We start from the raw sequence: 57671 nt of genomic DNA, 5'->3' as shown, positions 1-57671 counted from the left end.
AACAATTGGTGGGTTCATAGATGAGGCCTTTGGTTTACAAAGCGTATTTTTCATAACAGCGGCACTACTTTTGATCTCATTTATTACAACTGTTTTATTTGTAAAAGAATCTTTTACTCGAGAAGATAAAGCTGTTCTAAGCATTAAGGAGGTATGGAAGGCAATTCCAGAAAAAAACCTTACAATTACAATGTTTGTAACTTTCTTTGTATTAGCTGTTGCATTATATTCAGTTGAACCTATTGTAACAGTATATGTTAAGCAGTTATCCAATAATAGTAGTCATATTGTGCTTTTGGCTGGATTAACATTTTCAGCTTCAGGTCTTGCAAATATAATTGCTGCACCAAGACTAGGTAAACTTTCAGATAAAGTAGGGGCTCATAAAATAATACTAGCATGTACTATAGGTGCAGGAATAATTTTTATACCACAAGCTTTTGTAAAAGACACTTGGCAGTTAATGGGCCTTAGATTTTTATTAGGAATAGCATCTGCTGGACTTAATCCATCTGTAAATATCGTACTAAAGAAAATAACTCCAGCGTCTCTTACAGGCAGAGTATTTGGTTTTAACATGTCGGCAGGATATTTAGGGGCATTTGGAGGTGCAGTTTTAGGTGGACAGGTAGCAGGAAACTTGGGAATGAAATACGTATTTTTCATTACAAGTGCATTATTATTTATAAATGCAGTTTGGGTCTATTTCAAAGTTTATAAAAAACTTAGTTTAAATCAATAATTATTATATAAATAAAATGAATAAAAAGGAGAAAATAAAGATGGAAGATTTAAAATTAAACGAAAAGGAACTTATTAATGCTAAAACTAGCGCTCTTGTGCTTATAGATTTACAAAAAGGAATTGCAGCTGGAGGAATTTCAGGTTCACCTAATCCAGTTGATCAGGTAATTAAAAACGCTAGTAAACTAGTTAAGGAATTTAGTGAGAAAGGGGCATTTATAGTTTTAGTAAGAGTTTCAACTATAGATGGAAAAGATATGGTTAAGCCAAAAACAGATTTGGCCTCTAGTGGAATGAAATATCCAGAAGGCTGGGATGAGCTTATACCTGAAATAGCAGGAGCTAAGAATGCTCATATTGTTACAAAAAGGCAATGGGGAGCATTTTATGGTACAGATTTAGATTTACAGTTAAGACGTAGAGGAATTGATACAATTGTGTTAGGAGGAATTTCAACTAACATTGGAGTTGATACTACAGCAAGAGAAGCTTTCCAACATGGCTATAATCAAATTTTCGTAGAAGACGCAATGACAGCAATAAGTAAAGAAGAACATGAATATGTTTGTAAATATATATTCCCTAGAATAGGCAAAATTAGAACAAGTGAACAAGTGGTTTCTTTATTAAAATAGATATTAGAAGATAAATTTAGAAGAAGATATAGAACATATAGTTCATCATATCTTCTTCTTTTATATTATTAAAAAAATATAGGGGATTATCCTTGGCACTTTAAGATGTTAAATGATATTAGGCACATTCAAAAAATAACAAGTCTGCTTGCCATCAGAGGAAGCTCGACTCGCATTCGCTAGCTGAATAATCGAATTCACACAAAATCATAGATTGCATTGTGTGAAAGTTCTAAGAACGAAATATAGAATTTTGATTCTAACTTTTGGTTCACTGCTTATCTGCAACTTGCTCTAATATGCTCGCTATGAGGGCAATTGTCGTCCTTGCCTGATGAAAAATAATCATAGCAACTTTGGACTTTTTATTTATTTTCATATGCCTTATGGTGCATAAAGACGTATACAAGAACATAGTAAAGCAAGTTCAAGACAATATCATTTAAATCAATAAATTGAGAAGAATTCATGTTGAATATTGTCGAAAAGATGATAAGATAGAGACATGTCCTTACTCGAAAGCAACAAAAACTTAAAAAATATTTTTTGTTTAAATAAAAATCATAAGGACAAATAAAACATATAGAAGGAGAAAAACTAATGAGAAAGAATGGTTTAAGAAGAATAGTAACTACAGTTATTGCAGCTACAACAATAGGGAGTTTCTCATCATTAGGAGTATCTGCAGCTACAATTAATTCAAATATTAACGATTATAATAATGTTAATATAAATAATCTTTTAAATACAAATTTATATATGAATACTTCTAATGTAAATAACGTTGGTAATACAGATACAGTTTCAAAAAGTAGCACAAATGCAACATCAGTAAATGTACAGGGGTTACCTAATCTGCCGACAAATTATTCAATCAGCATGCAAAATTCTGCTGAGGATAAAATTCTTCAATTAATGAATGAAAAAAGAAAAGAAGCGGGTCTTCAGCCATTAACTATAGATAATACATTAGTGCAAGTTGCACGATATAAGAGTGACGACATGATTCAAAATAATTTCTTTGATCACACAAATCCAGACGGAACAAAGTGGACAAACTGGTTACACACAATAGGCTATACTTATACTACAGCAGGAGAGAATATTGCATATAACACTTCTGACCCAGTTGAATTATTTAATCAATGGTGGAACTCACCAGGTCATAGAGCAAATATGATGAATGAAAAATATACTAAGGTTGGTATAGGTGTAATCTACGGAAATAACAAATACATGGGAACTCAAGAATTCTCAAACTAAAGATTAGCAATAAAAATAAGAGCTTATGTAAATAGGCTCTTATTTTTTACTGTATAAGTGTAGGTGTAGGCTATAAATAAATAGTTATATATTTGCGCTTATTTTTATTAATTATTTATATATACGTTGCAAAATTAATTCTTCATCACAATTCTAAAAATATTGAAAGAATTTCAGCCGTAATTGTGAAATGTGCATTGTGAATTGCAACATATATACTAAAAATATCATATTCATATCTTTGGATTAAATCAATTATTAGGCGTAATCAGTATTTTAATAATATAAAATTGCTTTGTAACTTTATAAATAAATATACCTATTAATTCTAAAAGTATAGGATTAGAGGATTATTAAAATATAAGTGAAATATTGGAGATAAGATATTGAGATATACAATGCTAATTAATTATGTAACAAAAATCTTTGAAAATAATATGATAAAGTGTCAATGTTATGTGAAAAAAGTAAAAAATAGAATAAATATAATAGACATTATAATTTAAATTAAAGTATAATTAATGTATTGAGAAAAATATTGGGAGGGATAGTGATGAGATTTAGTAAAATTAAGTTATCAAACAAACTAATTATAGCATTTTCATTAATGATTATTCTAATTATGGGAGTATCCTCACTAGCTATACTTAGATTAAGTCAAATTAATGGAACTATTAATCAATTAATTGACGTAGAAAATGAGAAAGTATCAGCTGCATATAATATGAGAGGAAGCCTTAACAAAATTGCAATTAGCATAAGAAATATATCAATTAGCAATGATATGAATTATATGAATGAGCAAAAAAAAATACTAGATAAGAATAAAATTATTTATTATGAAAACGAAGATAAACTTGGTAGCTTAGTTTATACTGAAAAAGGAAAAGAAATATATAAAGAAATAAAGAAAAATTCTGAATTAGCATTTTCAGCATTTGATGAAGCTGTTAATTTAGGGATGAGAACTGGAGTATCAACCGAAGAACTTCAAAATATGATTACTAATATAGAGAAACCACAAGATGAATTACTTTTAAGTATAGAAAATATGATAGCTGCTCAAAATAATTTAATGAAATCACAAGGACAACTTTCTAAAGAGATAACAGATAGTTCTAAACAACAAATGGTTATACTATTAGTAGTAAGTATTATTATGGGAATTTTATTTATGCAGTTAATTAGAAAAAGTGTCATAAATCAAGTAAAAGAAGTTATGAATGGTGCAGGAAAATTGGCAGATGGTAACTTTGATATACAAATGAAAGTAGTTGCTAACGATGAAATAGGAAATACTGTAACTGCATTAAATGGTGCAGTTGAAAAACTGAACGAAAGTATGTTGTTTATTAAAGATAAAAGTAAAAGTATCCTTGAGAGCAGCGAATTAACAAATAAAATGTTTTCAGAGGTAAGTTCTAAAGTAGATGAAATATCAGCAGCGACAGAAGAAATATCAGCAGGAATGGAAGAATCATCAGCAGCTGTTGAAGAAGTTACATCTATGGCTGCTACAGTGAAAGAGGAAGTCAACGTAACAGCTAAAAAAGCACAAGATGGATTAAATGTTGCATTGAATATACAAGAAAAAGCGGTTTCAATCAATAATGATTCTATTAAATCAAGGGAAAATGCAGAGAGAATATATAGGGAAACAAAAATTGGATTAGAAAAAGCATTGAAGGAAGTTGAAGTTGTAAACGAGATATCAGAAATGGCAAAAAGTATAGATGCAATAGCAAACCAAACTAACTTACTTGCGCTAAATGCAGCAATAGAGTCCGCTAGAGCAGGGGAAGCCGGTAAAGGATTTGCTGTTGTAGCAGATGAGGTTAGGAAACTTGCAGAGCAGTCATCACTAACAGTTTCTGAAATTCAGAATAAAATAAATGCTGTATTAGCTTCAGTTGGAAAACTTTCAGGTTCATCACAAGATATCTTAGTATTTATAGAAAAGGAGGTTCTTAAAGATTATGATAAACTAATTACTATAAGTGCTGAGTATAAAAAGGATGGAGATACTGTTAAAGAAATTATAGGTAATTTTGCAGAAGTTTCTGAAAGTGTTTCTGAGTCTGTAGATCAAATTTCAAAAAGCATGGAAGATGTTGCAATTTCAGTATCAGAAGTAGCTAAATCATCTGCTAATATTGTTTCAAATGTTATTGATGTAAGCAGCAAAAATGAATCTATATTAGCTGCATCTAACAATAATGCAGAAAGTGCTTTAAAGTTAGAAGAAATTATAGAGCAATTTAAATTAAAATAAAATACAAATATAAGGAAAACGCTATTCATTAGTGAAAGTTGTGCGATATAAGAGTGACAAGATGATCCAAAATAACTTCTTTAATCACACAAATCCAGACGAAACAAAGTGGACAAACTGGTTACACACAATAGGCTATAATCATACTACAGCAGAAGAGAATATCGCATATAACACTTCTGACCCGGTTGAATTATTTAATCAATGGTGGAACTCGCCAGGCCATAGAGCAAATATGATGGATGAAAATTATACTAAGGTTGGTATAGGTGTAATCTACGGAAATAACAAATATATGGGAACTCAAGAATTCTCAAACTAATTATTAATAATAAAAATAAGAGCTTATGTAAATAGGCTCTTATTTTTTACTGTATAAGTGTAAGTGTAGACTATAAATAAGTGGTTATACATTTGCGCTTATTTATATTTACAATTAAGAGAGAAAGCATCAAACAAAACAGATAAGAGGAATTATGACAAATGAAATCATAAATCCTCTTATCAAAAGAACTAAAATCTAAAATGAAAATGCTGAGGTTCAAGGCAAATCTGTCTAAAATTCATAGCAAAGATAGCTTAAGTTTCCTAATTGGTAATCTCTAAATATAACTCTAGGGGTTAATTCTGAACTGCTGCCTAAAGCTATAAATAGTGGGACAAGATGATCTGCAGTTGGAACTGCTAAGTTAGCATGAGGAGCATATTTTTTATAGTTATTAAGGGCATTCATGTCCTTGTTTCCTATCTTGTCAATTAACCAATCATCAAATTCTTTAGACCAAGAATCAATTGTATTACTATCAAAATTAACTAATCTTAGATTATGAACTGTATTTCCACTTCCAAGAATTAAAATATCTTCAGAACCAAGCTCTTTGAGGGCATTACCTATTTTAATTTGCTTATCAATAGGTAGAGTATAATTTATAGAAACTTGAATAACTGGTATATTAGCTTTTGGATAAAGATGCTTTAAAAGAGTCCATGCACCGTGATCCAAGCCTCTTGTTAGATCTGTTTTTACATCAATACCTGAATTTATTAATTTATTTCTAATTTTTGTTGCAATAGTGCTAGAACCTCGTGCAGGGTATTTAATTTTATAGAGTTCTTCTGGAAATCCATAAAAATCATATACAGTATCATATATATCATCAGAAGCAGAAATAGTAAGTGTTTCAGTTGTCCAATGGGCTGTGAACACAACTATAGCTTTAGGATTAATAGATCCTCCAAGGTCATTTAAAAATTTAGTATACACGCTTTGCTCAATTGCCATCATAGGTGAACCATGAGCTAAAAATAAAGGTTTAATCATATAATAAACACCTCCAAATATTTTTGTTAAATTAAATATATAGTGCATAAATAATTATTTAAAACTTAATGATTTCCAAAAGAAATCAGCAGTAATTGGCCATTTAGCATTATCCTTAGAACATATAAGTTTTAAGGATTACCTTACATTAAGAATTAATGTAACTAAACTATAAATTTATTTTGCTCAGCGATTAATTTCTTTGTCATATTATTTAAGGTAGCAGAAGCTTTTGCAACTTCATTAGATAGCTTGTACATTTCGTCAGTAGAAGCAGATATTTCTTCAGATGAAGCTGATATTTCTTCGGCTATAGCAGATGTACTTTCAATCTTATCAAGAATATCGTCCTTTTCTTTATTTATTTCTATAGTTGCCACATTTACAGTTTGTACTTTTGGAATTACAGTTTTAATAACATCAATTATATTTTCAAATGAGTTTATAGTTTCATTTATAATACTAACTTGATTGTTAAGATCTGTGGTCATGCTATTTGTATCATCTTTTATTACATTAGTATCATTAGAGATATCAGATACTAATTTACTAATATTTTGAGATGAAGACTTTGTTTGTTCTGCCAAGACCTTTACTTCATTTGCTACCACTCCAAAACCCTTGCCGGCTTCACCAGCATTTGCAGCCTCTATAGATGCATTTAATGCTAACAAGTTAGTTTGATCTGCTATTGAATTAATAATTTGTACTATGTTATTTATTTCTTTTATATTGCTGCTAAAAGTAATGATTTTATTAGATAAATTTTTAAAGGATAAACTTATACTGCTTACTGTATCCATTAATAGCTTCATGCTTGAGCTGCTATTATTTGCAAGTTCATTCATTATTATTGTATTTTTATCTATATCTTTAGTGTTAATTACTATATCTTCAAGTTTGCTGCTGAAGATATTTAAAGTTGTAGTGATTTCCATTAGATTATTCGCTTGAGAATTAATTCCACTTGCTACCTCTTGCATTGAATTTGCCACATTATTAGAAGATGAGACCATGTTTTGAGATATAGTTGATAAATCACTTGAGTTTTCATCTATTATTAGAGAACTGTCCTTAGACATTTTAATCATATCTCCAATTGAGTTTTGCATGGTATTCATGGAGTTAGCGATATCACCAATTTCATCTTTAACGTATAAATATTTTTCACTTATCTTATTAGTAAAATTTCCAGTAGCCAATATATTTAAGGAATTAGAAGCATATCGGATTCTTTTAGATAGCCTATTTGAAATAATATAAATTACAAGAATTCCAATAACCAAAAACAATATAGATGTAAGGGTTATTGAGAATTTTAGAGAGTTAAGTTCTGATAGAAGTTCAGATTTCTCTAAAATAACAACTACCGACCATTTTTCTTTTTCGATTGGAGCAAAACCTCCATAAGATTCTTTTCCACCAAAAGTATATAAACTTAAACCAGTTTCACCAGCTATCATTCTCTTTTGCATATCAGCGATACCTTTTAGGCTAGGATCTTTTTCTGCTTCTTTTATAGAATTATATTGATTTAATGGCATGCTTGAATCCTTATAAGCAATGCTATTGCTTTGACTGTTAATCATGTAGGCACTTCCAGTTTTACCAAAAGAGATCTTCTTAATCATCTCACTAAGTTCCATTCCATCTCTAACTGATACTAATACGCCTATAATTGAGTCATCATTTTTTATTGGTACTGAATATATCATTGTCATTGCAGTTTTGTCTTCATTAACTTCAGGATCATTAATAAAATTTTCTCCAGACATTGATTTTTTAAAATAAGTAGTATCTTTTATATTAGTTTGTTCACCAGTAGTATATATAATGTTTCCATTCATATCAGCGTATCCCATTTTAATACTACCATTTCTTTTTGCTTCAGCTTTTAAAATAGTCATTAATTTATCTGGAGTATCATTGTTTAATGAAGCAGTCTTAGCAGTAACTTCCAGTGAATTTAATTGATTATCTAAATTAGCCTGAACAGTATTAGAAGCCTGGATAGCTATTTCAGGTAATGTCTTTGTAATATTTGATATTAAAGCGTTAGATGCATTAATATAAGAAATAATTCCAAATCCAGTGCTTACAACTAAGAGTAATATACTTATCAGAATAATTAATTTTGATTTTATAGTTTTTATAAACATAATTAAACCATCTCCTTAATATTTATTTCATAGTTTTCTTATCTTCATATAGATCTCGCATTTTTATAATCAAGTTCTGAGCTTTTAATAGTGATTGAGATAACTCAGATATTTCTTCATTAGAAAGAACATTAAATCGTTCTAAAAAAATATCCTCTCCAGCTGCAGCAACAGATGAAATAAGATTTAATGATTTATTTGATAGTGATAAATAAACAATTCTTTTATCTTTTTCATCTTGTTTTTTTATCAAGTAACCAAGATTATATAAAGCATTAATACTTCTGCTTGTATTTGGTACAGATATGTTTAATTTTTTACTTATTCTTGATGCTGTAGTAGTACCTTCAAAATGAATAAAATTCAGTATTTTTGAAAGAAGGGGAGTTATTTCTGTATTAGTTAGGTCTGGAATTAGATCTATAAACTCAACATTAAATAAACTATAAAAGTTAACCATATTTAAAATTAATTCTCTATTATCTTTTTTAGTCATATGAAAACTCCTTTGATAATTATTATTAATTAAGATATATTATAACAATATAGTTATCATTTGACAACTACTTTATAAGTTTTATATAGAAATTATTGACAAAGACAAAGTGGAAAAGATTTATTCTAAAAAGTTGCAGATTTTCTTGAGATTTCATAAAAAGAGTTTATGAATATGTATATTGAAGAAGATTTTGGGAAATATGAAATTAAGCAAATACTATGTTCTTTTTTTAGAAAAGATGGAAGCTGTGAAATTAAAGCATGTAAACCAGAAAGCTGCAAGAGGTATCGATTTACTGATAGACCTGAGAGTATTATTAGTTTAATTAATATAATTGAATCGACAAGCGTTTGTTATGTTGTATTTGAAATGATTGAAATATTAAAAAAGGAATATGGATTTAAAAGAAGAAAATAATTATATATAGTCATGATCAAATTTAACCTGATAAATAAAATTCAATCACAAAAAAATATAAAAACTGAGGATGGATTAATAAAAATGAGTAATATTAACAGTGCAATAAACGATTTTGAAAAATTTATAGAATTTATAGAAAATGAAAAGCCTATACTCTCAGCGACTCAGGAAGTATTAGGCAGAAAGGATTGCTATAATCTAAACATGATCCTTGAAAATAAAAAAGATGTAATAAATCCTAGTTATAATCAAGATAAATATTATGCAATAGACTTGATGTTTTCACTAGTTCTTGCAAGTAAGCTTTATATAAAGGCTAACGATGAAAAGGGAAAAGTAAGACTCTTTAAAACAGATAAATTAGAAAGCTTTCAAAATTTAAATGAAGATGAAAAATATATTTTCTTACTCCAAACTTATTGGACCCAATATGATTTTGAAACAAAATTTGATAGAACCCATAATATAGCAGCTTTTTACAATATTTTAGCTGAGATAGCTAGTGCTAAACAAGGAGATATAATTTTAAAAGATGAAAAGGATATTTCAAATGTAATGTATTCAACTGGGGCTGCATTTTTTCATCATTTAAAATTCTTTAGTTTTGGTGAACTAGAATTAATTAATGGCGCAAAAACAAAGTATGAAGATACGATAAAAAGTTTTTCTCCAAATGAATTTGGGATTAAAACAAGTATATTACTTCTAACAAGGGCTATTCAGTATTGGAATAAAGAAGATGTTCCAGTATTACTAGAGTATTATAATTTAAAAGTTACAACTAACAAAAACGAAAAAGCATTTGACGTTTTTAAAACCATATTTAAAGGGAACACTGTTAAAAATACAGTAGAAGAAAGTAAGATAAATAAAGGTGGAACGTATACTTTTAAAGTAAGTTTATCAAAGACTGTATGGAGAAAAATAAATTTAGCATATAAGCATACTTTTGGGGATTTACATAATGTTATTCAAGAAGCCTTTAAATTTGATAATGATCACTTATATGCATTTTTTATAGGAGGCAACAGAAGAAAAGGAATATACTGTAAGTATGCAGAGTATGAAGGACCTGTAGCAGAAACTACGACTATAGCAAGTTTGAATCTTTATAAAGGAGAAAGACTTCTATACTTATTTGATTTTGGAGATGAATGGGAATTTAATGTGGAGCTTACCGAAATAAATGAAGAAGGACCAATTCCTTTAAAACCTATGATAATGGAATCAAAAGGAAAGTCACCTCATCAGTACAGTGGAGGCTGGGGACTTTACGAATAACATAATTGTAAATAGATACTATTATTCTAATAATAGTTTTTCAATATTAGGGGTGCACGGATAATTAAAAAGCACCCCAATGTTAGGCATCAACGTCTTTTCATTTTAAACTAAGGCTAGCCTTAATAGATTTCCTAAGGCATCATATGAGCCTCTGACCAGCCTTAACTATATTTTCAGCTTTCTTAATTAGCCTGATTATTAGAAGCAATTATTTCTTTAAGCTGTACATTTTGATTTATGAATCTAGCTTTGCTTTTCTCAGATTTCAAATGAATTGCATTTTTAGGGCAATGATGTATACATGCTAGACATACTTCGCATTTATGGGAAAACTCAGGCTTGTTATTGACTTTAATATTATTTGCAGGGCAAACCTTTTCGCATACCTTACAGCTAGTACAATTATCCGTAACAATAAATCTCTTAGCTGCAAAATTATTGCTGATTTTATCTGCAAAGCCACGGCCATATTTAGATAGAGTATTTGATACGATTCCTTTTTTCACAAGAGAATTTCGTCTATTTGTAATATCAGCTATTATTTCACTCAGTTTTTCATCAATAACTTCTGGATTCTTATTTATTATCTCATCCTCCATCTTAAAGGCTGAAAGAAAATTATCAACCATCAGTATTTCATTTGTATAGTTGAACTTGATTCCAGATTCCTTGGCCACAAGCTCCATATGCCTTAACCCAGAGAATGCATTACCACCATATGTCATAATTGAAAAGAAGTAATCAGCTTTAAATTTTGACTTTTTTATAAAGTTACTAACTATTTTCGCCATTCCGAATCCATGACAAGGAAATACAAATCCTATGGCATCATCCTCAAATTCATATTTACCTTCCTTTATCATTTGAGGTATTGAATACAATTCTCCACCAATCTTTTTTGCAACATATAAACTATTTCCTGTAGCAGTAAAATAAAATATTTTCAAGTTAATTCCGCCTTTCATTATTTCAACTAATATTGATTTTTCAACACTTGTTCAATATAATAAATTTATCAATTAAGTTAATTCAATTCAATAGTTAAAACAATGGAATTTGTTTATTAATGAACAAAACACATATGAATGTTGATTATTATAAGATAAATCAGTTTACAGGAAGTAGATTAGGTACATAAAGGAGATATTTTTATGGATAGACGTATTGAAAAATCAAAACAGGCTATTATGGGTGCTTTTATCAAACTCATGTCGGAAAAAGATTTTGAAAAGATAACCATTAACGAAATTGCAGAAGAGGCAAATGTAAACCGTGGCACTGTATATCTGCATTATGAAGACAAATTTGATTTGATGAATAAATGTATAGATACTCATTTAAATCAATTATGTGACAGTTGTATTTCAGATGGAGAGAGTAGCAATTTTGACTCCAAAGCGTCGCTACTTCAGACGTTTCAATATCTAGAAAAGCATGCCATTTTCTATTCAAATATGCTCACTAACAAAGCTATGCCTGCTTTTAGGGAACGTATTTTAACAATGGCTCTTAAAAGTATGGAAGAACATCTTGACATGACTGGAAGCAATGAAAATATAAGCAAGGATATAATGGCTCAATATGTTGCTTCAGCTGCTGTTGGTGTAATGGAATGGTGGATTGTAAATTCAATGCCTTATCCAGCAGCGTATATGGCGGAGCATTTGTGGCAACTACTAAAACGAGAACAAATAGAGGGATACATATGATTATCTCAGTTAAAAAGAAAAAGAGCTTTTATTAGCATAAATAAGTTATTGATACAAATGGAGCTCATTTAAAAAAATAATAATTTAAATGGAATATATAGGGCAGTGTAGGAATTAAATTTTCTGCTTTGCCCTTTTTGTTAAATTTAAGAAATTAAGAAAGATAGCATTACTTATTTTTATTACACTACTTGGTATTGTAACATTTGCAAATTGTCCACCATTTAGCTTTATAATTTTTACCTTCATAATTAACAGTATCTCCACTTACATAGGCTTTATTGACATCCCAATTAGCATAAGTTACAGATGCAGAGACAATCACTGTGGAAGCCTTTGTTGTTGATGACTTGGCTAATACTGACATTTGTGGTAATGCAAACGATAATACTAAAGCGAAAGCAAATAACTTTTTTAATTTCATGTATTTCATAATACATCAACTCCTTCTATATATTTTTGAAATGTATATAAATTATACGTTCCCACTTAAATGTTATTATTTAATTAGTATTTTGGATTACTTGGTGTAGCCGCTCCAATTAATTCCCAAACATCAGAAGCACCAGGTTTATCACCTTGAGTCCACCATTTTGCTTTGTAATTATTGTTGTTATAAGAAACAATACTTTCAGCTACATAAGCTTTACCACTATCCCATGCAGGATAAGAAGTACCAGGATTACTTGGGGTTGCTGGATCCGTTGGGTTAGTTGGGTTAGTTGGATTACTTGGGTTAGTTGGGTTTGATGGAGTAGTTGGATTACTTCCACCAGCAAGTTTGTTTGCCATTAAAGATGTTAAAGGAAATCCATTTGGGTCATCACCTGAAATTTCCCAAGCAATCATTCCGCCATAACCGTTATTTAATACATAATTACATCTTTCTGTAAGAGATTCTTCATCTTCATATGTGTACATAATTCCTTGTGATGCATTATATAGATAAGGAACTTTAGCATATGGATCTCTATATTTTACGTAACCTGATGTTTTTTCCAATTCCTTCATTTTGAAATAAGGGTTTTGTCCACCTGGAGATTGTGCATTATCCCACGTACCTACTGGTGCACCATTTGCAGAAGCAAATAATCCAGGTAGGCTTCCACCATTGTTCACAACATTTTTCCATCCTCTTGAATAGAATGGAGTTCCAACATTTAGTTTGCTTGCAGGTATATTATAAGTGTCCCTGTACAATTTCATTGCTGAATCAGTATTATATTTATTTTTTATATCTACTGGAGAAGTTCCAGATGGATCATTAGGATTTGGATATATTGCAGCATGATGATGATTAGTAGTTGTTTCCCAAGCCCCATGCATATCATAAGTCATAACGTTTATAAAATCTAAGTATTGAGCGTAAACGTTAGGTTCAGTATATTGTGCTTTATCATATCCAGATGGTGCTGCTATTGTAAGCACCTTTACATTTGGGTATTGAGATTTGTAATACTTATATTCGCCCATGTGTCCTCTAAGTTTATCTGCATCCCAACCTTCAGAATGTGGGAAAGATTTATCAAAATCTGCATAAGAATCAGTAGTGGCGAGTTTAAAGCTTGAATCCACTTCAAAGAATGCATGGTTGATTACAGTGACCTTGTCCCAAGGCAATTGATCAACAGATATACTGCTGTGAGCTGCATTGTAGGTACCCCAATTAGGAAAATAAACGACAACATTTTTTTATCAGATTTTTCTGCTGCTTTAGGCATTAGTGTTATTTGCGTGAATGTAAGTAGAAAGACTACAAAAAAAGCAAGAAATTTTTTTAATGTTACGTGTTTCAAAACACATCAACCACTCTCATATAATCATTGGAATTTTTGGAAAGCAACTTTAATAATAAATTGTTCACCTCCCTAAAACAGTAATAGAGAATTTTCTCTTGCGTAATAAACAATAAAATATTTCACGCCTATATTTATTGCCTATTACTTTGTAAAAAAATAAAACTGTAGGAAATTTATAGAATATATGATTGTACTATATTCAATACGAGAAAAGTGTAATTTTTGTGTGGGACAAAATTAACTTTTTTTAGTAAAACATTTAAATTTAACCACAACAATATATACAAATGTAATAAAATGTAATATAATTACTTATATTGTAAAATATAAATACTTAATAGGAGAGGAGTGTAATAAATTATGGTTTATTATTTATAAAATCTATATATTAGAGCAAAGTTAAGTATATGAGAATGGTATATTTTGTAGTTATGGTAGTTTGTATAAAGAGGTATTTATTATGTAGGGGGGAAAAGTATTGTCAGATAGTAAACTATTTTATGATGATACTAAAGATAACGAATCAATATATGGATACATAGAAAGAATTAGAAACGGTGACGTTAAATTAAAAGATAAATTGATAAAAGAGTATTTACCATTTATAGGTAAGTCTGTGTCTAAAGTATCAAAAAAATATGAAGATATAAGATACAGCGATATATTTAGTATAGGAATGATAGCTTTTAATGAGGCGTTAGATAATTATGATGAAAATAAAGGAAAAAACTTTTTCGCTTACTGTGACATGATAATAAGAAGTAGAATTATAGATTATTATAGAAAAAGTGAAAAAGAAGAAAAAGCATATCCATTTACTTATTTTGAAAATGAAGATGAAATTAATTTTGAGGAAAAATATTTAAGATGTAATTCATTTAATCAATATGAGAATATAGAAACACAGGATGAAATGGAATTCTTTCAAAAAAAGTTGAGTGAGTTTAATATAAACATATATGATATTGGAGAAGAAATTCCCAAACACAGGGACTCTATTATTATGTGTATAAAAATTGCAAAAGAATTATGTGATAATGATTACTTATATGGAAAATTGATTCGAAATAAATCAATTCCGTTAAAGGAATTAGTGTCAATGGTTCAGGTACATAAAAGAACCATTGAGAGAAATAGGAAATTCATAATTGTAGTAAGCTTAATATTTAAAACAGAATTTACGTATTCAAAGGAATATATAGAAGATTTTTTTAATGGATCTAATGCATAGGTAATTGTAGTAATAACAATTTTATTCAAGTGTGTCTCAGAAAGAATAATGATCTTTCATGCATTCGATTATACAATAAATGTATAATTTGTTCTAATTTATAATTTATCCCACTTAAATAGAATCTTTTTACGTATAATATAGTGTACGTTAAAAGTAATTAATTTAGGAGGTGATATGAAAAAAGTTCAGCAAAAAGGTAACAAAGTTTAATAAAAATTTATGTAAATAAGGGGGGAGTAAACTACTACTACTAATAATAATAAATAGAGGTATAGGGGGAATCTTTATGAAAAGAAAAAAACAACTAATTATGTCATTAGTTATTTCTTCACTTATGGTTTCATCATTTATTCCAACAGTTACAGCGAAAGCTGATACAGGATGGAATCTTGCATGGAGTGATGAATTTAATGGAACAAGTATAAATACATCAAATTGGAAATATGAATCTGGCGGAGACGGTTGGGGTAATAATGAACTTGAATATTATACCAATCGATCTGAAAATGCAAGAATTGAAAATGGAAATCTTGTTATAGAAGCAAGAAAAGAAAATTATAGTGGGATGAATTATACTTCTGCTCGCTTAAAAAGCCAAGGATTAAAAAACTGGACTTATGGAAAAGTAGAGGCAAGAATGAAGTTACCAGCTGGACAAGGTGTATGGCCTGCATTTTGGATGTTAGGAGAAAACATTTCTCAAGTTAGTTGGCCAAAATGTGGTGAAATAGACATTATGGAACATATAAATAATGAAAGTGCAATACATGGAACTATACATTGGGATAGCACTGGTAACAATACGCATGCACAGTATGGCGCTGCTTCACCTAATATCGATGTAACTCAATATCATGTATATTCAATTGAATGGGACGCTTCATCAATAAAATGGTTTGTAGATGGAACACAATATTTAGAAGCTAACATAGCAAATAATATTAATGGTACTGAAGAATTCCATAAACCATTCTTTATATTATTTAATCTAGCAATTGGAGGAAATTGGCCAGGTAATCCTGATGGATCAACTCCATTCCCAGCTAAAATGTATGTAGATTATGTTCGTGTATATCAGCACGGGGATAATAATCCAACACCAGCACCTACAGCACCAGCTGTTCCAAGTGGATTGTCTGCAGCTGCTAGCAATCAATCTAGTATTAATGTGTCTTGGAACGCATCATCAGGTGCAACAGGCTATGATTTAAAAGTTGATAATAACATTATTAGTAATGTAACATCACCTTATGTTAATAGTGGTTTAACTGAGAATTCAACACATACTTATGCTGTTAGAGCTAAGAATGCTAATGGAACAAGCAGTTGGAGTAATTCTACCAGTGCCACTACTAAGGCTTCAAGCAATCCTACGACTGGAAGCTGGGCTCCTAATACTGCATATAAAGTTGGTGATATAGTTTCTTATAATGGTAAGAATTACAAATGCATTCAAGCTCATACTTCATTGGTAGGCTGGGAACCATCAAATGTTCCTGCTTTATGGGTATTAATATAAATGCAGAATATGTAGACTGGGTATTCCATGAAAAGGATACAGCACTTACAACTAATCAAGTAAAGGCTAAGGTTGATAGTTATAGAAATCAAGTTGTTACATTTAAAGATACTGTAGATTAATATTTTAAGTTATGTATAGTAATGGATAAATATTAATAGATTAAATGTATATAAAAGAGAAAGCATAAACCTTAAAATAGATCTCTATAAAAAGGGGCAATGCAGCTTCTAGAAGATGATTTCTGTACTTTACAGGAGTCATCTTTTTTAGATTTAATTGTGAATGGCTAGTATTATAGTAGATTATGTATCATTATGCTTCCTTCATATGCTCTAATTGCAATATGAATATTAATAGGGAAATTAAATGTTTTATAAAAGGGTTCCAGTTTACTGATATTTTTGGCAAAATAAATAAAATCTTAAAGTGAGGGAGAGAAAAGTATTGAGTAAAAAGAAATTTTTTAAAAAGATAGTTTCAGTCATGGCTATGGCAAGCCTTATGGTTACAGGAATGGTATTAGGTAATTCAAATAGTGCATCTGCGGTAACAAGCAGTAGTATTCCCAATCATGTACTAGTAGGCTACTGGCACAATTTTAATAATGGGTCAGGAGACATTAAACTCAAGGACGTTTCGTCAAACTTTGATGTTATTAACCTTTCATTTGGAGAACCAACATCTGTTACTTCGGGGGATATAAGGTTCACCCCATATAATGAAACAGAGACTGAGTTTAAAAGTGATGTTCAATATCTTCAAAGTAAAGGAAAAAAAGTATTGTTATCTATTGGAGGACAAAATGGTGAGGTTCAACTAACAAGTTCCACATCTGTTAATACCTTTGTTAATTCTGTAAGTACTATTATTGATAAGTATGGATTGGATGGATTAGATGTAGATTTTGAAGGACATTCTCTATATTTAAATGCAGGGGACAAAGATTTTAAAAATCCAACAACACCTGTTATAGTTAATACAATTAGTGCTTTAAAACAATTAAAGGCTAAGTATGGTAGTAGATTCGTATTAACTATGGCACCTGAAACATTCTTTGTACAACTAGGACATACGTACTATGGTGGATTAAATTCATATGTCGATAACAGAGCTGGAGCATTTTTACCAGTAATATATGGACTTAGAGATGAGTTGAACTGGCTTCAAGTGCAATATTATAATTCAGGTTCAATAAATGACATTAATGGTAAAGCTCAATCAATGGGAAGTGGAGAGTTCTATGCTTCTTTAGCAGATATGCTTTTAACAGGTTTTAATGTAAATAATGATTCTAATTATTTCTTCCCAGCATTAAGACAAGATCAAGTAGTTATTGGTGTTCCATGTTGTAATTCTGCTGGAAATGGATATGTTTCAAATGCTGAGGTACAAAGTGCTTTAGATGGATTAATCAATGGTGGGACAGTTGGAAGTTATAAGATTAACAATAAATATCCTAATTTAAGAGGCCTTATGACTTGGTCAATAAATTGGGATCAATATACAAACTCTAATTGGTCTAATTATTTTAGAGGTTATTTTAATAATTTAACTCCACCTGTAAATAAACTTAATGCAGCAGTACTAAGCTCTTCAGAAGTTATTAATGGAAGCTATTCTATATCAGCAGTAGTTCCAAAAAATAATACTGCAACTTCTTATAAGATTTATGAGGGAACAACAGTAGTAGCTTCAGGAAATTTAACAGCTGGACAACCTGCTAAGACGCTTAACTATAATGCCATATCAAAAGCTCCAGGGGCATACATCTACAAAGCTGAATTAAGTGATGGAAGCAATACAGTTCCTTCAAATCAAATAACTGTAACAGTTCCAAAAGCAGGAGATAACACATTACAACCAGCAATATTATCTGCTAGTTCAGTAAATAATGGAGCATATACTTTAACGGCTGTAGTTCCAAAAAATAATACTGCAACAAGCTACAAGATATATGAAGGAACAACAGTTGCTTCTACGGGAGCTTTAACTTCAGGTGTAGGCGAAGTTAGCATTTCTTATGCTATTACTAATAAGGCTAAGGGAAGCTATGATTATACAGTGGTTCTATATGATAGTACAAATTCTGTTAACTCTAACAAAGTTACAGTAACTGTACCAGATTCTGAATCTAACAATGCATGGGTTGCAAATCATGCATACAAAGTTGGAGATATTGTAACTTACAATGGCGGTACTTATAAATGTATTCAAGCTCACACTTCATTAGTAGGTTGGGAACCAAGCGCTGTACCAGCTTTATGGCAAATCCAATAATAGATAAAGGGAGTTGTAGTTTTATGTAAAAGAATGAGCTAAGATTATCTTGGCTCATTTTTTTGAATTTGCATGTAATATAAAGTATTTTAATTTGATGAAAGTAGTTAATAAAATAAAAAAGATGCTGCATCAAATTTTGATACAGCATCTTTTTACAAATCTTATGGTCTAATTTATTACCAACCTACATTAATTATTGCATACTTAGGGTCAGCTACATGCAATGTGCTGCTGAAGTCGAAAACATCATCATAACAGAAGCCGTATGATTTGTTTTCATAAGAATGATCATGCCAGAATTTTGCAAAGCAATTTGCAGGAGCAGCTTGATAGAAATAAGCTGAGTTATTCCAGTGTGCAGGATCAAGCATTACATGTCTGTTAAATGCTGCACAAACCTGTGCTTTGATAGCTTTTTCATCTAGGCAATGTGATACTGAGCACAAGCAACAGCGTTATGAGTTGTAGTAAATATGAGGGCTTGAGGGCAAAATGATTTTTTGATAAAACTTTATATAAGCATCAACTATTTATGTTAAAATATAGTTACTATGTATAGAATATGTAATTTAATTATTTGATTGCTAAATTAAGGGTAAAGGGAGAGAAATTATATGATAGAGTTATATATTATAATAATTTTAGTAATTATTATTGTTTTAACATTAAAGAAGAGTAAATACGATAAAAGCAATTACAAAAAAGAATCAGGAAATGGTTTCTTTGGAGTTATGATGGACAAGGGGAAATATGGAGAGTATCTATCCTTCAATATTTTAGAAAAAATAAAAGGGGAGCATAGAATACTTACTAATGTATACTTACCAAAGGAAAATGGAGAAACAACAGAGATTGATTTAATATATTTGCATGAGACAGGAATTTATGTTTTAGAATCAAAAAATTATAGTGGTTGGATCTTTGGAGATGAGAAAAGTAAGTATTGGATGCAAACTTTAAAGAATGGACAGAAGGAAAAGTTTTATAATCCAATAAAGCAAAACAATACTCATATAAAATACTTAATAAAATTATTGAAAGTAGACGAAAAGTTAGTAAAGTCAATTATAGTTTTTAGTGAGAGATGCATTATAAAGAAAATGGAAGTTCACTCAGAGAATGTAAAAGTTATTAATAGATATACCTTAAACAAAACGATAGAAAAGCTTATAAGTAATTCTTCTAAAGTATTTGCAGCAGGTGAGATTATTGAGCTATATTATGAATTAAAGTCTTATACATGTGTTAGTAAAGATGTAAAAGAAAATCATATAAAGCAGATTAAAGAAAAACAAAATTTGAAATGTAATTCAATGAATTTGGGTTTAATAGAAAAAGAAGATATTAAAAGTAAGAATAGTGATAGAGAAATTATAGATAATGTAGAAGAAATTAAATTAGTGGAAAAAGAAATTAATAATGAAAATGAAATTGTAGAAAAGCAAGATAAAGTGACCTTAGATATAAATAGAAATGATGTATGTATAGGAAATCTTGTTACAAGAAAAATTAGAGAAAAGTTAGATGAATCTGGTGGACATGCATCTATTAAATTATTTAGAGGTGATTCTTGTGAAATAAGTTACGATTTAAATAAAAATGGACTTGTTTCACCTAAGATACCTGTTCCAGATCAATTAACATGGGAAGCATTTAATGCAGCCGTAGAAGTTGTAATAAATAATGGGGGGAAAGCGCCAAAAGGAAGTGCTAGATCAAAAGGAGCTAGACTTGGAAATGATAAGCTTCCAATGAATTCAGTGGAAGGCTATGTTGCACATAAGGTACATGGAGTGAAAGAAGGACAAAGCGCATTTGGCCCAGGCTTTGTAATATTTGCGATTTTAGATTGGGCAGGTATATGCAATAATGAAAAAGGATTCTTAACTATAAAGCCTTCATTCTTGATGGAACTTGAAGAAAGTAAAAATGAAAAGAAATCAATATAATGATTATTTATTTATATTTTAAAATATAAATAAATAATCGAAACTTATCTGTATTAGTATTATTGTGGTGGTATAATATGATAAAGGTAATTTTATACACTTTGAGGTCGAGATATTTTTAAAAATTGGAGTTATAAAAGAATCATTAAGTATGATCTATGAATAATTATAAGTATATCCTATATTTTAATAGAAATGGAGTTAATATATTATGGCAATTTTTTCACCGGTTCAAGTTAATATAGTTTTATTTATTTTATTGCTTATTTTATTTGGACATACTTATTTTAATATGAATAGAAAAAATATAACCAATAGATTATTTATGTGGATAATGGGATTAACAGCATTTGCCATAATGCTAGAGATTTTAAGCGTTATATTAAATAATCCAAATTTAAAACAATTTATGGTAATGCAAAAGATTGTCAATGTTCTTGGATTTTCAGTGACTCCTATCATTCCATTTCTAGGATATATATTCAGTAAAGAATGGGTAAATAGGTATCAGAAAGATAAAATCAAACTAAATAAAATACTTTTATTACCGCTACTCATAAATGGGATAATGGCATTTGTAAGCTATAGTGTAAACTTGCTTTTTTATGTAACTAGTGAAAATACTTATGAACGTGGACATTTATTTTTTATATTACCTTGTGTAAGTTACTTTTACTTTGGGTACAACTTATATTTTATTTACAAACAGCGTAAAAGGTTTTCTTGGTGGGAGCTTCGTATATTTAATTTATTCTATATTGCAGCAGGAGTATTTACAGGTATTCAGATTGTATATTCTAGTTATCTAACTATTTGGAATGGAACTGCAATGATGATAGTTATTATTTATATCTTCATATTAAATGATCAGGTACATAGAGATAGGCTGACGGGATTAGAAAATTATTCATCCTATGAACGCTATATTGAAAATATATCTTTTAAGAGGATTAATAAGCTTTTTATAATTAATATTGATATAGATGATTTTAAAAGTGTTAATGATAAATTTGGGCATAACGAAGGCGATGAAGCACTTAAAATGTTTGCTAATCTACTAATTGAGAGTTTCTCGCTAAGAAGAAAAAAATTGATACGTGTAGGCGGAGATGAATTTTTAATTTTATTAGAAGTTGAACGGCAAGAAATAGTTGATAATTATATTCAAAATTTAAATAAAAACATTGAGGCATATAATAAAACTAAAGAGAAACCATATGAACTTAAATTCAGTTATGGAGTGGCATGCTGTAGTAACGCTAAGGAAGATATCCATGACATTTTGAAATGTGCAGATAAATTGATGTATGAGCAAAAGAAAAGTAGAAAGATGAAGTTATAATTTAGCACGTAAAATTAAAAAAGATAAGAATTTAGAAAATTACAAGCTTTATTGCTGGTATATTTAAATAGTGGTAAAATTATTATTGAAAAATAAATTTTAAGATATAATTTAGTAGAAACTAGACAAGATTATAGCTTGAATTGTAAGGAAGTGAGAAACGTGGAAAAACAAATAATAGATCTTAAAAGAGATGCATATAAGAAGCTATTAGAGTGGAAAAATAATCATAATAATAAGGTACTATTAGTAGAAGGTGCAAGACAGGTAGGAAAAACTTATTTAGTGAAAAAATTTGCGAGAGAAAATTATAAGCATTTAATATATATAAATTTGTTGGAAGAAACAGGAGAGGACTTACTTACAATTTATAATATAATAAAAGAAGAACGTCTATCAGGAAAATTAGACAGGGAAAAAACAAATACATTAAAAGAGATGTTTAAGAGATTCTCTAATAATTTTGAAGACAATGAAGAATGCATAATTATAATAGATGAAATACAAGAATCTTATAAGATTTATAATATGATAAGGCAATTTGCAAGGGAATTTAAGGCACATTTTATCATGACTGGAAGTTATTTGGGAAGAGTTGTTATGCAGAAAGAGTTTTGGTCTCCAATGGGTGATGTAGACTTCCTTGAAATAAAGCCATTATCATTTACTGAATTTGTTAATGCGCTTAATTTAACACAATCTTATGAGTCATTAGATTTGTATGGAGATGGCGATAAAAAGGATTATGATTTATTTTATGATAAATATAAAGATTACTTAGAAGTTGGCGGTTATCCAGAGATAGTATGCGAATACTTAAGAAACCATAAGGAAAATATTAATGATTTGTTTGAAAAATTATTAAGAGTATTTTGTGAAGAATCTTCAAGATATTTTGATGGAGATATATTGACTACAAGAGTGTTTGAAGACTGCATAAGCGCAATAATTGAAATTCTAGCTAGAGGGAAAAAAGGCATTAAGGAAAGCAGTTATACGGAAGAATTACAGCAAATAATAACCAAACAATATTCAAGTAATATCACGAAGGAAAATTGTAATAGAGTACTTCAATGGTTTTACACGTCAAAATTTGTTAAAGACTGTGATAAGCTTATAGATTTTGAATTTACCAATATAAAAAAGAGACAAAGATATTTCTTGTCAGATGTTGGTATGGCAAATTATGTGATGAAAAAAGCAAACCTATTAGCATCGGAATCCGGTGGGTTATTAAATGAAACGTTTGTTTACCACTGTCTTTTGGATAAGATATCTACAGTTCCTATGTTTGGGATCTATGGTGATGGAGAGCTTGATTTTGTCTACAGAGATAGGGAAAATGGGCATGTTTACGGAATAGAAGTTAAGGCTGGTAAGAATCCAGGTAAAACCATAACAAAATCACTAGCTAATGGAAAAATTAATTTTGCAGTTTATCTAAAAGGGGTAACGCAAGGTGGAATTGCAAACAAGACTTATACAATTCCAATATTTTTATTTCCAAGATTTGAGTTCAGAAAAATATAAAGATATCTATGATAAGAGTTTATGTAATGTAAGCTCTTATTTTATGGTAAAATATACTTATAATATAGATTAATTAACACTTTTACGTGTTTATAAAGATTGGATTTATGTAAAAAACGGTGAAAAATACAGCAAGGTTTGTGATTTAGCTTAAAAGGAAGTGATTCAAATTATTAAAAGATGTGAATGGGTGACAAAAGAAGAATTATATATTGAATATCACGATAAGGAATGGGGAGTGCCTGTATATGATGATAGGAAACTATTTGAAATGTTGTGCTTAGAAGGAGCTCAAGCAGGCTTAAGCTGGTGGACTATTCTTAAAAAAAGAGAAAACTATAAAGAAGCTTTTGATAATTTTGAGGCTGAAAAGATAGTGAAATATACTGAAGAAAAATTAGAACAATTAATGCAAGATAAAGGCATTGTTCGTAATAGAAGAAAAATTGAAAGTGTTGTAACTAATGCAAAAGCATTTCTGAAAATTAGAGAAGAGTGTGGCTCGTTTTCCAATTATATATGGAAGTTTGTAGACAATAAGCCTATCATTAATTCATGGAAAAGCATAGGAGAAGTTCCGGCTTCAAATGAATTAAGTGATAAAATGAGTAAGCAACTAAAAAAAGATGGTTTTAAATTTGTTGGAAGTACAATTTGTTATTCATTTATGCAAGCAGTAGGAATGGTTAACGATCATACAACTGAATGCTTTTGCTATACAAAATTAATTTAGTTAAAAATATTATTAATAAGAATCATGTAAATTAAATAATATGATTTTTATATAATACGATGCAACTAAATGGAGTAAAAAGTGTAATTTTAAAGTAGAAAACGAGGAGGATTTTACATATGGCAATAGAAAAAGTTAAAGAGTATTTCAAAAAATATGGTATTGATAATCGTGTGCAAGAGTTTGACGTGTCAAGTGAAACCGTAGCACTTGCAGCAGAAGCATTACATTGTGATCTATGCAGGATTGCAAAGACGCTTTCATTTATGGTAGCTGAAAATCCTATTTTGATTGTAGTTGCTGGGGATGCGAAAATTGATAATCCAAAGTACAAAGCACATTTTAAGGCAAAAGCAAAAATGCTTACACTAAAGGAAACTGAAAACTTAATTGGTCATGCCGTTGGCGGAGTTTGTCCTTTTGCTATAAATGAAGGTGTAAAAGTCTATCTTGATGAATCATTAAAAAGATTTCAAACTGTGTTTCCTGCTTGTGGAAGCGGTAATAGCGCAATAGAGGTGACCATAGAAGAATTAGAAAAGTATTCTGGTTATGATGAATGGATTGATGTTTGTAAAGGTTGGAACAATTAAAGAAGTTGATTATAATATAGGGATTTTAATATCAACATATGAAACTTGTGGTAAAATAAGTAATTTAAATAAAAATGTTATATAATTAGAGATAGAATATTTAAAAAGTAAATAATCTATCTTTTTTATATTTTAGAAATAAATTATTAAATATAGAGTCTGATAATTCGTAAGAAATGAGATGAATATTATGAATAATAAAAAGTTTTTTTACAATATGGGATTTAATCATATAAAAAAGGCTAGTTTTAAAACAAAATTAATATCATCATTTCTGATTATTTCCATATTACCAATCTTATCTATTGAGATATTTTCTTATTATTATTCTACTAATAAAATAGAAAATAAAATATCAAGGCTAATGGATTTTAGTCTTACACAATCTGCTAAAAGTATAAACACTACTCTTTCTTCTTATGAAGATTTAGATATGCAGATTGCCAGCGATGATGAACTCACAAAACTGATTGATAAATATGATGTTGGAAATAATACGGATATAAATACCCAAGTGGCATTGAATGATATTAAAGGCAAATTAACTGTTTACGCTTATTCAAAACTGGGAATTGTTAATATTGATATACGTACTAATAAAAATCATAAGATAGCTTCATATAACAGAATAAATGGACATGCAATACCAGATATCTGGAAAAGGTATGACGATATAATTGAAAAAAATGATTATGAAGATGAGACTAGCAGATACGGAACAATATGGAGCGGAATGTCATATACGCAGCCATTGGTAGAAGAAACGTATGATTTGATCAATGTGTATTCAAATATAATTGACTTTACAAGTGACAGAATAATTGGAGTTCTTTGTATAAGCATAAATGAAGACGTTTTACAAAAGACTTATAACTTAAATTCAGATGATCTGCATGCCAATAATATCAACGTATATTCATTAATTATAGATAATGAAGGTACAATAGTATCTTATGAAGATAGAAATTATATTGGGAAAAATATATATTATTTAGCTAATAAAAAAGATAGAAATTCAGAGGACCTAAACAATACCATAATTAATTCTCATATTGTAAAAGGAAATTCACTAATTGTAAACACTAAGAGCTTAAAAATAAGTAACTGGTATATTGTTAATATAATTGATGAAAATAAATTATTTTCCGAAGTAAATCTGAGCATAAGAATTATTATTATAGTTATTGTTATAGTAATACTCTTTTTCATATTTTTTATAATGCTAGTTTCAAATAGGTTGACAAGCTCCATAAGAAAAATTGTTGCGGCAATGAAGAAAGCTCAGAAAGGAGAATTATCTGTAAGGATAGAGGAGGATATAACTGATGAGTTTTCTATAATTGCACTAACCTTTAATAAGATGATATCTCATATTAATGAGTTAGTTGAAAAACTTAGAATTCAGATGAATTTAACTTCTGAAGCAGTAAAATTGCAAAAAGAAGCAGAAATAAGAGCGATTGAGGCTCAGATTAATCCACATTTTTTATATAATACTCTTGACTGTATCAATTGGATGGCAATTGAAAAGGAGGAGTATGAAATTAGTAAAATGCTTAAAAGTTTAGGTCAAATACTAAGATATTCAATTAATCAAAGTAATAAAATAGTTTCTTTTTCACAGGAAATTCAATGGCTTAAGCAGTATTTATATCTTCAGGAGAGCAGATTTGATAATTCATTTAGAACTGAAATTAAGTTCCATGAAGAATTATTGGAATTTAAAATACACAAGCTTATGCTGCAGCCACTAATCGAAAATTCTATTATACACGGCTTTGAGGGTTATACATCTGGAGGTATTTTAGAAGTGTCAATTGAAATGAAGGAAGCGGATATAGTGATTTTTATAAAAGATAATGGAAAAGGAATGGATGGTGAGAAAGTAAAATATATTAATAGCCTTGTAAGTGAAGCCAAGATTATTAATAAAGGAGAGCATATTGGAATAGAAAATGTAATATCAAGACTTAGAATATATTATGGAGATTATTATAAGTTCAATATAGAAAGTGAAATTGGCAGAGGGACAAGTATTTGCATTAGAATACCTAAAATAAAATAATTATATAAGATATTTCTTAGAGTTTCTATTCATAATATATGTTGGATATATTAAAAATAACTAAGTTTTCAGGGGGAAGTATATGAACATTGTTGTTATTGAAGATGAGATTAGGACTAGAAGAGGAATTATAAAATTATTACCTAAAATCAACGAAAATTATCATGTTATAGGGGAAGCAAATGATGGCTTAGAAGGTTTTAATATAATAGAAAAAACAAAACCACAGGTAGTTATAACAGACATTAAAATGCCTGGATTAAACGGATTAGAGATGCTTAAGAAGCTTAATGAATCTGAAATTAAGGTTAAGATGATAATTATTACAGCGTATTCAGAATTTGAATTTGCCAAGAAAGCTATTTCAGTTGGAGTTACTGATTATTTATTAAAGCCCATAACAGTTGAAGACTTGAAAAATGTCTTTGAAAAAATAGAAAAAGATATTGATAGGGAAATAGAAAAAGAAAGTTATCAAAGAATTAACATAATGACTTTTGAACAAATGATAATAGAGATGATAGAAGGGAAAATAAAGATTAACAAAGTATATGAACACTATTCAGGTAAGATAAATGAATATAATTTTAATTATGTTATTGTAGCCAAATTACTTAATACTCATGTTGAAAAATATAATTTATTAAAAGAATGTATAGATAATTTGTTTAAGCATATTGAAAATTTAAAATATATTCTTATAGAGTATGAATATAATAATGAAATATTAATCTTATTTGCATCAAAAGATTCGGAAGTAAATATTGAAAAAGAATTAAATAAGAAATTATTCAATTTATTTCGTGATAATGGATTTGAAAACTGTATTGTTGCTGGTCTTTCTAAATTAATTTCAATTGATGAACTTGCGAGTAGAGTGAAAGAAATAAACAGGAATTTAAAATGGTCATTGTTATTGAAAAAGGATGTTATAGTTACTGAGAATGCTATATCAAGCATATGCACTAAAACTTTTAAATATCCTAAGGAAATTGAGCAGTTAATTATGGCTGCAATTGGTGAGCAGGACTATATTAAATTAAGTAATTTAATAAATAAGTTTTTAAGTTATTGCAAATCAGGCAAATATCATCCAGATAGTATCATAGATGGTGTAGATTGTTTCGTGATTTCAATAATTAACATAATGAAAGATATTAATTATGAGTTGTTTATTAAAATTAATAATGAAAGAATATTAGAAAAAGTTAAAAATAGTACAAGCTGGTGTGAAATAGAGGATATTTTAAAAAATATAATAAATATAGTGTCTGAATTAAATAATAAAGATTCAAAGGCATCATACAGTTTAATTGTATATAAGACTATTAATAAAATAATAAATGATTATGCAGAATGCATTTCATTAGAAAATATAGCAGCAAGCCTTAATGTCACCCCTGAATATCTTTCTACATTATTTTATAAGGAAGTAGGAACTAATTTTACAAGCTATTTAAAGGAATACAGAATAAATAAATCCAAGGAATTACTTATTAGCAGTAATTTAAAAATAGGAGAGATTGCTAAGAGGGTTGGATACAATGATCCAAAATATTTTTGTAAGGTCTTTAAAAGCGTTACAGGTGTTTGTGCAGGAAAATACGTTACAATGCATAAATAAAATTGATTAGTTTTTTACACTTTTATTAAAACTTTGGAATTGGATTAGGATATTTTAAGAAATATAATGATAGTAACAGATGCGCATCCTGTATTGTATATGTTTACATTTATCTAAATGAGTTTATGTCGAAGATATGAATTTTAAAGTGGGGGGATTAAATTGAAAAAAACCATATCATTAATAATAAGTGCTGTACTTTCTTTAGGTTTGATTGGCTGCGGATCATCAAGTACTCAACAAACTGCTAGCAATACTAACGGGAAGGTTACACTAAAAGTTTGGAGTTATTATAACGACAATGAAAAAAAATCATTTAATAATTTAGTTGATAAATTTAATAAGTCTCAAGATAAAGTAGAAGTAGTAAATGAATATGTACCATTTGCAGACATAAAGAAGCAGTTTTCAGTAGGAATAGCAGCACAAAATCTACCAGATCTTGCTGTTATAGACAATCCTGATCATGCAGCATTTGCAGCAATGGGAATGTTTGAAGATATAACAGATAAAGTTAAAGACTGGGATGAAAAAGATAATTATTTTGAAGGTCCATGGAAGTCAACAATGTATAACGGCAAAAATTATGGAATTCCTATGGATAGCAATTGTTTAGCGTTATTTTATAATGAGGACCTTCTTAAGCAGGCAGGAGTTACTCCTCCTCAAACATGGGATGAGCTTAGAACAGCTGCGAAGAAACTTACAAAAGATGGGGTTTATGGTTTGTCATTATCTGCTGTGAAAAGCGAAGAAGGTACATTCCAGTTTATGCCTTTCTTATTATCTTCAGGAGGAAGTGTAGAAAAAGTTAATTCTCCAGAAGTAGTAAAATCACTTCAATTGTGGACAGACCTACTTAAAGATGGGTCTTTAAGTAAAGAATGTATTAATTGGGATCAACCTGGTGTTGAGAAGCAGTTTGCTACAGGTAAAGCAGCTATGATGATAAATGGACCATGGCAATTTTCAACACTTAAGAGTGATGCTCCTAATATGAAGTGGGCATGTGTAAAAATTCCTAAAGATCAGAAATATGCTTCAGTCCTTGGTGGTGAAAACATAGGAATTGTTAAAGGGCACCATCCTGAAGAAGCATGGGAATTTTTAAAGTTTATTGGAAAGGCTGATAATGTTAGAGACTTCATAAATAATACAGGATATTTTCCACCTAGAAAAGATTTAGCTAACGATAAAGTTTGGACTGAAGATCCTAATAAAGCAGTTTTCATGGATCAAATGCAGTATGCTATGCCTAGAGGACCACATCCAAAATGGCCTCAAATATCTGAAGCAATTTACACTGCATACCAAGAATCTTTGACAATGCAAAAGAGCCCTCAAGAAGCATTAGATGAAGCTCAAACAAAGATTGATGCGGTATTAAAGTGATTTGTAAATGTTAATATGGTTGAGGTGCTTTAATAAAGCCCTCTATCCATATTAAATAGAAAATGAAAAGAGGTGGTAATATGCATAAGAATAGGGTGGGTTATATGTTTATTGTACCGGCCGTTATATTTATGCTATTATTTGTTGGTTATCCAATAATATATAATATTTTACTAAGTTTGCAAGATGTTAATGTTATGACTGTAAACAGTCCAATAAAAGAATTTGTAGGGTTTAAGAATTATATAGAATTATTTAAAAGCTCTGTGCTTCTGGTAGCTATCGGAAATACTCTTTATTATACTGTTGTATGCATAATTTTTCAATTTGTGCTAGGTTTTGCATTTGCATTGTTCTTTAATATAGAATTCACTTTTTCAAAATTTATAAGAGGTTTGGTTATGGTATCTTGGTTAATACCAATGACTATTAATGCATTATCATTTAAATTTATGTTTAGTCCAAGTGGTGGAGTTATTAATCAAATACTTATGAATCTTCATGTTATAAATCAGCCTTTGGACTGGCTTATACAGCCCAATAGTGCAATGTGGGGGCTTATTATAACTAATGTATGGGTTGGAATCCCTTTTAATATGATTCTTTTAACAACTGGATTGAGTACGATTCCTAAATCTATTTATGAAAGTGCCAGTCTTGATGGAGCAAATTGGTTTCAAAAACTATTTTATATAACTATTCCATCTATAAAACCTGCAATTTTGTCAGTGTTAATGCTTGGATTTATTTATACATTTAAAGTATTTGACCTTGTTTTTATAATGACAAATGGTGGACCCGTAAATGCAACAGAAGTTTTGTCTACTTTATCATATAAGCTATCATTTAATCAATATAGCTATAGCCAAGGTTCAGCAGTAGCCAATATTCTGTTCTTAACTCTATTTATAGTAAGCCTATTCTATGTAAAATTAATAAAAGAAGATGAGGTGATGTAATTTGGAGGAAAGAAGATATATTAAACCGAGAACTAACATTATTTTAAATATTATAGCAGTAATAGTTGGGGCAATATTTCTATTCCCTTTATATTGGGTAATTATAAGTTCATTTAAAAGTGATGCTGAAATATTTAGAAATCCTCCGACCTTTTTTCCTGAACAGCTTACATTAAGTGCATATGCTGCTCAAATAACAGGTGAATATAGTATATTCAAAGGGTTTTTTAACAGCTGTTTCATAAGTTTTTCGGTTCTTGTAATCACATTGCTTTTTGCAGTGCCATCAGCATATGGTCTTGCAAGGTATAGAATTAAAGGTAAAAAACTATTTATTCAATCATTTCTTATTACTCAGATGCTTCCGGCAACTTTATTATTAACGCCAATGTTTATAATATTTGGGAGATTTAGAATATTAAATACTTACTTATCACCTATTCTTGCTGACTGCACAATATCTATACCATTTGTTGTAATTATACTAAGAACGTATTTTTTATCCATACCTAAGGAACTGGAGGACTCTGCCAGGGTTGATGGGTGCAATACATTCCAAGCTTTTATAAGAATTATACTTCCAGTATCTTATCCAGGTATTATAATGGCTGCAGTATTTTCATTCTTATTTGCCTGGGGGGATTTGATTTTTGCTTTAACATTTATGAATGAGCAAAGCATGAGACCAATGACTGCAGGAATTTATAATTTTATGGGGCAATACGGTTTAGCTTGGAATAAAATAATGGCTTTTGGTACACTCACTATAATTCCGGTAGTAGCAATATTTATATTCATGCAAAAATATATAATCGGTGGTTTAGCTAGTGGTGCAGTAAAAGAATAATTAAAATGTAACAGGAAAAAGTTAGGTAAATAAATACTTTAGAAATTCACAATAGACTGAGAAGAATAATAAATAGGAGGGATTAATATGGGACAATTTGATGATAACAGAGAATTTTTATTAGGATATTTTGAGGAAAAGGATGGAGCTCTTTGCTATAGATATGATGCAGAACGTCTTATTATCATGCCATGGGGGCCAAATAGTTTAAGGATTAAATCCACAAAAGAACCAGATATGCCTATGGAGGATTGGGCTCTTATAGAACCAAAACCATCTAATGCTAAGATTAGTATTGAGAATTATAGTGCAAAAATCGTAAATGGTAAGATTACAGCAGTTATTAATCAGATTGGAAAATTGGAATTTTATAATCAGAAAGGTGAATTGTTGTTAGAGGAATATGTTCGTAATCGTAAGGATATGTATAGTTCTACTTGTAGTTCTCTAGAAGTCGAAGGAAGAGAATTCAAGCCGATTATAGGAGGAGATTATCATCTAAGTATGAGGTTTGTTTCTAATCCAGATGAAAAAATCTATGGTATGGGGCAATATCAACAGCCGTTCTTAGACGTGAAAGGAGCAGATTTAGAGTTAGCCCACAGAAATTCTCAGGCTAGCGTGCCATTTGCTCTATCATCTTTGGGTTATGGATTTCTTTGGAACAATCCTGCAGTGGGACGTGTGAATTTTGGAAAGAATATTACTACATGGGAAGCATATTCTACAAAGAAGCTGGACTATTGGATTACTGCAGGAGACACTCCAGCAGAGATTGAAGAAGCATATGCTGATGCAACTGGAAAAGTTCCTATGATGCCAAAATACGCTATGGGATTCTGGCAATGTAAGTTACGTTATCAGACCCAGGAAGAACTTTTAGAAGTAGCAAGGGAATATAAGAAACGCAATCTTCCTATCTCTGTTATTGTGGTAGATTTTTTCCACTGGCCACTACAAGGCGAATGGAAGTTTGATCCAACATACTGGCCAGATCCAGATGCTATGATAAAAGAACTTAAGGACATGGGAATTGAATTGATGGTATCTATTTGGCCAACTGTAGATTATAGAAGTGAAAATTTTGACGAAATGATGAATAAGGGATTACTCGTTAGAACAGATAAAGGTTTCCGCATTTGTATGAATTTCATGGGAAATACTATACATTATGACCCTACTAATCCTGAGGCGAGAGAGTATGTATGGCAGAAAGCTAAGAAAAATTACTACGATAAGGGTGTGAAGATTTTCTGGCTTGATGAAGCAGAGCCTGAATATAGCGTTTATGATTTCGAAAATTACCGATATCATTTAGGGCCAAATGTGCAGGTAGGAAACATTTATCCTATGATGTATGCAAAAACATTCTTTGATGGTATGAAAGCAGAGGGACAGGAAGGTATAATTAATTTGTTACGCTGCGCATGGGCTGGATCTCAAAGATACGGTGCGTTAGTTTGGTCAGGCGATATACATTCTTCCTTTGAAAGTCTCAGAAATCAGTTTGCAGCAGGATTGAATATGGGACTTGCAGGAATTCCTTGGTGGACTACAGATATTGGAGGATTCTTCGGAGGACATATTGATGATCCAGATTTCCATGAGGTATTGATCCGCTGGTTTGAATACGGAACTTTCTGCCCAGTTATGAGACTTCATGGTTATCGCTGGCCTTTCAAACCTCAGTATGGAACAACAGGCGGAGCTGAATGTGTATCTGGTGCTGATAATGAAGTATGGTCTTATGGAGATAAGGTATATGAAATCTGCAAGAAATATTTGAAAATAAGAGAAGCAATGATGCCTTATATTACTACTTTAATGGAAGAAGCACATAAAAAAGGAACTCCAGTCATGCGACCAATGTTCTATGATTTTCCAGAAGATAAACTCTGTTGGGAAAATGAATCGCAATATATGTTTGGGCCAAATATCTTAGTTGCACCTATTATGGAAAAAGGTCAGACTGAACGTGAGGTATATCTACCAGCAGGTTCAAATTGGACTAATGCATGGACAAAAGAAGAAATGGAAGGTGGACAAACAATACTTGTAGATGCACCAATTGATCAAATTCCATTATTTTTAAGGGATTATAAGGAAGGATCTTGCACTATAAATATTTAAAATTAATATCATAAATCGGCAATTTGGGGTTATAATCCCAGCTGATCAAATCGGTTGATTTTTATCATTGTTAAATAGGATGTATTTAGATAAGAGCTTATGTAATGTAAGCTCTTATTTTATGGTAGAATATACCTATAGCGTAGATGAGTTAATACTGTTACGTGTTTATATATAAAAAGTTGTATTTAGAGAAATTAATTAAGAAAGGCTAATAGAAATTAGCTATGCCTTTTCTACTATTAGCTGCATCATAGCAGGAATAACAGTTAAAATCTTATTTTAAGTAAGTATAGTATGGGGTATAATATACTATAAGAAGAAATGAAAAAGAAATGGAAGTGATGAAATGGAATTTAAGCCACTGCCAATAGGTATAGATAATTTTGAAAAACTAATAACTAGAGGTTATTACTTCGTTGATAAAACTTTACTTATAAAAGATTTATTAGATAATAAAGCAGATGTTAATTTGTTTACAAGACCACGAAGGTTTGGAAAGACCTTAAATATGAGTATGCTTCAATATTTCTTTGAAAATAAAGGGAAAGACAATTCTTATTTATTTGAGGATTTAAAAATAATGAATGCAGGAGAAAAGTACACATCCCATATGGGTAAATATCCTGTAATTAATTTGTCGTTAAAATCTGCCAAACAGCCAACATTTGAATTAGCACTAAGATGTATTAAAGATGAGCTGGTAGATGAATTTAGGCGCCATGATTATATTTTGAAAAGTGATAAATTAAATAAAGAAAAAGAAAAATATCTAAAAATTACAAAAGCACAAGAGGATGATTCACTTTATATAACGGCCTTAAAATTTTTATCACAATGTTTAGAAAAGTATCATGAAAAAAAAGTTATCATACTTATAGATGAATATGATGTACCCCTTGAAAATTCATTCTTTGAGGGCTTCTATGAGCAAATGATTGCGTTCATAAGGTCGCTTTTTGAATCAGCGTTAAAAACTAATAGTTCCTTAGAATTTGCTGTAATAACAGGATGCCTTAGAATTTCTAAAGAAAGCATTTTTACAGGCTTAAATAATATTGAAATTATCTCTATATTAAATAAATCATATGACGAATACTTTGGATTCACTCAAAATGAAGTTAATAAAATGCTTGAAGATTATAACTTGAGTGAAAAAGATATCTTAGTAAAAGAATGGTACAATGGATATATTTTTGGAGGTGCTGAGGTTTATAATCCGTGGAGTGCAGTAAGATTTGTAAAAGATTTAGTAACAGACCTTAATACATTTCCATCTTCTTATTGGGCAAATACAAGTTCAAACAGCATAGTTAGAAGTCTCATTGAAAAAGCAGATGCCGCAACTAAAAAAGAAATTGAGCTGTTAATTGAAGGGAAATCTATAGAAAAGCCGGTACATGAAGATATAACCTATGATGAAATTTACGACACAATGGATAACTTATGGAACTTCATGTTTTTTACTGGATATTTTAAAAAAGTTAATGAAAGAATGAACAGTGAAGATAATAGGTACTTGGAATTAAGTATCCCTAATAGAGAAGTTAAATACATTTTTAGAACTAAAATTCTAAAATGGTTTGAGGAAAAAATAAAAGCTAATGATTTAAGTGTTTTATATACTTCAATATTTAATAAAGATAGTGACACTTTTCAAAAAGAACTAAATAAACTTTTAAGAGAAACCATAAGCTTTAACGATGCATATGAAAATTTCTATCATGGTTTTGTGGTTGGAGTTCTATCTAATATGCATGATCATATAGTAAAGTCTAACAGAGAGACTGGTGATGGCAGATGTGATATTTATATAAAATCTCCATCAATATTCGAACCAGCTGTAATAATAGAACTTAAAGTTTCAGATAACCCTAAAGAAATCTTTAGAAAATGTAATGAAGCATTAGAGCAGATAGAAGAGAAGAAATACGAATTAGAGCTTAAAGAAGAAGGCTATGAAGATATAATTAAATATGGGATTTCTTTTTATAGAAAGGATTGCATTATTAAACTAGGTCAATAGTTATAAGATAAGAAAAATTGATGATTAACATATATGATGATTATGAATATATGTTTTGTGAGTTTGAAGACGAGGCACAAGGAGATGCTATGGAGAATAAGGAAATACCATTTTAGAGTTTACTTAATGTAAGCTCTTATTTTATGGTAAAATATACTTATAATATAGATTAATTATCACTTTTACGTGTTTATAAAGATTAGATTTGTGGAAAAAACGGTGAAATTAAGATTAATAATTTTAAAATTGATTTCAGAAGTTAAAATGAAAAATACAAGCTTTTAGAAGCTAAATTACAGGAAGAATAAAATAATTTTTAATTTATATTAGTAACTTTCATTTTTAAGCATATATCCTATATAGATAAATTATTAAAAATGGGAGCGTGTTAAAAATGAGAGAAAGAAAATGTGTTAAATTTAATGTGAATATGTATGAGGATACAAAGTTCAAAATAATAGATAGAATGGAAAAAAGAGATCTTATAAATTATGTTTGGACTAGGCTTGTGGTTCTTGCAGGTAAGGTCAATTTAGAAGGAGAATTATTTTTATCTAGAAATATACCATATACTCTAGAGACTTTGGCTATAGAGTTCAATAGAGAAGTATCTGAAATAGAATTAGCTATAAAAACTTTTATAGACTTAGAAATGGTTGAACTCACTCAAGATAAAATATATAAAGTAAAAAACTTTGTAAAGCATCAAAATATTAAAACAAAAGAAAAAGTTCAAAATAAACATAAGGCAGAAGAAGTAGAAATTAACGAGAAGAAACAGCTAAGCACCAGCTGTATAGAGAATATTAATGTGGAGAGTGAGAATAAACATAAGGATAATAAAGTAATTGATATAAAAGATAATATTGCAAATAAAAATGTCACTAATGCTGATAATAAAAGCTGTATGGAAACAAGTACAAGTGTACATTTAAACAGCTGTAATAAGAATGTAACAGAAGTAGATAATGAAGCTACTCAGAAATTAAATATGGAAAAATACAAAAGCAAAGAGCTTTTACCTAATGAGATAGTAACTACCTTAGAGAAGAAAAAGGTGAGAAATGGAAGTAAGCCTAAGAAAAAAGAGAAGATTAATGAAATTAGTGTTGTTGATGAAGTAGAAAATGATGATCTGATGAAGATTACTGAAGGGGAGCCGGTAATAGGAAAAGATGAGGAGATTGTTTTGGCATTTAGCTTTTAGCAGAAGGAAAAACTTCAAGTATATTTAATACTCCATGTAGACAAGCTACGTATGCTGAAAACTACACAAAAGCTATTGAAGAAAATAAAGCAAATTTAGGCGTAAGCTTAAGTCCATTATCTTATGGAATATGTGACAAAATCCGTGAAATAGATGATGTTATAGACGCATTATGTTTAGCAATTGCAGGAGTTATTGGATTAGAAAATAGATCTGAAACAATATCTGAGGTGGCTATGGATGGTAAAAGAGGAATAAAAATGCAAGTGGTTTATGTAGAGTAAAATCTTATTTTTATGTTAGAATGTAGATAGATTGTATTAAAATGGGTGAGGTTGAATGGATAAAGTATATATGCCACAAGAAACTATAATATTACCAAAAGAAATATGTGAAGTCCCTTATAGTAATGAGGTTGATTATGCCACGTTTTCTAGAGCACTTAGAGATGATAAGGTTGTAGCAAGTTATAAGATGTATTGGCTGCTGGCTTTATTAGATGAAATTTCTTTGGGTAATTTTGAAATAGAATTTAGAACATTAATATGTAAAATGGTCGTAAAGGCTTGGTATCCTCTTTTGAAATATAAGTTAAGTTTTGGATTATGTGATAATTTAGCAAAAGTAGCTACTTACATTTCAGATACATATAACTTGGAAAGCAATTATGATGAACGTAAGCTCTTTGATTTTATATATTCATCACAAGATAAAACATTAAATAAAATGCTTAAAGAATTAACTTTAAATGTACCATATAGATTTTTATCACCATTTTTTGAGAATAAACTTAGAGGTCAGAAAAAAGTTCAAAAGCTCATAGAAGAACTATCCAAAGAAGATAATGAATGCATTTATGAAATTTATAAAAATAATAAGGATGAAAATTGCATTAGGATTAAAGACAATTGGTGTAATTACTTAAAGTTTAACTACAGAATTATTCAAGGCTGGGCGTATTATAAATTGGTATGCTTCCTGCAAAAGCGCAATCCAAATGTACCAGGTATAGCAATGAAATTAGAAGCTCCTAAAAATAGAGACTTGAGAGAGCAGACAAAGATATGGAAACAAGTTATAGAAAAAAGGCATATAACTGACTTGTATACAGGCTTAGATTTCACAGAAAGAAATTATAATGATTATGGAGTTTTAAGCATAGATCACTTTATACCTTGGAGTTTTGTCCTTCATGATCAAATGTGGAATTTGGTACCTACTTTTAAGAATATCAATAGTAAGAAAAGTGATAATTTACTCCAATATGATACATATATTGATAGTTTTTGTGAAATGCAGTATGAAGCCTTTTGCTTTGTAGTTGATGAAAACAGGAAAAATCAAATAGAAGAATATGGACAAGTACTTAAGGTTGATAATCTTAGGAAGTTTAAAAAAGAAAATAATGAAGATGAATTCGTTAAAAGAATGAAACAAGAGATTGGCCCTGTTTATGGGGTAGCAGTAAATCAGGGGTTTGGAGTTTTGGAAAATTTTACTTGGCGAATAATTTAAAATATAAGAAAAATCGAGCAAATTTATACATATATGCTCGATTTTTTTCATATCTGGTAAAAACAACAAATTCGGGGTTTTAATATTATGTAAATTAGTAATATAATGTATAATGTGGATAGCCATACGAATTAGGACGAATAGGGGGGATAATAATGAGTGTTTTGTTAGGTATGATTGTGTTTTTTAGTTTTATAGGACTTATAGCAGTAATACCACTACTTATTTATTCAAGAAAGAAAAAAGATTTCAAGTATAAACCAGAAAAATTATCAAAGATACTTAAGGGATTGGCGGTTACATTTGTGGTTTCGATAATCTTATGTAACTTTGTAGGAACACCTAACAATAGTACAAAATCCGTACAAGGGCAAGTTCAGCAAGAAGAAAGCCAAGAAACTAATGTAACGGACAGATCAATTAACAATGGAAAATATACAGGAGCCTTCAGAAATGGAAAAAGAGAAGGAAATGGAACTTTCACATCTAAAAATGGGGATGTTTATAAAGGCGAGTGGAAGGATGACAAAGAAAATGGACAAGGCACTTTAAATTATGCCAATGGGGATACTTATTCAGGAAATTATGAAAATGGAGTAAGATCTGGAAAAGGAACTTTTACGTGGAAGAGTACTAATGATACGTACAATGGTGATTGGAGTTCAGATGTCATGAATGGGGAAGGTATTTATACTTTTGGATCAGGAAAAAATTCAGGAGATAAATATGTTGGCAGCTTTGTTAAAAATAAAATGGATGGTAAAGGTACATATACATATAGTAATGGAAAGACATTAACAGGAACTTGGAAAGATAACAAGTTAGTTGGAGAAAGTAAATAAGGGGTGCACATATGGCGAAAATTAATTATCCTAAAATAAATAAAAACATTCAAGATTTTATTTATGAAGAAGAAGGGAATATAAGCAGAGATAAGGTACTATTTATTGGGTCAATGTTGATTATTTTAGCAGCAATGATACCTTCAAAAGCTTTTGCGGGGCACAGATCACATTCATCTCATGCATCGCATTCTTCACATACATCATCAGCTCCACCTCCAGGACATGCATCACATGAATCGCATGCATCACACGCTTCACATACATCATCTACAGGCGTGCAAGATCCAAGCTTAACGCAAAGAACATCAGATGCAACTGATTCAACTTCAATATCAGGTACACATAGTGCAGTATCAGCTCAAGCTGATGCAAATACTGTATCATCAACTAACTCAAGTAGTAGCACTACTACAACAGGAAATGAAACAGTTACGCAAACACCAGGCACGCCACAAATACCTGATCCAACACCCAAAATGTAATAGAAAGTAGAGAAAATGTATGAATGATAATATAACAAAGGAAAATGAAAACTCTATAAAATTTTACCTTGATAAGGAAGTATATAACATTAAAACAATAATGAAAGCTGCATACAATTTCATAGAAGAATTTTATATTTTGCTAGATTATATTAATGATAGTATTGAAGTCACTTTTGAATGTAAATCATCAAAAAGCAGTGAAGAAATGAAAAAATATAAAGGTGAATTTTATAATGAATTGTTAAGGCAGAACATTAGATATATGGTATCACAGGATACTAAAAATATTAGAGAGTTAGTTATGGGAAGAGCATTATATGATACATGTATTGAATATCAAGATAGTTTTGAAGATGATGAAGTAAGTGAAAAGAACTCTGATTTCGATGACCAATTTGATATATTAGTTAATTGGTTTGATAAAAATGAGGTGTAATAGTATGCAACAAATAGAAATGAACTTTGTGATTTTCGATGAAGACTCAGTACAAAAAGGTTTCGATGAGTTTAAGGTGTTAGTTGAAAGTGAATTGGAGATTTTTCATGATAAAGCGATAATAACTTTTTATACTGATGATATATATATTACAAAAGAATTTTCAAATTACGTTATAGCTTTAAGTGCTGCTGGAGCATAAAGAGATATGATTAATAATTTATATATAACGTTTTTAATTTTATGTCTATTAGCCATAAGTGTTATGACATTTATAACTGATTTTAATCATGGGAAAATATTAAATAGGCATTTAAAAATATTTATGAAGGTAGGGTTTATAATTCAGCTTTTGTATAGTTTATATCTTATATTCTATGAAAAGCAGATTCACTTTTTTAGCGGATACTTTATAAATTTATTTATAGGGACATTTGTCTCAATTTGTCTGTATTACTTTGATATTTGGGGAGCTGGGGATTCAAAATATGTGATGTTAATGCTTTTGATATCCCCAGTTAACATTTTTATGGAGAATGATGCTATTGCTATTCATGGATTGATGATTTTTGTAATTACATTTGCAATTGCCTTTATATATTTATTTGGTGAAAGTTTATATTTTTTTATTAAGGAAGTACCTGCACTTAAAAATAAGAAAGCTTTTAATATTGACTCTGCTAAAGAATTTATTATAAATTGGATAGTATCTTATTCTTTTATAACAATTATTTATAAAAGTATTAATCTAATATCAAGAGGATTTCTGGTAGTCAACATGATGCTAGTTAGATTTTCAATAATGCTAATTATGTTCTATTTTTTAGATAAGATAAGAAAAAAAAGAATAGGTATTTTAATAGTGATATTAGCAATTTTAAGTAATATATTGGATTATTTTATTAATGGATATGCTAGTAGCTTTATAATAAACTATAAAATATTACTATTTATATTAGCTGTAATAGTTATAAGAAACTTATGTTCTAGATATAACTACAAGAAAATAAAAACAGATTCTGTAAAAGCTGGAATGATACTTTCTGCAGGGACTTTTGTTGGATTTTTTAATTCAAGAGTTAAGGGGCTTCCTAAATTTCAATCAGAGTCAATTCGTTCAAAGATAACTTCGGAGGAAGCAGAAAGTGTTAGAAGGTGGGCAAATAGTAAATATGGACAAGAATATGTTTATATTGTTAGGCAAATTCCATTTGCTCCATTTATATCACTTGGAGCTATAGGAAGTATCTTATATTTTATCTTTTAAAAGGAGCACATTAAATGGAATTGATTGGAAAAATTACATATGATAATACAAATCTAAAAGAAAATTCAATATTAGTTATTAAAGATAATGATTATGAAGCATTTAAAGAGGGCTTTTTAGGATATATATTTGAAGGCAAGTTACTTCCAGAAAAACTAAAAAGTTATTTAGAGAAAAAGAAAATTTATTTTATTTTTGGAATCAATATAAATAGGCTAGAATCCGGGGATATAGTAAATTTAAATTCAGATAAAAATTCATTAAAGGTATTGTATAAAGGGAATTCTACAGAACAAATTATTTTAACAACTAATCAATGTAATAATAATTGTATAATGTGTCCAGATGCTGATGGGATTAGAAAAACACGACATAATGCAGACATAGATGCTTTAATTGCAGCAATTAAATTAATGGATAGTAGTACCAAATTTATATGCATTACTGGTGGAGAACCAACTTTGTTAAAACAGGACTTGTTTGACATCTTAGATACATGTACCAATAGCTTTAACAATGCTGAATTTATAATGCTAACAAATGGAAGAACCTTTCATTATGAAAATTATACTAGGGAATTTATAAAGCATAGCCCCAATAACATGATTATTGGAATTCCACTTCATTCTCATAGGAAGGAAATACATGATGACATAACAAGAGCTAATGGCAGCTATGTCCAAACTGTAAGTGGAATGAAAAATCTGTTAAAGCATAAGCAGCTTGTTGAAATAAGAGTTGTAATAAATAAATTGAATTATTTAGATTTAGTCAATATAGCAGAAATGATTAGTACGGAGTTTCCAAATTGCCACAGAGTAAATTTTATGGCTATGGAAATACTGGGAAATGCATATATGAACCTTGATGAAGTCTGGGTTGATTTTGAAGATTTTAAGGAACAACTAGAAAAGGCATGTATGATTTTATTATCTAAAGGAATTCGCTCATACATTTATAATATTCCATTATGTTATATTGATAAAAAATTTTGGAGTATAAGTAAGCGAAGTATCACTGAATATAAGGTTAGATATGGAGAAGAATGTGAGGGGTGCAAAGTAAAGGAAAAGTGTGGAGGCTTCTTTTTTTCTACTAAGAAATTTAAAAAATTAAAGGGAATAGGTATTGTGTAATGAAAAGTTTAACAAAAGCGGACTATAAGCTTAATTATTTTAATTTTGAAAATACAAATGATAAGTACCTGATTACTAATGATTTAGGCAGATTTTTATTTATTGATAAAAATGATATGAAGAATATTATTGAACATAATTTTAATATTTCTGAGAATGTACTTCAATTGTTAGAAGATAACTATTTTATATATAAAGATAGAGATGAATTTATTGAAAAAGCGTCAAATGAATTAAGCAAGATGAAAAATTACCTTAACGGTGGGACTAAATTACATATATTTGTTCTTACTACCTTTTGTAATTTAAGCTGCATATACTGCCAAGCATCAGCTAAAAACAATGTTGCAAATTGTGAAGCTAATCATAAGTTTATGAGTAAAGAAATAGCAAAAAAAGCAGTTGATATAGCGCTTCAATCTCCATCTATGAATTTAACCTTTGAATTTCAAGGAGGAGAGCCACTGGCAAACTTTGAAGTGTTAAAATACATTGTAAATTATTCTAGGGAAAGAAATAAAGAATTGGAAAAAAATATATGCTATTCTATGGTTTCAAATTTAACATTATTAGATGAGGAAATGATAGATTTTATTCTGGAAAATAATATCGGATTATCTACATCAATTGATGGTCCCGAGGCCGTACATAATGTAAATAGAAAATATAATAAGGGAAATAGCCTAGAAATAACTAAAAGCAAAATAAAACAAATTAATAATATAGCTAATTCATCAAATATAGTCCAAGCGATACAGACAACAAGTAAATTTAGTCTTAATTATCCAAAAGAAATAGTTGATGAATATGTTTCATTAGGATTAAAAACAATATTTGTGCGACCATTAACACCAATGGGATATGCAGCAAAATACTGGGGTGAATTTGGATATACTGCAGATGAGTATTTAAATTTCTATGAGAAAACCTTAGATTATATAATAGAGCTTGCTTTAAAAGGAATAAGGATTTCAGAAGCTAATGCAGTAATATTCTTAAAGAAAATTCTAAATAATGATCCAATTAATTATATGGAATTAAGGTCGCCTTGTGGCGGTGCTATTGGACAACTTGCTTATAATTACGATGGAAATATTTATACCTGTGATGAAGGAAGAATGTTAGCCGAAATGGGTGATGAAAGCTTTAAACTGGGAAATGTATTTGAAAATAACCTTAAAGATTTGATAAAAAGCCCAGTATGTAAAACTGTAGCAGTTTCATCATGTTTAGAAGCAATCCCAGGATGTGAGCAATGTGTTTATAGCCCATATTGCGGAGTATGCCCTGTATGTAATTATGCTCAGTATGGTAATTTGTTTGCTCCTAATATAAATTCTTATAGGTGTAGGATTTATAAGGGGATGTTGGAGATATTGTTTAAGAAAATTAATCAAAATGATGAGAATGTTATTGGGATTTTTCATAGATGGGTGGAGTAAAGTGTTTATAAAATTTATATAAGGATTATGTATATAATTGGAAGTTGTAAAATGAGTTAATAAAGTTTGATATATAAAGAAATAAGGGATCATATGGAATACAAAAAAATTCAAGAAATTTAAAAACAACAAGTGATTATTTAGAAAACTTACTTTATAAAAAAAATTGGAAAAATGATGTATTTTTTGTTATAATTTTATTAAATTTACTAATCTAAGTGGACTAAGTTCTTTAGTTAATTTAAATATGTGAATATATTAGTAAATATTATAGTAATAATAAATGTTATAACATTGTTTACATAAAAATATCAAATTAAATAGTTATGTAGAAGAACTTATGTAGCACTAATTTTATATTCGGTATGAACAGGAGAAAGTGTATGGATGAAAAAACTGAAGTGTACCAAAAGAAAACAATTGAGGCTGCTCTCAATACAATTACCACGAAATTGGAAGAACTCACTGTAGATAAAGAAATAAAAAGACGTCGTTGGATATGGGAGCTAATCCAAAATGCAAATGACTGTGCCACCGAAGATGGTGTAACAATATGGATTAAAACAAATAAAGATGAACTCGTTTTTTCTCATAATGGTAATATATTCACATATAATAATCTGCTTGACTTAATAACTCAGATATCTTCTAAAAGAACGGATGATGATGAAAAGGTTGGGAAATTTGGGACAGGATTTATAGCGACTCATTTAATTTCTGAAATTGTGACGGTTAAAGGTGTTTATCACAATAAAAAGGATTCTATGAATTATAAGTGTTTGTCACTAAAAATAGATCGTAGTGGGAAAACAGATGAAGAAATTAAAAATAGTATTATGAAATCAATTAATGATTTAGACTTGCTTGATTCTGGACAGAATATTGAATGGAATTATGACAAAAACGTACCAACAACATCTTTTGTTTATGACCTGACTAATAATCGATCTACAGACATAGAAACTGCAATAAAAAGTGGTGAAAATGACTTAGATAAAGCGATAGCATTTGTATTAGCTTTTTCAGATAGAATTAAAAAAGTAATTTTTAATCAAACAGCATATTATAGTACCTGCAATCAAATAACAATTAATGAAAATATGCGTGTTATTGAAGTAGAAATGACATACGGAGATCCACTAAAGCGCCCTACTTATAAAAAAATATTAGTCTGCTCTGATCCAATAAAGGACGTGTCAATTGCTGTGTTAGTAGAACCATGTGGTAATAATAATGCTTTTCGTTGCTGCTCTACTAAAGATATGACAAAGCTATTTTGCACATTTCCATTGATAGGCACTGAAGATTTTTGTTTTCCAATACTTTTGAATTCTCCAAACTTTAAAGTTTTACAAGAAAGAAACGATATAAATGAGGAAAATTCTAACAACAAAGAAATCTTAGAAACAGCAAAATACTTGTATAAAAAAGTTGTAAGATACGCTTCTGAAAACAATTGGAGTGATCTATACAATTTGTGTTATATGAGCAAATCAAAAGACACACAGTTTCAAAGGCAAACTTTTGACTCAATTCAAGCTATTTATAGAGTGCTACCAATTGTTGATGTTCAAAAATATATTGATTCTAATAATAAAAAAAGTTTATATTCCACTGAAAATGGGAAGTTAACTCATGCTGTTATTATTCCATTTATGGACAATCCTGAATATTCCGATGAATTATGGGATCTAATTAGCCAAATAAAAACTAAACCAATTCCTACAAAGATAAGCAATAAACACTGGTCAGCGATTTCTCCAGGTAATAAAGTAACATTACAAAAAGTATATAACATTCTTTTAAAAGATAAAATGATATCCGATTTTTGTACGTGGTTTGATAGAGTTGATGATGCGATACCGTGGCTTAATAATTTTTATAACTTATGGATTAGGAGCAGTGACAACCAAGAATTTTTATCAAAAGGAATAGCACCAAACCAAATGGACCAATTTGTAGAGGTATCTAAGCTAAATTTTGATAATAATATTGATGAAGAATTAAAAGATATTTTAACTTTTTTTGAACCTAATTTCAAAACAAAGTTATTATATAAAGGACTTACTGCATTAGCTGATATTAGAATTAATTCGTACGATAACGAAGCTGTTTCTAGCAAAATAAATGATTATATCCGCAAACAGTTTTCAAATGAAAGCAATAATACAGTTAAGAGATCAACTAGCATACAAGACATATTTAATAGAATTTCTGACTGGTTTTTGAAAAAACCAGATATAGCAAAGCCATTATTTAAAGACATATTTGATAAAAAGCATCAACTTTCTAGTCATGAAGAAACAATTAGGAGACTTGAATTAGCTGCTAATGTTGAAAGCACTATGAAAGAAAACAACTTAGAACTAGCTCAATTAGATATTTTTATTAAAGAAAGTAGTCGGTTGTTACAGTTGTATGAAAAAGGGGATATAATGTTCTCGGAAGATGCAAAAAAACTGTTTCAGCATATTTCTTCAAAGTCAATTTACTCAAAAGAAAGATTAGAGTATCTAATGAAAAGAAGTATTGAAAATATTTATAATTCATTGTCCAAAAACCCTTTATATACAATTGAGTCGACTTTGAGTGAATGGCAACAAAATAAGTATTCAACTACTGTCTTTTCTGCAATAAGAGATAAAACAAATATAAGAATTGTTATACGACCAAGTGATGATGATAAAATTATTTTTTATGAAGATGCTGAATTAGAAGCATTAGATGACACGGCTTATGAGCTATGGACAGATGACGGAAAAGGAACAGTCAGGATGATTACTTTAGGCGATTTGATAAAAACAACGGGTATGTCGTCAATTCCGTTAAAAAAAGTATTTTAATAGTTTTCAAAGGAGATTACACAAATGAATATTATTGACACGATAAAAAAAAAAATAAATGAAAATGACAGAACAAATATTATTTATATTCACCCTATTTTAGAAAAAGAGAAAATCGCTCAATACATTTCAGCTTTCTCAAATGAAAGTGGCGGAATTATTATATTTGGTGTTAAAGATGATGGAAACAAACTGTGGAGAAAAAAATCTGCATTTGGAATAGTTGCAAAAGAAGAAGAAATTAGAAAAATGGTTGATTTACATGCAGATATAACGTTTGGAATGTTTGACGAAGGAACAGAACATAGATATGAATACATACATGTCAGAAAAAATGAAAAAATTGTTTGTTTTGGTCTAAAACCATATTATCTACATAAAACTCGAAAAGGATTAGAAGTTACCGAGGAGAGAGATTTGATGGGAACATTTTTATTCATAACTGCAAATGCGCATGAAAAAGCGGCATTTAAAAAGCATTTTATCTCTAATGGTGAGAAGTACATTCTTGGGAAGACGTATTATTTTGGTCAATTTGGAGTGTATAAGGCTACATATATTCATATTGATGAACAAGGTGTAACTAATCCAGCGTCAATACCACTAGTTGGAGAACTGATTCGAGAGATAAAACCATCTGCTGTAATAATGGTAGGTATTGCATTCGGAGCTGACGAAAAGAAACAAAAAATTGGTGATGTGTTAGTTTCAAAACGCATTCTACCATATGATGCTCAAAAGTTTTTAGAAACAACCACACACTACAAAGAAACTCCTAAAGACGTTGGTTTCCAACTACTTAATGCTTTTAATGATTATGATAGTTGGAGTTACTCACTAGATAGTACAAAACAATCAAATGTGTTTATTGGTTCTGTTCTAACAGGTTCAAGACTTATTAACAACTATGAATATAGAACTAAGTTATTAGAGGATTTTAGAGAGTATGAGCCAATTGGAGGCGAAATGGAAGCCTATGGTATATATTCTATGTGTAAGCTTCATGGTGTATCTGAATGGATTATCATTAAAGGTATATGTGATTGGGGATACAAGAAAGATGATCCAGATAAAGAAGTTCATCAAGAAATGGCTGCAAATGCTGCCGCTGATTTTTGTCATCATGTATTCAAGCGTAATGGCGTGTTTGATGATTTAGTAATATAAGAAAATTTTTAATTATTAAATTTTAAGTTAATTCAAGAACTAACTTTGAATTACCATAACTCATATTGGTAGTTTTATGGTTAGTTTTTTAGTAAGCAGAAAACGGATATTACTAGTATTACATACGTTTTATGTAATTGCATTGGAAGTTGTATTAATAATTTGAAATTATCGGTTAATTACATTAAGTTCCAATTTAGCTAATAATGTGAAAGTAAACACAAGTAATTAGGTAATTTAAAATTAAGTGATATAAAATAAATTGATTTTGAAAGGAGATAGAATATATGATTAGACATTTAACGAGTGAAGATTCCTATAACAGTATTATCAACGATGGCATAATAAAACCAAGGGCAAAAGAAGGAAGAGATAAAGGGGTAGTTTCATTTGAAACGTTCAAAGGAAATAATACTTTTATAGAAGCGTTTAAAAAAGGAAAGAACTTTAGTAGCGGACAACTAGTCGGTATTTTCATTGATGAAGAAAAGTTACAAAATGAGCACTTTAAATTATACGTTGCAGATTCAAGTAGTGTATATAGTAGGCAAAACTCAAAGTATACAACTAAATATGAGAATATAACAAAATTTAGCGGAGATGAAACAAATTCTAGTTATATGAGCATTGGAGAATATATCCATGTAGAAGGAGAGATACCTATCAAATTCATTGAAAGAATTGAGAGATATTAAATTATGTATATACTAATTATTGGTTAACTTTGCATATATATTGATAATGCACACATAGTAGATTGAATATTATGTAAAAGTAAGTTGATTTTATAAAAGCGAATAAGTAATAATGAATTTTAAATGTGAGAAGCTAAATTGGATCTTAGTTAAGAAAACGCTTTAAGTAGAATTAAACTTTCAATTATCCATATCGGATATACCCATTAGGCTAATAATGTGTATTTGAATTAATGATATATTTAGGACAAGTCATAATGCATATAATTGGAAGCTGAGGATACTAGAACTTAATGAGAAAAAATTTAGTTCAAAATGTAATTGTAATAATATACAGCATAAGAATTGGAGGTAGATATATGCAGTATAAGATACAGTCAACTGAAAAGTTAAGAAAATATGGTGCGGAAAATGAAACGAAGGCTTTATTTTATTTAATGGGAGCAAGAAGGGATAGTAAGGAAATATACTATTTTGTAGTTGATGTCTTTAATGATTTGACAGGCATGAGTAGATTAGCAGATAAAATGTGGGATTTGCAGTCAAAGGGGGACAAAAGTCCATCTCCCAAAATTGTTGGAAAAGAGTTAGTAACCCTATATAAGAATTACTTAAGTTCGTTTGAATTTGAATACTATATCATTTTTCTTGGAGGAGTGTCCACAACACTGAGAAAAGACGATACAGTAGTAGAGTTTGGTATTTCTAATGTTAAAGATGATGCAATTATAAAAATGAAAGATGGGTTAAAAGAAGAATGTAATAAAAAAACATATATTGATAGTTGTTTGATTACAGATGATAGTATAAACAAATTTTTAGAAAAAATTTTATTTGTAGTGGTGAGTGGTGATAAGGAGGAATATGTCAAAAGAATAATAAAATTAAGTGATAAGGTATCGCCCAAGAAAGAGGTATTGATTGCTATTTTTAATGAAGTAAGAGATATGCAAGATTCTAAGAAAAATATTGGTGTAGTTGAGGGAAAGATACTTCAAAATCCAGATGAGGCTCTGAATTTTGGGAGACACTTAAAATCGAATGAGATAACATTACTTGTACTAAATAGAATTCTCAACCAAAGCGTAATTAATTCAAGACCTCCTATGGCATTCATAGATATATTAAATTCTTTTCCAGAAGAAAGGCGAAAAGAAATATTGGAGGATTGCCAGAATAATTTAGCTAGAGCATTATTCAATGTTAATGAACAGGAAGAATTTTGGATATTGCTTGAAAGTATTTATTGTAATGTACTAGAAAATTCTAAAGATAATATAGATTTAATATATCAGAATGTGGATAGGTCAATATTGAAAAAATGTACGGATTTTGATGTGTTGACAGTTAAATACTTTATTTCAGTTGTAAAGGATGGTATACAGATATGATTATAAAAGAAATATATATTGGAGATAGTAAAGAAGCATACATATTTAAAGATTTTGAACCTGGATTTAACATTATATTTAGCTCTGATAATAATAAAGGTAAAACAATAGTAATTCAATCAATAGCATATTGTCTTGGAAATATACCTGTATTTCCAACAACATTCGAATATGAAAATTATTATTACGTTTTGGTTATTGAACAAGATGGTAAAGAATTTAAAATATGTAGAAAAGAAAAGAATATTTTGATTTCAAGAAATAATGAAATTTTGTTATTTGATAATATATCAGAATTCAAGAGATTTTGGAACAATGAAATTGAAAAGATACCTATCATACATAAAAATGGAATGACAAAAATATCTGATCCAGAATTATTCGTTCAAATGTTTTTTGTAGGACAAGATAAAAAACAAACACATGATATTATAAATAAGGGATATTATAGAAAAGAAGATTACTATAATATGATTTTCTCTATTTGCGGAATAGGTGATGAAGCATCATCTAAGTCAGAAGTAGAAAGTGCAAAAAATGAGATGAGCAAACTTAAAACAGAGAAACAATGGTTGCTAAAAGAAAATAAAATATTAAAAAAAAGGGGAAAAGTTACAGAATTATTGGGAGCAACTAATGATCGAATAGCTTTAGAGGGAATTTTGAATGAAGCTGATGCTATAAAGGATGTTATTCTATCCCTTAAAAAGGAACGTAATAAGGCTATTGCACGTAAAAATAAAAATGAAGCTGTATTAAAGGAATTGCGCTCTTTAAATAGAAATATGAAATCTGGAGAAGTAATATGCATGGATTGTGGGTCAAATCATATTGTATATGAGAGTGCGGATGCAGAGTTTTCATTTGATGTTTCTACAACTGAAATGAGAGGACAAATATTAAAAGCTATAGAAGAAAGAATTACTGTATATAGCGAAGAAATCGAAAGGTTTACAAGTGAAATAAATAAACAACAAGAAGCTTTTGATAAATGTTTAATAGTTGATGAAAATATAACATTAGATTTGCTTTTAGTAGCAAAACATGAAATGGATGGTGCTAAGAATGCAGATCAAAGACTTATTGATATTGAAAGGCAACTGAAGCAAATGGAAGAAAAACTTGATGTTAAAATTGCGATATCTGATGATATTGAAAAGAAAAGGGATAATATTTTAAAGGCAATATTGCAAAAAATGAATGAATTCTATAAAGAAATAGATCAATCGGAAGATAGGAAATATGTAGATATATTCACAAAAAAGGATAAAGTATTTTCAGGTAGTGAAGGTACCGAATTTCACTTGGCTAAGATGTACGCGTTACAAAAAGTTTTGGAGCATAAGTATCCAATAATAATAGATTCATTTAGAGCAGAAGATTTATCTACAGATAGAGAAGATAGAGTTATTGAAAAATTCAAAGAGATTAACAATCAGCTCATTTTTACAACAACATTAAAGAATGAGGAATATGGGAAATATGAAGGAATAGATGTGCATGCTATTGATTTTAGTGGGCATGAAACATATCATATTTTATCGAACTCATATGTTGAAGAATTTTTAATAAAGTTAAGAGAGATGTCTATTAATATTTAGCTGGCGTTTATATATCATAATATGAATTTTATGATTTATAAAAAAGATTACTTGTGAATTGTAAAGAAAAAGGTGATATTTGTATTAAAGTTACGGAGGAAATTATGGCAAAGCTTTATGAGTCAAGAGTTAATAATCTTATTAAACCTTTAACCGAAAAAGAACTTGGATATGTTTTTGGGAATAAATATATTGATAAAATAATTGAAGATATTGATAAAAAAAAATATGGATCATATTTAATTGGAGGTGTAGTAGGGACAGGGAAGAGCAGCTTAGTTGATATAGCATCAAAACTTTCAAAAGAGAATATAATAGTAATTCATATTAAATTTTATAATGAGGAAGAATGCGTAAATAAATTTTTGCAAATTGTAATGGAGAGTTTGATTAATGAATTAGAAAAAATTAAGCTATCATTACAATATGATGGATTAGAAGAAAGATTAGAAAGATGCAAGAATGGACTTTATTATAATATCAAAGAACAATATAAGGAAGAAGAATCAAAAAAGAGTAGCATTAACCAAAAAAACAATGAAAAAGTTAAACTATATTCAAAAATAGGAGCAGCTCTAAATAAAATTTTTGTATTCTCGACAGGGGGAGAAGTAGAAAAGAGTAACGATGTAAATATTAGTAATGGAAAAGAGAATAATAAAAATAGGACTATTACAATGACAAAATTAGAAGAGAATATGGAAAGAAAAATAATTAGCATCTTAGAGATGATAGAAGAACAGCAAATTATATTTGTTTATGATGAACTAGATAAAATGAATGTTGATATTTTGCAGAAATTGTTCTCAAAATTTAAAAGTTTATTTGTAGAAAAAAATTTTTTTAATTTCTTTTTAGTGAATGATGAGATGTTTATTAAATACAATAAAAATGATATGATTGAAAATGCACTTTTTACATATTTTTCTGGATTTTATTATTTACCTTTGTTGAACTTAAGGGAATCATTAAGATATAGTATGATGATGTTTGGAGAAACAGATTATTTGAGAGGTATATCAAATTATTATCAGTGTCTAGGAAATTATCGATTAATTAACTCAAATTATAATTCATTTTATATACAGAAGATAATTGTGATTAAAGCTGTTATACTAAAACAGATAATTGATAAGATAAATGTTCCGTATTTAGAAGAATGGTATATCGATGTATTGAATAGAAAAATAAAGCGAACAATAGAAGAAATGGTTAGAGTGAGGGAATTTGCTGTAGATAAGTTTGTAGCTTATTTAGAAAATAAAAATGATAGTGTTATTATTTGGCCAGGTTATGAAGAAATAATAGGATTAGTTATTGATGAGGTTAAGTTAATGGTACCAGATGCTCTAAGAGAAAAAGATGATAAAATACTATTTGATGGATCAATTCTATATGAAGAATATAATAAAATAGAAGAAGTGGCATTGTCAAATCGAAATGAAGAGTTTGTGAAAGAAGAAAGCCACAAAATACAAATCAGTGATATGTATGAAGGCATGAAAAAAGAGTACAAGTTTCATAATAAACATATAGTTTATTTGAATGATAAAATTATACCTGTTGAAGTGGCAGAAAATGATCCTGAATCCTATAAAGAATCTTTAATTAATATAATGAAAGCCAATTTGGAAGAAAGAGCTATGCAGGTAATTGTTTTGAAACGAGAGCGTGGTGAAGAATCTTTTAGTGAAGATGATTATGAGTACACAGGAATAGTTATTATTGAGAAAGGAAAATTTCAAATTGCATATTATGTTGATAGAGGTAGTTATAAGTCAGATCGGTATGATGCTATAAATAAATTGATTGATGAAGCAAATAATATAGGAGTCAGTGTAGTAAAATTGAAGATAGAAAAAAGATTGAATATTAAAGAAAATATTGGTTTAATTGTGGAACAATATAATACCTTATATTTTTAATTAAAATATTGATATATCATATTTTTCAGTTAATAAAGAAATAAATGAATTCGTAAATCTAAAGAAACGAGATGTATTTCTTATGAGTCTCAAATGTGAATTAAGACTCGTAAGAGATACATGAGATTAAATAATTAATTAAATTCATTAATAGTATTCACCTAATTCTGCAACTCCATATTTTATAACGCGAACTTAGCATATGTAAGAGTATGTTCTTCAGCCAGATGATACAGATGAACGATATAATTTGGATATTTGAAGATTAACGTAGAATTGACTTCTACAGGATCTGTCCTGGATTATACATAGCAAATTGATAATTCACATTATTCATGAAATGTTAGCTCCATTAAGCAGAGTAAGACGGTTTTATATTGTTCAATTTAAGTACATGAAACAGATGCTGGTACTACCTAAACCAGGTTAGGATAGTATCGAAAAATTATACAGTTAGAGTCTGTGTTATACCTGTTAAGGGGAACTATATCATAAATAAAATGTAACTTTTAATTATTCATATAATTGATGAAAAATTTATTCAAATATAATTTATTCTTAAAATAAAAACTAATTATATTGGGTTAACGGAAAAGTGAGAATAGCACAGGCAGAGCTGTAATTATATAATTATAAATCTCGTAACCATTAATAATTTCTATGATATACTAAAAACTATAAAGTATCATAGAAATTTTTTATAATTATAGTATCAAAAAATGGTGGTGAAATCTTGAAACAAGGAATTTATGAGCAAGTTATTAACAATGAAATAATAACCCAATTAGAAACTTTAGATATAAACGATCTTTTAATGTCAAAAGATAAAATAGATAAGGAAGAAGCTAAAGTTATATTATCTCAATACATAGAAGGTGTAATAAGAAAATCTCTTAATTATATTAGAGATAAAGAGAAAGAGGATAATGATAAGTTATTAAAGCAAATTGAAGTTTGCAACAAGATAATTAATATTTTAGCTAAGGAAGCTAATGAAGAGGATATTAAAAAATATAAAATTGATGAAAGCGGAGAACTATTAACTTCACTTTACTTAAAAATTAATAATAAAAGAGCTATTAATGAAGGAAAAGCAGTAAGACCTATAACTTCAATTTCTCAAAGCTCGTTATTTACTGGTTCTATAATGGAGCCTAATATGCTTAGTGAATTGAATAGAGAAATAGTATCTTGTGATTCAATAGATTTACTTATATCTTTTGTTAAATGGAGTGGACTTAGATGTATTATTGATAGTTTAAAGGAAGCAACTAATAATGATAAAAAACTAAGGATAATTACCACCTCATACATGGGGGCAACAGATGCTAAAGCTATTTATGAATTAAGCAAACTTTCTAATACTGAAATTAAAATATCTTATGATACTGAAAGAACCAGGCTTCATGCTAAAGCTTATATGTTTAAGAGGGAAACAGGTTTTACTACTGCTTACATAGGATCGTCTAATCTTTCAAATGCTGCTTTAACTTCTGGGCTTGAATGGAATATAAAAGTTACAGAAAGAGATTCCTTTGATATTATAAAGAAATTTGAAGCTACTTTTGAAAGTTACTGGAATGATTCGGAATTTATAAGTTACTTAGGAACTGATGGTGACAAAGAAGTTTTATCTAAATCCTTAATGAAAGAAAAATATGTTGAGGAAGCTGAGTTTAATTTTGTCTTTGATATAAAGCCCTATTCTTATCAAAAAGAAATACTTGAAAAACTTAAAGTTGAAAGAGAAATCTTTAATAAGTATAAGAATTTAATAATTGCAGCGACAGGTGTTGGAAAGACTGTAATTTCAGCTTTTGATTATAAAGATTTTTGTAAGGGAAACAAGATGAGTAGTAATAAATTATTATTTGTAGCTCATAGGGAGGAAATCTTAAAACAAAGCAGAGATACTTTTAGAGCTATACTTAAAGATAATAATTTTGGAGACTTAATGGTTGGGAATAACATTCCTACTTCTTTGGAGCATTTATTTGTTTCTATTCAAAGTTTAAATAGCAAAAACTTATTTGAAGTAACCTCAAGTGACTATTATGATTTTATTATTGTAGATGAATTTCACCATGCAGCAGCTCCATCATATCAGAGATTATTAGAGTATTATAAACCTAAAATTTTATTAGGACTCACAGCAACTCCTGAAAGAGCTGATGGAGGAGATGTTTTTAAATATTTTGATGATAGAATTAGTGCTGAAATTAGATTAAGTGAAGCAATTAACAGAAAGCTACTTAGTCCATTTCAATATTTTGTTGTCACTGACACTATTGATTTATCTAAACTTAAGTGGGGCAGAAGAGGTTATGATATTACAGAATTAAGTAACCTTTATACAGGAAATGATCTTAGAGTAAAGCAAATAGTACAAAGTCTTAAAAATTATGTTACAGATTTAGATGAGATAATTGGACTAGGGTTTTGTGTTAGTGTTGAACATGCTAAGTTTATGGCAAAAAGTTTTAATGAAAATAATATACCATCAATAGCTTTACATAGTAATAGTGAAGAAAACGAAAGATCTGATGCCAAAAGAAAATTAGTGAATGGTGAGATAAAGTTTATTTTTGTAGTTGATTTATATAATGAAGGTGTTGATATACCTGAAATTAACACAGTATTATTCTTAAGACCAACTGAAAGCTTAACAGTATTTTTGCAGCAATTAGGAAGAGGCTTAAGATTAAGTGAAGGTAAAGAATGTTTAACTGTATTGGATTTTGTAGGGCAGGCGCATAAGAATTATAACTTTGAAGAAAAGTTTAGAGCAATCATTGGTAAAACTAATCATCCTATTAAAGATTATATTGAAAATGGATTTTTAACTTTGCCTAAAGGCTGTTATATTCAACTTGAAAAACAATCAAAAGAATATATTTTAAGAAATATAAAATCCTCAGCTAATAATAAAGCAAATTTAATAGTTAAATTAAAGAACTTCATATTAGAGACTGATATTGAATTGAATCTAGAAAATTTTTTGAACTATTATAACTTATCATTAGTAGATTTCTATGGAAAATCAGGGGATAGAAGCTTTAGTAGAATGCTTGTGATAGCAGGATTAAAGGAAGAGTTTTATGAAGCACAAGAGAAAGAAATAACAAAGAAATTAAAGAATTTATTCAATATCAATTCTAGAAGGCTTATAGATTTTATATTAAATATATTTAACAATAGTGATATTTATAATAATGAGTTAAATGAAGAAGAAGTTCTTATGTTAAATATGTTGTATTACACATTTTATAATGATTCACCAGAAAAGCAAGGTTTTAAATCAATAAAAGAAGGAATTGTAAGCTTATTAAAAAATGAAAATATGATTAAAGAAGCTATAAGTATATTATCATACAATTATAATAAT

The 57671-nt window shown here is 29.2% G+C and carries 47 protein-coding genes and 2 pseudogenes (2 of these 49 running past the window's edge); 41 read left to right on the top strand and 8 right to left on the bottom strand.

What is annotated here, in order from left to right:
• The 5 genes and pseudogenes from F3K33_RS14465 to F3K33_RS14445 all read left to right on the top strand — a co-directional run.
• On the top strand, positions 1-742 hold the 3' portion of the coding sequence (locus F3K33_RS14465; protein WP_039768725.1) for a multidrug efflux MFS transporter. It extends 452 nt beyond the left edge of the window; the window shows 742 of its 1194 coding nt (coding positions 453-1194); the start codon falls outside the window, past its left edge; the stop codon is at positions 740-742.
• A 40-nt stretch (positions 743-782) separates the two neighbouring features.
• Positions 783-1379: an isochorismatase family protein gene (locus tag F3K33_RS14460; protein WP_017212962.1), complete on the top strand. Its 597-nt coding sequence runs from the start codon at positions 783-785 to the stop codon at positions 1377-1379.
• A gap of 600 nt (positions 1380-1979) precedes the next feature.
• Positions 1980-2642, top strand: coding sequence for a CAP domain-containing protein (locus F3K33_RS14455; RefSeq protein ID WP_039768723.1), 663 nt, complete (start codon positions 1980-1982; stop codon positions 2640-2642).
• A gap of 553 nt (positions 2643-3195) precedes the next feature.
• A complete protein-coding gene (locus tag F3K33_RS14450) occupies positions 3196-4914 on the top strand; it encodes a methyl-accepting chemotaxis protein (RefSeq protein ID WP_039768721.1) in 1719 nt (572 codons plus the stop codon).
• A gap of 25 nt (positions 4915-4939) precedes the next feature.
• Positions 4940-5236: pseudogene (locus tag F3K33_RS14445) on the top strand (CAP domain-containing protein); the annotation flags it as partial.
• Between the two features lie 234 nt (positions 5237-5470).
• Here F3K33_RS14445 and F3K33_RS14440 read toward each other — a convergent pair.
• The 3 genes from F3K33_RS14440 to F3K33_RS14430 all read right to left on the bottom strand — a co-directional run bounded on the left by F3K33_RS14440 (position 5471) and on the right by F3K33_RS14430 (position 8890).
• Positions 5471-6235 (bottom strand): DODA-type extradiol aromatic ring-opening family dioxygenase, encoded by a 765-nt coding sequence (locus F3K33_RS14440; protein ID WP_039768719.1) that lies wholly within the window; start codon positions 6233-6235, stop codon positions 5471-5473.
• 164 nt (positions 6236-6399) lie between these two features.
• On the bottom strand, positions 6400-8394 hold the full coding sequence (locus F3K33_RS14435) for a methyl-accepting chemotaxis protein (protein ID WP_051144766.1): 1995 nt from the start codon (positions 8392-8394) through the stop codon (positions 6400-6402).
• 22 nt (positions 8395-8416) lie between these two features.
• Complete coding sequence (locus F3K33_RS14430) at positions 8417-8890, bottom strand: MarR family winged helix-turn-helix transcriptional regulator (RefSeq protein ID WP_039768718.1); 474 nt, start codon at positions 8888-8890, stop codon at positions 8417-8419.
• 174 nt (positions 8891-9064) lie between these two features.
• Between F3K33_RS14430 and F3K33_RS14425 the strand changes: the two genes are divergently transcribed.
• Complete coding sequence (locus F3K33_RS14425; protein ID WP_023976093.1) at positions 9065-9310, top strand: hypothetical protein; 246 nt, start codon at positions 9065-9067, stop codon at positions 9308-9310.
• A gap of 84 nt (positions 9311-9394) precedes the next feature.
• Positions 9395-10594: a plasmid pRiA4b ORF-3 family protein gene (locus tag F3K33_RS14420; RefSeq protein ID WP_039768716.1), complete on the top strand. Its 1200-nt coding sequence runs from the start codon at positions 9395-9397 to the stop codon at positions 10592-10594.
• Positions 10595-10779: 185 nt separating this feature from the next.
• On the opposite strand, the gene F3K33_RS14415 is transcribed toward F3K33_RS14420, so the two are convergent.
• Positions 10780-11544: an EFR1 family ferrodoxin gene (locus F3K33_RS14415; RefSeq protein ID WP_039768714.1), complete on the bottom strand. Its 765-nt coding sequence runs from the start codon at positions 11542-11544 to the stop codon at positions 10780-10782.
• A gap of 204 nt (positions 11545-11748) precedes the next feature.
• On the opposite strand from F3K33_RS14415, the gene F3K33_RS14410 reads away from it, so the two are divergent.
• Positions 11749-12306 carry a TetR/AcrR family transcriptional regulator gene (locus F3K33_RS14410; RefSeq protein ID WP_039768711.1) on the top strand — a complete coding sequence of 186 codons (558 nt, stop codon included), beginning with the start codon at positions 11749-11751 and terminating at the stop codon, positions 12304-12306.
• A gap of 187 nt (positions 12307-12493) precedes the next feature.
• Here F3K33_RS14410 and F3K33_RS14405 read toward each other — a convergent pair whose 3' ends face one another.
• Together F3K33_RS14405 and F3K33_RS14400 are read right to left on the bottom strand one after the other, a co-directional pair.
• On the bottom strand, positions 12494-12739 hold the full coding sequence (locus F3K33_RS14405) for a carbohydrate-binding protein (protein ID WP_039768709.1): 246 nt from the start codon (positions 12737-12739) through the stop codon (positions 12494-12496).
• Between the two features lie 74 nt (positions 12740-12813).
• Entirely contained in the window at positions 12814-13881 is a 1068-nt protein-coding gene (locus F3K33_RS14400) for a glycosyl hydrolase family 18 protein (protein ID WP_373866803.1), read from the bottom strand.
• A 702-nt stretch (positions 13882-14583) separates the two neighbouring features.
• Between F3K33_RS14400 and sigI the strand changes: the two genes are divergently transcribed.
• The 3 genes from sigI to F3K33_RS26410 all read left to right on the top strand — a co-directional run bounded on the left by sigI (position 14584) and on the right by F3K33_RS26410 (position 16980).
• A complete protein-coding gene (gene sigI, locus F3K33_RS14395; protein ID WP_039768707.1) occupies positions 14584-15336 on the top strand; it encodes an RNA polymerase sigma-I factor in 753 nt (250 codons plus the stop codon).
• A 289-nt stretch (positions 15337-15625) separates the two neighbouring features.
• Positions 15626-16858, top strand: a complete 1233-nt coding sequence (locus tag F3K33_RS14390) for a family 16 glycosylhydrolase (RefSeq protein ID WP_039768705.1) — start codon at positions 15626-15628, stop codon at positions 16856-16858.
• Positions 16843-16980 carry a hypothetical protein gene (locus tag F3K33_RS26410; RefSeq protein WP_017210088.1) on the top strand — a complete coding sequence of 46 codons (138 nt, stop codon included), beginning with the start codon at positions 16843-16845 and terminating at the stop codon, positions 16978-16980. Before F3K33_RS14390 ends, F3K33_RS26410 begins: the two co-directional genes overlap by 16 nt.
• A 100-nt stretch (positions 16981-17080) precedes the next feature.
• On the opposite strand, the pseudogene F3K33_RS26785 reads toward F3K33_RS26410, so the two are convergent.
• A pseudogene (locus tag F3K33_RS26785) lies at positions 17081-17170 on the bottom strand (IS3 family transposase); the annotation flags it as partial.
• Positions 17171-17305: 135 nt separating this feature from the next.
• On the opposite strand from F3K33_RS26785, the gene F3K33_RS26650 reads away from it, so the two are divergent.
• A complete protein-coding gene (locus F3K33_RS26650; RefSeq protein WP_039768703.1) occupies positions 17306-19138 on the top strand; it encodes a carbohydrate-binding protein in 1833 nt (610 codons plus the stop codon).
• A 179-nt stretch (positions 19139-19317) separates the two neighbouring features.
• On the opposite strand, the gene F3K33_RS14375 is transcribed toward F3K33_RS26650, so the two are convergent.
• A complete protein-coding gene (locus tag F3K33_RS14375) occupies positions 19318-19587 on the bottom strand; it encodes a beta-1,3-glucanase family protein (RefSeq protein ID WP_243141301.1) in 270 nt (89 codons plus the stop codon).
• 168 nt (positions 19588-19755) lie between these two features.
• On the opposite strand from F3K33_RS14375, the gene F3K33_RS14370 reads away from it, so the two are divergent.
• The 29 genes from F3K33_RS14370 to F3K33_RS14235 all read left to right on the top strand — a co-directional run.
• Positions 19756-21090 carry a nuclease-related domain-containing protein gene (locus F3K33_RS14370; protein WP_039768701.1) on the top strand — a complete coding sequence of 445 codons (1335 nt, stop codon included), beginning with the start codon at positions 19756-19758 and terminating at the stop codon, positions 21088-21090.
• Positions 21091-21301: 211 nt separating this feature from the next.
• Positions 21302-22432, top strand: coding sequence for a GGDEF domain-containing protein (locus tag F3K33_RS14365; RefSeq protein WP_039768699.1), 1131 nt, complete (start codon positions 21302-21304; stop codon positions 22430-22432).
• 162 nt (positions 22433-22594) lie between these two features.
• Entirely contained in the window at positions 22595-23962 is a 1368-nt protein-coding gene (locus F3K33_RS14360) for an AAA family ATPase (RefSeq protein ID WP_039768697.1), read from the top strand.
• Between the two features lie 160 nt (positions 23963-24122).
• Entirely contained in the window at positions 24123-24695 is a 573-nt protein-coding gene (locus F3K33_RS14355; protein ID WP_174775795.1) for a DNA-3-methyladenine glycosylase I, read from the top strand.
• 119 nt (positions 24696-24814) lie between these two features.
• Entirely contained in the window at positions 24815-25288 is a 474-nt protein-coding gene (locus F3K33_RS14350) for a YbaK/EbsC family protein (RefSeq protein ID WP_039768694.1), read from the top strand.
• A gap of 190 nt (positions 25289-25478) precedes the next feature.
• Complete coding sequence (locus tag F3K33_RS14345) at positions 25479-27353, top strand: sensor histidine kinase (protein WP_039768693.1); 1875 nt, start codon at positions 25479-25481, stop codon at positions 27351-27353.
• 82 nt (positions 27354-27435) lie between these two features.
• Entirely contained in the window at positions 27436-28977 is a 1542-nt protein-coding gene (locus tag F3K33_RS14340; RefSeq protein WP_023976075.1) for a response regulator transcription factor, read from the top strand.
• 162 nt (positions 28978-29139) lie between these two features.
• The gene (locus tag F3K33_RS14335; RefSeq protein WP_017210700.1) at positions 29140-30369 is read left to right on the top strand and encodes a sugar ABC transporter substrate-binding protein; all 1230 of its coding nucleotides are present in this window, start codon (positions 29140-29142) and stop codon (positions 30367-30369) included.
• A gap of 104 nt (positions 30370-30473) precedes the next feature.
• The gene (locus F3K33_RS14330; protein WP_243141300.1) at positions 30474-31328 is read left to right on the top strand and encodes a carbohydrate ABC transporter permease; all 855 of its coding nucleotides are present in this window, start codon (positions 30474-30476) and stop codon (positions 31326-31328) included.
• 1 nt (position 31329) lies between these two features.
• A complete protein-coding gene (locus F3K33_RS14325) occupies positions 31330-32175 on the top strand; it encodes a carbohydrate ABC transporter permease (protein ID WP_039768686.1) in 846 nt (281 codons plus the stop codon).
• Positions 32176-32262: 87 nt separating this feature from the next.
• Positions 32263-34305 (top strand): glycoside hydrolase family 31 protein, encoded by a 2043-nt coding sequence (locus F3K33_RS14320; RefSeq protein ID WP_039768684.1) that lies wholly within the window; start codon positions 32263-32265, stop codon positions 34303-34305.
• 349 nt (positions 34306-34654) lie between these two features.
• The gene (locus F3K33_RS14315; protein ID WP_039768682.1) at positions 34655-36331 is read left to right on the top strand and encodes an AAA family ATPase; all 1677 of its coding nucleotides are present in this window, start codon (positions 34655-34657) and stop codon (positions 36329-36331) included.
• A gap of 394 nt (positions 36332-36725) precedes the next feature.
• Positions 36726-37538, top strand: a complete 813-nt coding sequence (locus F3K33_RS14310) for a putative phage replisome organizer (RefSeq protein WP_039768680.1) — start codon at positions 36726-36728, stop codon at positions 37536-37538.
• Positions 37539-37558: 20 nt separating this feature from the next.
• Positions 37559-37822 carry a DUF429 domain-containing protein gene (locus tag F3K33_RS27150; RefSeq protein ID WP_420808879.1) on the top strand — a complete coding sequence of 88 codons (264 nt, stop codon included), beginning with the start codon at positions 37559-37561 and terminating at the stop codon, positions 37820-37822.
• A gap of 55 nt (positions 37823-37877) precedes the next feature.
• A complete protein-coding gene (locus F3K33_RS14305; protein WP_039768678.1) occupies positions 37878-39053 on the top strand; it encodes an HNH endonuclease domain-containing protein in 1176 nt (391 codons plus the stop codon).
• A 155-nt stretch (positions 39054-39208) separates the two neighbouring features.
• Positions 39209-39895, top strand: a complete 687-nt coding sequence (locus F3K33_RS14300; RefSeq protein ID WP_051144765.1) for an MORN repeat-containing protein — start codon at positions 39209-39211, stop codon at positions 39893-39895.
• 11 nt (positions 39896-39906) lie between these two features.
• Positions 39907-40380, top strand: a complete 474-nt coding sequence (gene hxsA3, locus F3K33_RS14295; protein WP_051144764.1) for a His-Xaa-Ser repeat protein HxsA3 — start codon at positions 39907-39909, stop codon at positions 40378-40380.
• Between the two features lie 19 nt (positions 40381-40399).
• Positions 40400-40819 (top strand): His-Xaa-Ser system protein HxsD, encoded by a 420-nt coding sequence (gene hxsD, locus F3K33_RS14290; RefSeq protein WP_039768676.1) that lies wholly within the window; start codon positions 40400-40402, stop codon positions 40817-40819.
• A 4-nt stretch (positions 40820-40823) separates the two neighbouring features.
• Positions 40824-41021, top strand: a complete 198-nt coding sequence (locus F3K33_RS14285) for a hypothetical protein (protein WP_039768674.1) — start codon at positions 40824-40826, stop codon at positions 41019-41021.
• A 6-nt stretch (positions 41022-41027) separates the two neighbouring features.
• Positions 41028-42086: a hypothetical protein gene (locus F3K33_RS14280; RefSeq protein ID WP_039768671.1), complete on the top strand. Its 1059-nt coding sequence runs from the start codon at positions 41028-41030 to the stop codon at positions 42084-42086.
• A 14-nt stretch (positions 42087-42100) separates the two neighbouring features.
• On the top strand, positions 42101-43222 hold the full coding sequence (hxsC, locus tag F3K33_RS14275) for a His-Xaa-Ser system radical SAM maturase HxsC (protein ID WP_051144763.1): 1122 nt from the start codon (positions 42101-42103) through the stop codon (positions 43220-43222).
• A complete protein-coding gene (gene hxsB / locus F3K33_RS14270; protein ID WP_039768670.1) occupies positions 43222-44664 on the top strand; it encodes a His-Xaa-Ser system radical SAM maturase HxsB in 1443 nt (480 codons plus the stop codon). Before hxsC ends, hxsB begins: the two co-directional genes overlap by 1 nt.
• A gap of 383 nt (positions 44665-45047) precedes the next feature.
• On the top strand, positions 45048-47507 hold the full coding sequence (locus F3K33_RS14265) for a sacsin N-terminal ATP-binding-like domain-containing protein (protein WP_039768668.1): 2460 nt from the start codon (positions 45048-45050) through the stop codon (positions 47505-47507).
• A gap of 24 nt (positions 47508-47531) precedes the next feature.
• The gene (locus F3K33_RS14260) at positions 47532-48674 is read left to right on the top strand and encodes a phosphorylase family protein (RefSeq protein WP_039768667.1); all 1143 of its coding nucleotides are present in this window, start codon (positions 47532-47534) and stop codon (positions 48672-48674) included.
• Between the two features lie 287 nt (positions 48675-48961).
• Positions 48962-49369, top strand: coding sequence for a hypothetical protein (locus F3K33_RS14255; protein ID WP_039768665.1), 408 nt, complete (start codon positions 48962-48964; stop codon positions 49367-49369).
• 359 nt (positions 49370-49728) lie between these two features.
• Positions 49729-50760 carry a hypothetical protein gene (locus tag F3K33_RS14250; protein ID WP_039768663.1) on the top strand — a complete coding sequence of 344 codons (1032 nt, stop codon included), beginning with the start codon at positions 49729-49731 and terminating at the stop codon, positions 50758-50760.
• A complete protein-coding gene (locus F3K33_RS14245) occupies positions 50757-52361 on the top strand; it encodes a hypothetical protein (protein WP_039768661.1) in 1605 nt (534 codons plus the stop codon). The genes F3K33_RS14250 and F3K33_RS14245 overlap by 4 nt, the downstream gene beginning before the upstream one ends.
• Positions 52362-52465: 104 nt before the next feature.
• Entirely contained in the window at positions 52466-54286 is a 1821-nt protein-coding gene (locus F3K33_RS14240; protein ID WP_039768658.1) for a hypothetical protein, read from the top strand.
• 733 nt (positions 54287-55019) lie between these two features.
• A protein-coding gene (locus F3K33_RS14235; RefSeq protein ID WP_039768656.1) for a DEAD/DEAH box helicase crosses the window boundary here: on the top strand, positions 55020-57671 show its 5' portion. Its footprint extends 513 nt past the window's final position; 2652 of the gene's 3165 nt are visible here — the first part of the coding sequence; the start codon lies at positions 55020-55022; its stop codon lies off the right edge, out of view.

This window comes from Clostridium beijerinckii (assembly GCF_008705175.1).
Taxonomy (GTDB): domain Bacteria; phylum Bacillota; class Clostridia; order Clostridiales; family Clostridiaceae; genus Clostridium; species Clostridium beijerinckii.
This window is presented reverse-complemented; position numbering and strand designations above follow the sequence as displayed.

Excerpts from the sequence above, each read along its gene's own strand:
- F3K33_RS14460 (WP_017212962.1), top strand. The coding sequence starts at position 783 with ATGGAAGATTTAAAATTAAACGAAAAGGAACTTATTAATGCTAAAACT.
- F3K33_RS14455 (WP_039768723.1), top strand. The coding sequence starts at position 1,980 with ATGAGAAAGAATGGTTTAAGAAGAATAGTAACTACAGTTATTGCAGCT.
- F3K33_RS14450 (WP_039768721.1), top strand. The coding sequence starts at position 3,196 with ATGAGATTTAGTAAAATTAAGTTATCAAACAAACTAATTATAGCATTT.
- F3K33_RS14440 (WP_039768719.1), bottom strand. The coding sequence starts at position 6,235 with ATGATTAAACCTTTATTTTTAGCTCATGGTTCACCTATGATGGCAATT.
- F3K33_RS14435 (WP_051144766.1), bottom strand. The coding sequence starts at position 8,394 with ATGTTTATAAAAACTATAAAATCAAAATTAATTATTCTGATAAGTATA.
- F3K33_RS14430 (WP_039768718.1), bottom strand. The coding sequence starts at position 8,890 with ATGACTAAAAAAGATAATAGAGAATTAATTTTAAATATGGTTAACTTT.
- F3K33_RS14425 (WP_023976093.1), top strand. The coding sequence starts at position 9,065 with ATGTATATTGAAGAAGATTTTGGGAAATATGAAATTAAGCAAATACTA.
- F3K33_RS14420 (WP_039768716.1), top strand. The coding sequence starts at position 9,395 with ATGAGTAATATTAACAGTGCAATAAACGATTTTGAAAAATTTATAGAA.
- F3K33_RS14410 (WP_039768711.1), top strand. The coding sequence starts at position 11,749 with ATGGATAGACGTATTGAAAAATCAAAACAGGCTATTATGGGTGCTTTT.
- F3K33_RS14405 (WP_039768709.1), bottom strand. The coding sequence starts at position 12,739 with ATGAAATACATGAAATTAAAAAAGTTATTTGCTTTCGCTTTAGTATTA.
- F3K33_RS14390 (WP_039768705.1), top strand. The coding sequence starts at position 15,626 with ATGAAAAGAAAAAAACAACTAATTATGTCATTAGTTATTTCTTCACTT.
- F3K33_RS26410 (WP_017210088.1), top strand. The coding sequence starts at position 16,843 with ATGGGTATTAATATAAATGCAGAATATGTAGACTGGGTATTCCATGAA.
- F3K33_RS14370 (WP_039768701.1), top strand. The coding sequence starts at position 19,756 with ATGATAGAGTTATATATTATAATAATTTTAGTAATTATTATTGTTTTA.
- F3K33_RS14365 (WP_039768699.1), top strand. The coding sequence starts at position 21,302 with ATGGCAATTTTTTCACCGGTTCAAGTTAATATAGTTTTATTTATTTTA.
- F3K33_RS14350 (WP_039768694.1), top strand. The coding sequence starts at position 24,815 with ATGGCAATAGAAAAAGTTAAAGAGTATTTCAAAAAATATGGTATTGAT.
- F3K33_RS14345 (WP_039768693.1), top strand. The coding sequence starts at position 25,479 with ATGAATAATAAAAAGTTTTTTTACAATATGGGATTTAATCATATAAAA.
- F3K33_RS14340 (WP_023976075.1), top strand. The coding sequence starts at position 27,436 with ATGAACATTGTTGTTATTGAAGATGAGATTAGGACTAGAAGAGGAATT.
- F3K33_RS14330 (WP_243141300.1), top strand. The coding sequence starts at position 30,474 with ATGTTTATTGTACCGGCCGTTATATTTATGCTATTATTTGTTGGTTAT.
- F3K33_RS14320 (WP_039768684.1), top strand. The coding sequence starts at position 32,263 with ATGGGACAATTTGATGATAACAGAGAATTTTTATTAGGATATTTTGAG.
- F3K33_RS14315 (WP_039768682.1), top strand. The coding sequence starts at position 34,655 with ATGGAATTTAAGCCACTGCCAATAGGTATAGATAATTTTGAAAAACTA.
- F3K33_RS14310 (WP_039768680.1), top strand. The coding sequence starts at position 36,726 with ATGAGAGAAAGAAAATGTGTTAAATTTAATGTGAATATGTATGAGGAT.
- F3K33_RS14305 (WP_039768678.1), top strand. The coding sequence starts at position 37,878 with ATGGATAAAGTATATATGCCACAAGAAACTATAATATTACCAAAAGAA.
- F3K33_RS14300 (WP_051144765.1), top strand. The coding sequence starts at position 39,209 with ATGAGTGTTTTGTTAGGTATGATTGTGTTTTTTAGTTTTATAGGACTT.
- hxsA3 (WP_051144764.1), top strand. The coding sequence starts at position 39,907 with ATGGCGAAAATTAATTATCCTAAAATAAATAAAAACATTCAAGATTTT.
- hxsD (WP_039768676.1), top strand. The coding sequence starts at position 40,400 with ATGAATGATAATATAACAAAGGAAAATGAAAACTCTATAAAATTTTAC.
- F3K33_RS14285 (WP_039768674.1), top strand. The coding sequence starts at position 40,824 with ATGCAACAAATAGAAATGAACTTTGTGATTTTCGATGAAGACTCAGTA.
- F3K33_RS14280 (WP_039768671.1), top strand. The coding sequence starts at position 41,028 with ATGATTAATAATTTATATATAACGTTTTTAATTTTATGTCTATTAGCC.
- hxsC (WP_051144763.1), top strand. The coding sequence starts at position 42,101 with ATGGAATTGATTGGAAAAATTACATATGATAATACAAATCTAAAAGAA.
- hxsB (WP_039768670.1), top strand. The coding sequence starts at position 43,222 with ATGAAAAGTTTAACAAAAGCGGACTATAAGCTTAATTATTTTAATTTT.
- F3K33_RS14265 (WP_039768668.1), top strand. The coding sequence starts at position 45,048 with ATGGATGAAAAAACTGAAGTGTACCAAAAGAAAACAATTGAGGCTGCT.
- F3K33_RS14260 (WP_039768667.1), top strand. The coding sequence starts at position 47,532 with ATGAATATTATTGACACGATAAAAAAAAAAATAAATGAAAATGACAGA.
- F3K33_RS14255 (WP_039768665.1), top strand. The coding sequence starts at position 48,962 with ATGATTAGACATTTAACGAGTGAAGATTCCTATAACAGTATTATCAAC.
- F3K33_RS14250 (WP_039768663.1), top strand. The coding sequence starts at position 49,729 with ATGCAGTATAAGATACAGTCAACTGAAAAGTTAAGAAAATATGGTGCG.
- F3K33_RS14245 (WP_039768661.1), top strand. The coding sequence starts at position 50,757 with ATGATTATAAAAGAAATATATATTGGAGATAGTAAAGAAGCATACATA.
- F3K33_RS14240 (WP_039768658.1), top strand. The coding sequence starts at position 52,466 with ATGGCAAAGCTTTATGAGTCAAGAGTTAATAATCTTATTAAACCTTTA.